Raw genomic sequence first — 57,671 nt, 5'->3', positions numbered from 1 at the left:
ACTAGGGCTAGCATACTCTTCACCTTTTCTTCAACTGTGATAGGATCTATTTTTTTAATCTTTAAACCAAAAGCTATATTCTCGTATACATCCATATGTGGGAACAAGGCATATTTTTGGAAAACTGTATTTATATTCCTCTGGTAGGCAGGAACACTATTAACCCTGTATCCCCCAAAATACACATCTCCCTCATCTGCAAATTCAAAGCCTGCTATGATTCTTAAAAGTGTTGTCTTACCACACCCACTAGGTCCTAATAGTGTCAAAAATTCATTTTCATTGACAGTTAGATTAAACTTGTCCAATATAGTATTATCATTAAATTTCTTTGAGATATTCTTCAACTCAATTAGCTTATTTTTCAATAAATACACCCCTTTACAAATATTTAAAAGGAAGGAGGACAGCTCACCCAGATTAGGCTAGCTGGCGTTTTACCTTCATTTCTGATTGAATGAGTCTCCCTGGCCTGATAGTAAAAACTCTCACCCTTCTTGACCCTGTACTTTTTATGGCCCATGTGTAAACATATGGACCCTTTTAAAACAAAACCAAACTCCTCACCTTCGTGAGGTTTTTCTTCCTTGTAGCTACCACCAGGTTCTATATTCACTAAGACTGGTTCCATGTCATACTTTTGAGAATTTGGTACCAACCACTTGAATTGATAACCCAATTCTTCGTCATCCGTTTCAAACATATCATCCTTAGTAAATGTGATTTTTTCATTGACCTCATCTGCAAAAAAATCTCTCAAATTTGTTCCTAGTATTTCTAGTATATCTATCAAGGTAGCAATTGACGGTGACGTTAGGTCATTTTCCAACTGAGATATAAATCCCTTGGATAATTCACAACGGTTAGCCAATTCCTCCTGGGTCAGTTGCTTTTCCGTTCTTAACCGTCTTAGCTTGTCGCCTATTTCCATCTAATCCTCCATTCTCAATTATTATTCTATAAAAATCTATTACACCTTTACTTAAATCTATTATACCTTTACTTAAATCTATTACACCTTTACTTTTAATAAACTATAAGTTTATTAAAAGTAAACACTAGACAATTATATAGAAAATCACAAAAAAAATCAATGCTTTCTTACAATTTTTATCATTTTTTCGATAATTGTAAAAAGCATTGATTTGCAACATTTTTATTCGTTTTTTACCCTTGAAGTTTAATAAATTTTATCCATAAGTTTACTTTTATTAAACTTTATTCATTAATAAGCAAGTATGGTTTTTGACACCGTATTATAGCCACCTATAATATAGTTTGCCTTGTTTTCTGTAAGTTCTTTATTATCCTTTGATATTGAATTCTTCTTAACTAGGATAAGATTCTTTCCACCATTATTCAAAAGGTTGACGGCACTCAAGGCGTCTGCGAAACTATTACCATTGGCTATGATATTTTCACTGAACTTCAATACTGATGCTACTTGGTATGATGTAGCCTCCCTGTCTTGACCATATATCCTATATGACTTATCGCCCTTTATAGACTTTAATCTATTTTCTACATCAAGTCCTACTGAATTCTTTCCTCCAATTATATATGTATCGCGGTAAGAATTTATATTATTAGGTAACTTATCAATACCGTTTACCAATAATATAGGTGAACTTAGCTTCTTTGCAAGTGGTGTAGCTGATAGGGCATCTGCAAATTTCCTACCATCAGTGAATATAATGTGTCTAGATGGACCGAACTCCTTGACCAATTTGGCAGAGGTTTCATATCTGTCATTACCTGATATTCTTCTTACACTTAGTCCTGCTAGCTGCTTTACTACACTGGCCGGAACTGAATTTAAGCCACCAACTATTATCACATTTTTAGCACCTAGTTCCTTGATTAGCTTGACTGCATCTGGTCTTAGACCTGCCTTGTCAGAGAATATAATAGGTGCACTATACTTCATAGCTAGTGGACCCGCTGCTAGAGGATCTGCAAAGCTATTTCCAGAAGCAACAACTACTGTCTGGCTAGATGTAAAAGTCTTCCTTACAGATGCAAGGTTTGTCGCAAACCTATCATCTCCACTGATTCTTCTCTCATCTATTGGCTGTGAAGGCTTCTGTGGCTGTGGAGCAATAGGGGCTCCTGCCTGGCCATATGTAGCATTTATAAAGTAATTTTTGTTGACTATTTTTCCATCTGCCTGCCTCAAAGAATAGTAAATACATATAGCTAGGTGGCTACCAGGCTTTAGATTAGCTGTATTTAAGGCTAGACTAAACTTGCCATCCTGAGTGTTTACATTGTATTTTGAATTGGTTATAAGAGCGTCTGCTGTAGGCACAAACTTTTTGTCTGAAAATTCCTTATCAGTCAAACTGTATACAGATACTCCTATACCCCTTACCAACTTACCACTTATTATACTCTGACCTTGGTCTATTGATGTTGGTAATTCTATTACAACCTTGGCATCTGCCTCAATCTTTGCCTTTACATCAGCCAAATTTTCCAACTGCATGGCAGGATTTGTTACATTATCTGTGCCTGCCTTTGGTATACTAGTACTTACATCTTCCATCTTTAGATTGTCATTTGATATAAGCTCTTCAACGACTAATCCTGCTTGGTCATCTACTTGCTTACCTTCTGCATAAGCTAGGGCACCTGTGTAGGCCAAGGCATTTAAAGTCATAGATAGAGAAAGTACGATTGATATTCTTCTATTCATTTTTCATTACCTCCTTCTTTTAATTTTTATGATAACATATCTTCCTTAATTAATGCAAAATTTATTATAATCTTTTGTTTTTAACAGGTAAAATACAGAATTTTCAAGTAAAAGTATGGCTTATTCTTTTGTAGCAATAATCACAAAAAACAGTACATCTTTTCACTTTTGTGTTATACTAAACTATGTCGTAAAAAAATAATTGAATAGGAGGTAATAACTTGAAAAATAGACTTGAAGACAAGGACTATAAAATGCAAACCATCAAATTGGCTTTATTCCTCGGGGAACTGCTCATAAAAAATGGTGCAGAAACGTATAGGGTCGAAGATAGCGTCCTTAGAATTTGTAAATCTAGGGGCTACAACCATATTAACTGTTTTAGTACACCTACAGTAATTATAATATCTGATGACAAGTTCGATGGTCTGTGTTTTATGAAAACTATAGATAATAGGGGCATAAACATGCACAAGGTCTCTCTTTTAAATACTTTTTCTAGAGAATTTGTCAATACTGTTGATCCGAACATAGAAGATGAAATAAATAAGCTACATGAAATAGATAAGTTAAAGACGTATCCAAAATGGATATACCTGCTTAGTACCGGCATTGGATCTGCATTTTGTGCAGCCATGCTCGGTGGTAACCAAGTGTCAACTTTTATACTAACTGTTCTTACATCGATACTTGCTATTTTTATATTTGATAAGACGCTTAAGTATAGTTCAATTAGTATGTTTGCCACTATGTTAGCATCGTCAGTTATCACAATTTGTGGAGTTATATTTCACAAGTTTAATATGATACCAGATGCATCATACCTTATAGTAGGATCTATAATGCCCCTATTGCCGGGAGTTGCATTTATCAAGTGCATGAGAGACCTAATATCTGGAAGTTTGATGTCAGGTGCAGCCAGAATATTTGAGGTATTTATCATACTGGCAGCTATAGCATCTGGTGTAGCCCTAGTAATAGGAATAGGAGGTGTATAGTATGATAACTCAAGTACCACTATGGCAACACTTTTTATTTGCAGCCTTTGCAACCTGTGGCTTTGCTATATTTTTCAATGTCCAACCCAAGCTTCTATTGTGGGAAGCCTTGGTAGGAGCAATTGGATGGGTAGTGTACCTAATAGGCATTGACCACTATGAAAATCCAATGATATATTCCTTTCTAGCAGCAGCTGTTATATCACTTTGTTCGGAAATATTAGCAAGAAAGTTAAAACAACCAGCTATACTATTTGTAATACCTGGTATACTTCCCCTAGTACCCGGTGTCGGTCTATATCAGACAGTATACCTAATTATGTTTAAGAAATACACACTGGCAGCTTCTACAGGCACCAAGGCAGTAATCGTCAGCATGGGTATAGCCTTGGGAATCCTTGTAATAGCATCCCTATCAAGGGTATTTAACCTCTACAAGTTAAAAAAGGCCTTTTCAAGGAATGATGCAGCTAAATACGTAGACTGGGTAAACTTAGGTAAGAACCGGACTGGAAATAAATTTGTGCTTAATAGGGATGAATTAAATGAGCATCTAAATAGCTTGAATATAGATACTGACTCATATAAGAAATTGGACTTGGAAAAGATGGAGAAAAATAGTTCTCAAGATATTATTTTGGATGATGACACATTAAAAGAGTCAGAATAAAGTTAAGGATTATACCCAGTAACTCTTTTAATGTAGTTCTAGCATTCAAAATAAAATGCTTATACGTTATATGGCACTGATAGTAATAAAAAAGCCTTAAAAGTAGTTAGACTAGGAAGATAAAAGTTAGGTCTATAGACAATAAAATTGGGGTGACGCTGGATTCTGAACACATAAAAATGAATCTTGCGACACCCCATATTTTTATCAAAGATGCTGTCTATAATCAATATTTAAACCTAAACTATACTAGGCACTTTTTTTAATCTTGTGGTTATATAGTTTATCCACAAATACTGCGATGGCGTTGTCACCTGATACGTTGGCAGCTGTACCGAAACTATCCTGAGTAAGGTATAGAGTGATCATCAACTGCTGCATTACCTGAGATGTAATTCCAACCATTGGTAAGAATGGAAGGGCTGACATGATAGCACCACCTGGAGCACCTGGAGCTGCAACCATTGCTACACCCAACATAGCTATAAATCCAAATACAGTTCCAAAGCTAAATGGTAAACCATTCATTAGCAAAACTGCAACACTACAAGAAGTGATAGTAATCATAGAACCTGCTAGATGTATTGTAGCACATAGAGGCACTACGAAGTTTCTAATATCTTCTGATACACCGTTCTTCTTAGCGCATTCAATGTTAACTGGTATAGTTGCTGCTGATGACTGAGTACCGATAGCTGTAACATATCCGTTAACCTGGTTTCTAATTAATCTAAATGGATTCTTACCTGCATATGTACCTGACACGATAAACATAGCACTTACGTATAGTAGGTGTAGTACTATTACAGTCAAGAATACCTTCCAGAATATAGAAAGAACGCTTGCTACTGAACCTGTATAGGCCATATTTGCGAAGTTACCACAGATGAACATTGGTAGTAAAGGTATGATAATTGTACTTAAAACTCTAGATATAATTGCTTCAAAGTCATCAAAAACTTCGTATAGTACCTTACCTCTACCCTTAGACCTCAACCAAGAAATGCTTAGACCCATTATAAATGCAAATACAACTGCACTTGTAACATCAAGCATTGGCTTTAGGTTAATCTTGAAATAAGTTTCAAGAGCTGGAACGTTACCCTTTACCTTTTCAACAAGGTCAGGTGTGATAAATGTAGGGAAGAAATTGCTAGCTACTACAAAGGCTATTGACCCAGCTATAAGTGTTGAACAATATGCTGTAGCTGCCGTAATTCCCAATAATTTTCCAGCACCATCTGATAATTCTGCTATACCCTTAACGACAAAACCTATGATCATTAGTGGTATAATAAAGCTCAAGAATTCACCAAACAAACTTGCTAATGTGATTAGAACTCTTAATAAACCTGCTGGTATGAAACTAGCACTACCAAGACCAATACCTATTACAATGGCGATGATAAGCTTAGAAACTAAACCCAGCTTAAACTTCTTTTCTTTCATTTTTTCCTCCTATGAATTTTTATTTGGTTTCCATGAAACCTCAATCACAGATATCATTTTAACACATTAAAAATACAATGACAACACTTAAAACATGCTTATTTTTTAAGGAAAAAAGACAAAAACTCTATTTATTCTGTATATTGAATTAAAAATAACCTTTTATTCAAATTTTAAAATTTCATATTTCATTTTATTTAATAATAGTATTTATACCAAGCTTTATATTTAAAAATATTATTATAGAAATTACACTTATCAAGCCCTGGAGAATATAGCTATCATAAAGAGTGTTTGTTGTACTACTTATCCCTCTTTATTTTTATTCGTTGATATAAAAAATATTGACGGTAATTAAAGTATTCTTGCTAATAAGCTTAAATCATTTTCAATTACCGTCAATAAATTTTTCATATTATATTTTCAATTTATATTTATTACTATAGACTCTGGCAAGCTGTTATTATACTCAACTTGTATACGTCTTCTTCATTGCATCCCCTAGATAGGTCTGTGATAGGCTTGTTTAATCCCTGTAGGATTGGGCCTAGTGCTTCAAATCCACCTAGTCTCTGGGCAATCTTATACCCTATATTACCTGCCTCTAGTGATGGGAATACAAATACATTAGCAAATCCTGCTACCTTTGAACCTGGTGCCTTCTGCTGACCTACTGACTCTACTATAGCTGCATCAAACTGCATTTCTCCATCTATAGGTAGTTCTGGTGCTAAGTTCTGAGCCATCTTAGTTGCTTCCTGAACCTTTGTAGCTAGGTCGTGCTTGGCTGATCCCATAGTTGAGAAGCTCAGCATAGCTACCTTTGGGTCTATACCAAACATCTTGGCAGTTCTGGCTGATTCTACTGCTACTCCTGCTAGACCTTCAGCATCTAGTTCTATATTTATAGCACAATCTGAGAATATGTACCTAGTGTCACCCTTTAACATTACAAAGGCACCACTAGTTCTTGATACGCCTGGCTTAGTCTTGATTATCTGTAGGGCTGGTCTTACTGTATCTCCTGTTGAGTGTACAGCACCAGATACCATACCATCTACCTTGTCCATGTATGTCAACATTGTTCCAAAGTAGTTTTCATCCTTTAGGATATTTCTGGCATCTTCTTCGCTTACCTTGCCCTTTCTTCTTTCTACAAAGGCTGCTACCATCTCATCAAAAGCTGGATAGTTATCTGGGTCTAGAATTTCTATGCCTTCTATATCTATCTTCTTTTCCCCAGCTACTGCCTTGATTGCATCTGGCTGACCTACTAGGACTGGTACCAAGATTCCTTCCTTGTGTAGTCTTGCTGCTGCACCAATTATTCTTGGTTCAGTTCCTTCTGGTAGGACTATCTTGATGTCTTTACCAGTAATTTGTGCTTTTAATCCTTCGATTAATTCCATTTTCTTCCTCCTGATTATCTATTGCTTTTTATTTACATATCACCGCAACTACCATCAACGGGACACGCATTCAAATCTATGACAACACGGGTTACTGTTGGCATATATTTTCTACTAGCTCTAAACTTGTTCTCTCTTGTCCTTATCAATAGGTAGGATATACCTGTGAAGGCAAATCCTATCAAGGCACTCAATATTTCTAGCATATTAGTGACACCAGCTGACTCTAATATATAAAATGATCCCACCGACCCTATTAAAAGGGCTATTAGTGGTATACCATATAGGATGCCTAGGGCTTTCATTACGTCTATCTGATCCATGCTAACCTCTACATTGTCTCCTAACTTGGCCCCTATGCTGTTGTCTACTTCAACTACTATTTCCTTTGACTCTGATGACGAAGAACCTATGCACTTGCCACAAGATGCACAGGCAGAGTTTCTCTGCATCTTCATCATAGCAGTCTTTTCATCTACTATTTCTACTATTCTACCTCTTTGATCCATTCTCATACCTCCTCTTACTTGGAGTATCTCACCATTAGTTCAATCATTTCATCAATTAGCTCTTGCTTGTCGTCCTCGTTTCTTTCGACGGCCTCTTTAACACAGCCCCTAATATGATTTTCTAGGATCATATTCCCAACGGCATTGATGGCTGACTTTGCTGCAGATATTTGTGTCAGTATGTCGACACAGTACCTTTCATTTTCAACCATACCCTGGATCCCCTTAATCTGGCCTTCTATCCTCCTGAGTCTCTTCAAAAGTAGGTCCTTGTCGTTGTTGGGATTCAGGTGTCTATCATCATGATTATTTACCGAATCAATACTCATAGCTTATTCCTTATTTTCTATGGCTACCCTTATACTTAGTTCCTTTAATTGGTCGTCTTCTGCTATACTTGGTGCATTTGTCATAGGGCATACTGCATTCTGGTTCTTAGGGAAGGCTATTACCTCTCTGATATTGTCAGCCCCTGCTAGTAGCATGACTAGCCTATCTAAACCAAATGCTATACCTCCATGAGGTGGTGTACCAAACTTGAAGGCATCAATCAAGAAACCAAACTTGTTGTAGGCCTCTTCATCTGAGAACCCTAGCGCCTTGAACATCTTCTTCTGCACTTCTGCATTGGAAATTCTGATAGAACCTCCACCTACTTCGTATCCATTTAGTACTATATCATAGGCCTTGGCCCTTAGTTCTAGCTTATTTTCTGCTGACTCTAGCTTGTCTAGGTCTTCATCCATTGGTGAAGTGAATGGGTGGTGCTTGGCTACATACCTACCATTTTCTTCATCTTCTTCAAATATTGGAAATTCTGTTACCCATAATAGGTTGAACTGGTTAGGGTCTGCTAGACCTAGCTTGTCTGCTACTGCTATTCTGACCTGACCTAGGGCATCGTATACTACAGAGTCCTTGTCTGCTACAAATAGTAATAGGTCACCTAGCTTGGCATCCATTGCCCCTGTAATCTTTGCTAGTTCCTCTTCTGAGAAGAATTTTGCTATAGGAGAAGTCACGCCTTCTTCTGTAATCTTCATCCAGGCTAGACCCTTGGCCCTGTATGTCTTGGCGTGATCTTCTAGGTGGCTGATGGCCTTTCTTGTGAACTGGTCTGCCCCACCTACTACATTTATACCCCTTACTGAACTACCTGGCCTTGTCGCATCTGCAAATACCTTGAAGCCACAGTCTGCTACTATGTTGGATATATTTACAAATTCTAAGCCATATCTTGTGTCTGGCTTGTCAGATCCATACTTGTCCATGGCATCTGCATATGTCATTCTTGGGAATGGTGTCTCTATATCCTTGTCTAGGACCTTCTTGAAGATGTCCTTTACTAGGCCTTCCATTATAGTCATTACATCATTTTCTTCTACAAATGACATTTCACAGTCTATCTGGGTAAATTCCGGCTGTCTATCTGCCCTCAAGTCTTCATCCCTAAAGCACTTTACTATCTGGAAGTACCTGTCCATACCAGACACCATCAATAGCTGCTTGTATAGCTGTGGTGACTGTGGTAGGGCATAGAACTTACCTTCATTTACCCTTGATGGTACTAGATAGTCTCTGGCACCTTCTGGAGTTGGCTTTACCAAGAAAGGTGTCTCTATTTCACAGAAGTCATTGTCTGATAGGTAGTTTCTCACTACATTTGCCACCTTATGCCTTAGCATCAGATTCTTCTGCATCTTTGGCTTTCTAAGATCTAGGTACCTATACTTCAACCTTAGGGCTTCACTTACTTCATCGTCATCCTTGATGTATATTGGTGGTGTCTGTGATTCGTTTAGAAGCCTTAGTTCTTCAGCGAATACCTCTACATCACCTGTTGGCATATTAGGGTTTTTTGACTGTCTTTCACATACCTTACCCCTGACAGCTATTACGTACTCACTGCCTAGTTTTTCTGCCTTTTCAAAGGCTTCCTTGCTCACATCTGTATCAAATACTATCTGGGATATGCCACCCCTATCTCTCAAATCGACAAAGACTAGTCCGCCTAGATTTCTCTTTTTCTGGACCCATCCCATCAATACTACTTCTTTGCCTATATCAGAAGCTCTCAAGTCTCCTGCATAACAAGTTCTCTTCATTCCCTTTAAATTATCCAATGCCTCTACCTCCAAATTATAGTACAGTTCTTAGTTCATTAACTAATTCACTGATTTTTATCAATTTTTGGTCACCTGTTTCCATATTTTTCAATGTGGCCTCATCCTTGTCTAGCTCATCATCACCAATTACTATAGTATACCTTGAATTTATCTTGTTAGAATACTTAAACTGGGCCTTTAGACTCCTGTCTAGGTGGTCTTTGTCAGCTGATATGTGGTTGACTCTTAGGTCCTTTAGGATGCTAAATGACTTTAGCTTTGCCCTATCACCTATTGTCACCACGAATATATCTGTGTGGTTAGGATTGTCTATTTCAACCCCATTTGCTTCAAGAGTCAATAGTAGTCTTTCTGCTCCTAGACCAAAGCCTATACCACTGTAGCCACTTGGCCCTCCTATCTGCTCTACTAGACCATCGTACCTTCCGCCACCACATACTGTTGACTGGGCACCTAGGTCATTTGATATGATTTCAAAGGCTGTCCTCTTGTAGTAGTCAAGCCCTCTTACTATCTTCTTGTCGACTAGATAGTTGATACCCATTTCGTCCAGATATGACTTTAACTTTGTAAAGTGGTCCTTGCAGTCATCGCATAGGTGGTCTGCCATCAAAGGTATGTCCACTATATTGGCCTGACAGGTTTCATTCTTGCAGTCTATTACCCTCATAGGGTTCTTGTCTCTTCTATCGTTACATAGGTCGCATAGGACATCAGCCTTGGCTGCTAGGTAATCCTTTAGTAGTTTGTTGTACTCTTCCCTACATACTGGACATCCTACTGAATTAATAGATACTGTCAGGTCCTTTAGACCTGCCTCTCCTAAGAACTGCATGGCAAGTGAGATTACCTCTGCGTCTAGTGAAGGAGTATCGCTACCAATGGCCTCTACACCGAACTGGTGGAACTGTCTCTGCCTACCTGACTGGGGTCTCTCATACCTAAAACATGGTGTGATGTAGAATAGCTTTGTAGGTTGAGTTTCTGCATACATCTTGTTTTCTATAAAGGCCCTGATCACTCCGGCTGTTCCCTCTGGCTTTAGGGTAAGGTCTCTGTCTCCCCTATCCTTGAAAGTATACATTTCCTTTTGAACTATGTCTGTAGTATCTCCCACACCCCTCTTAAATAGCTCTGTATGCTCAAATACAGGTGTCCTTATTTCTTCATAGCCATATAATCTACATAGGTCTCTAAACTTACCTTCCAAGTAATTCCATTTATAGGCTTCTGCAGGTATTATATCCTTAGTTCCTCTTGGTGCTTTTGTCAACATTTTTTGCTACCTCCTTATACTTCTTATCTATCATTTCGTCGATTCTAGCTAGATAATGCTCTAGGCTCTTTACATCATCGACTCTTTCTATCCTATTTTCATCAAGGTACACAAACTTGGAAACCGCCCCGGCCCCTATGGCGTAGTTGGACTGTTTTTCTTCCATAATCTGCATATTGTATAGGCATTCATAGCCCGGCTTGGCATAGCCTATATTTTCCAGGTTGCCCATCATGTGCTTTTGCCTGTACATATAGTAAGGCTTGTAGTCGTTTTCATCCATGTATTTCCTAGAAATATCTATCATCTCAACCATATTCCTATAGTTGCTCAAATCGTTTTTATGGTCTTCCAAATTAATGTTTAGGTCTGATGCCCTCTTGAGTGCCAGTGTATGGACTGTAACACTCTCTGGGTCTAGATCTACAATCTTTTTCATAGTTTCTTCAACCATGGCTGGAGTCTCTCCTGGTAGGCCTAGTATCAGATCCATATTAATATTATCAAAACCTAGATCTCTCGCCATCTGGTAGCAGTCTACAATATCTTCTACGCTATGCCTCCTACCTATCCTGTCTAGACTGGCCTGGTTCATGGTCTGCGGATTTATACTAATCCTAGTTACGCCATGCTTTTTTAGCACTTCCAGCTTCTCTCTAGTAATGGTGTCTGGCCTGCCTGCCTCTACAGTGAATTCCTTGATATGAGATAGGTCTAATATCTCAAATATATTGGATATCAGGTAGTCCATGTCACCTGCATCCAGGCTGGTTGGCGTACCACCACCTATATATAGACTCTCTATTTCCTTGTCAAAGTCTTCTATTATTGACTTTATACCCCTGGCCTCTTTTAGAAGGGTTTCTACATAGGCTGACCTATGCTGTCCATACCTATCTAGGCTGTGGGATGGAAATGAGCAATAGAGACACCTTGTAGGACAAAATGGTATGCTCAGATAAAGTGATATCTTCTTTTCAGATGTAGGGTATATAAAGGGTCTCTCCCTCTTGGCTATATCCATAATCAGGTCCAATTTTTCCTGGGATATTAGGTACTCATCCTTCATAAAGTCTGCTATCTCTTGGTCATTTTTTCCCTTGTCCATAAGGCTGTGTATCAGCTTAACCGGCCTGATTCCTGTCAATATCCCCCAGGGAACATTGGCGTCGTATTTTTCATTTAGGTAGTCAAACATAGACCTCTGGATCAATCTTTTTGATATAGTCTTAATATTATTATCTATTTTTTTCTTTCTTTTTGCAAATTTTTTTTCATCTTCAAGGCCTCCATCATATGGACCTAGCACATCAGCTATAAATAGTTTGTCTGAAAGTTCTTTTTCATATATGACCTTGTCACCCTTGTATACCTGACTGACTGTGGCTATCTTGACCCTGTCATCGGAGTAGTCTATATCCAATTTATTGACCAAGACTTCCTCTTCTCTATTAACGCCAAAATCTTCTGAGCATTCTATAAAAGAAAACTCAGAAGAGAATAGCTTTAGAAATTCGGATATCTCGTACCTGTAATCGTGCCCCTGCAACAAAATATACATCTATACCACCAATTTCATATAATAATTTTTTTCTTTCTCAATACCTATTGTACTGGCTGGTCCATGTCCTGGATACACTGCTAGGTCATTTTCCATCTTGCTCAATTTTTTAAGAGACTTCAATAGTTGCTTGTAGTCACCGCCGTAGAAGTCAGTCCTACCTATTGAGCCTGCAAATAGGGTATCACCAGTAAACATATCCATACCCAACCTGATACACATACCACCCTTAGTGTGGCCTGGTGTAGCTATAAAGCTAAATGTATGGTCTCCCAGCTTTAACTTTTCCCTATCTGTAACATATATGTCTGCATCGAATTCCACCCTGACTGGGAAAAATTGGATACTCATGTTCTTGCTAGCATCATTTAACATTTCTTTTTCATCCTGGTGGGCCAATATCTTGGCACCAGTCATCTTCTTTAGTTCTAATACGTCTCCTATATGGTCAGCATGGCCATGAGTCAACATAATATACTTTACATTTAGATTATTATCTTTTATAAATTTCTTTTCTTCATCTATGTTAAGTGATGGGTCTATTAGCACTGCATCTAGAGTATTTTCATCATAGCATACATAGGTATTTTCTTCCATCATCCTATCTGTTATTACCTTTATCTTCATTTATTTATAAATCCTTCCTAGAAATTTTTCTTAGAATCAATCAGTAGAGTAACTGGTCCATCATTTACCAATTCCACCATCATATGAGTCCTGAACTTGCCTGTCTGGGTATCTATACCCATGGCCCTGGCCTTGTCAACAAACTGCTGGTAAAAGTCATCTGCCATATCTGGTCTAGCAGCCTTACTAAAACCTGGACGTCTACCCTTTCTACAATCCCCAAATAGGGTAAACTGACTGACTACTAGGAGCTGACCACCTACATCCAAAAGGGATAAATTCATCTTATCATCTGAATCTTCAAATATTCTAAGGTTGACTATCTTGTCGACCATATAATCTAGGTCTTTTGAAGTATCATCATTTCCAACCCCCAAGAGTACCATCAAACCCTTGTCAATCTGTCCACTTATCTGGCCTTCTACCTCTACTTTTGACCTAGTAACTCTCTGTACTACTGCTCTCATAGCATCTTACTCCTATCTGCCCTGCACCCTATAAGCCTCTTCAACTCCCGGTACATTCATCATTTTTCTAATCAATTTATTTAATTCATCTATGCCTACAACCTCTACTATAAGGTCGACGGTAACACCTATATCGCTACCCTTTCTTCCATAGATTCCAACCAAGCCAACTTTTTCATTAGATATTACGTGGGTAATTTCATTTATAATACCCCTCCTATCATTGGCCTTTATCTGTAACTCAGCCTCAAATTTGGACTTGGTATCATCTATCCAAGATACATTGACCATCCTAGGAGCGCTCTTTTCCTTGTCTCTAAGAACATTTTCGCAATCTGTCCTATGAACTGTAACTCCCCTACCTCTAGTAATATAGCCAACTATATCATCTCCTGGTAGTGGACTGCAACACTTGGCAAATCTAACATATATGCCGTCTAGTCCATCAACCTGGACACCGATGTGCCTCTTTTCAGTCTTTTTAGAAGTATACTTACTCTTTTCCGGATCTACTATATTGTGGGCTACTATCTCCTCTTCCAGGTTGGCCTTTTGCTCTTTTTCAAGCTTTCTTTCTTCCTTAGTAATTTCATCTTTAACCTTGCCAACTACATGGTTACCTATAATGCCGCCATATCCTATTGTAGCCAAAAAATCTTCATAGTCCGGCTGGTTAAACCTTGCTGCTACTTCCTTTATTGCAGCCATGACCTTGACATCATTTCTACTTAAATTATTCCTTGAAAGTTCCTTGTCTAGGATAGCAAGGCCTCTCTCGATATTTTCCTCGCGCCTTTCCTTTTTAAAGAACTGTTTTATCTTATTTCTAGCATTAGGAGTCTTTACCAAATTCATCCAATCCCTACTTGGCCCTAGAGAATTTGCCGATGTAAGTATCTCCACAATTTGACCATTCTTCAAGCTATATTCTAGGGGTACGATTCTACCATTGACCTTGGCCCCTACACACTTATTGCCCACCTTAGAATGAATCCTATAGGCAAAGTCTATCGGTGTAGCTCCATTTGGCAACTCTAATACGTCTCCCTGCGGTGTAAATACATATACTTGGGCATTGAATACATCTTCCTTCAATGCATCCAAAAATTCATGTGGGTCTGTTACATCCTTCTCCCATTCCATCATCTGCCTCAACCATTGAAGCCTTCTATCTACATCACTTAACCTACTGTCGGTAATACCTTCCTTGTATTTCCAATGGGCAGCTATACCAAATTCAGCAACATTGTGCATCTCATAAGTCCTGATTTGTACCTCGACAGGCTCTCCATCAGAACCTATAACGGCTGTATGCAGAGACTGGTACATATTTGGCTTAGGCATGGCTATATAATCCTTGAACCTACCTGGAATTGGCTTCCACAGGGTGTGTACCTCACCTAAGACCGCATAGCAGTCTTTGTCTGTGTCTACCAAGACCCTGACTGCTGTCAAGTCGTATATTTCATCAAAACTCTTGTTTTTCTTTTTCATCTTCTTGTAGATGCTATAAAAATGTTTTGGACGTCCGTATACATCGCAGTCAACGCTCTTTTCGTCCATATCTTTCTTTATGATACCTACAATCTCATCTATATAGGCCTCTCTTTGTTCCCTCTTCTTATTTACCTTACCAACCAAGTCATAATATTCGTCAGGATACAAAAACCTAAAGGCTAGGTCCTCTAGCTCCCACTTGATTGTAGATATACCTAGTCTATGGGCTATACCTGCATAGATATCTAGGGTCTCTTGGGCCTTGTATTTGACCTTTTCGCTATCCATATATTCAAGGGTCCTCATATTATGAAGCCTGTCTGATAGCTTTATCAGCATGACCCTCATATCCTTGGCCATTGCCAAAAACATCTTTCTCAGATTACTTGCCTGTGACTCTTCCTTGGTCATATACTTGATCTTGCCAAGCTTTGTAACTCCATCTACTAAGGCGGCTACATCCTTACCAAACATCTCTTCTATATCAGCTTCTTCATAGTCAGTATCTTCAACAACGTCATGAAGAAGCCCACCACAAATAGCTTCGATATCCAATTCCATATCAGCCAATATATTGGCTACAGCTACCGGATGAATAATATATGGTTCTCCAGACTTCCTGTATTGATCCTTGTGGGCTTCCTTGGCTAGATTATATGCTCTTACTACCTTATCAATATCAGAATTAGGCGCATATGCTCTTATCTTTTCTATTAAACTTTTTATTCTATCATCATACATAAAATCACCCTCTCATACTAAATATACCATAAGCTAGTAAAGCTAAAATTTATCAACCTTGTCTATTTGCCTTGCATCATCACGCCTACTATTATTATTCACTGTCATATTGAACTAGAGTCTGGATATCATATCCCTCCAACTTGTCCCTACCATTTAGGAATGTCAATTCAATCAAAAATTCAAGGCCTACAACCTGACCACCCAGCTTTTCTATTAACTTTGTAGCAGCTGCAGTTGTACCACCTGTAGCTAGTAGGTCGTCAACTATAGCCACTCTTTGTCCTGGCCTAATAGCATCCTTGTGGATTTCCAATATGTCAGTTCCATATTCTAAATCATACTCTATAGATTCTACGTCTGCTGGCAACTTGCCTGGTTTTCTAATTGGAACAAATCCTACTCCTAGAGCATAGGCAACTGGTGTACCGAATATAAATCCCCTTGCCTCTGGTCCAACTATTATGTCTACATTCTTATACTTTAAATCTTCTGCCATCTTGTCAACAGCCACTCTGAAGGCCTCACCATCACCAATCAATGTAGTGATGTCTTTAAAACCTATACCCTCCTTTGGGAAATCTTGGACGTTTCTAATCTTAGCTTCTAAATTCATATATTCCTCCATAGTATCAGCTATTATAAATTGTATGCATCAACAAAACTTTTATAGTAATCAGCTATACATTCAATAATTTTATTTTCTTCTAAATTGAGCTTGGCATCTGGCTTAGGCAATATTTCAATGTCGATTGAATCCGAGTCAAAATCAACCAAGTATTTAATCAATTTTTCACTGGCCAATACCTTCAATATCAAATATATTTTAACTGGATTTAATCTCGTTAATTCAATCAAATCACTATATTTTATTTTACCTTTTTTAATACCCATTAATTTTTTATATACAACAACAAATTCTTTTCTATTAAATCTAAGTAATTTAAACTTATTTTTTAAGTATACAAAATCCGACTCATTGTAGTTGATAACTATATCTGAGTCTCCTTTATATTCCAATAAACTCCTATACTGGTCATAATTGTCAAAATAGTCGTATATAATAATTTTATTATATACTTTTAAGTCGATTTTATCAATATTTCTTAAAAATATAAGGTCTATTTTCTGATCATAGTACAAATTTTTATCGGAAAGGGCCTTAAAATATCCATTTATAGTATTTACTAGAAATAGGTTGCAGTCTCCCAGATTTAGCTCCTTGCCCTCATTTTTATTCTCTAGTCCAGCTAGTTTGACAATCTGGTCTTCCACATCATTATGCGAATCGGATAGCACCAAGTTGTCTGCAGGGCCTCTTCCTGGCTTTTCCTCAACTCTATCAGATAAATCGGTCGTATAGCTATGACAAGCATCCGGTATCAAGCCTTCCACTAAATCTGCAAAGTAGTAACCCGGATATAGACTTCTTGGCTTGGACAGCCTCATATCTTTTAATAGCAACTGAAGACTGGTCCTATTGTTGAAGGTATTGGAATCAACCTGGAAAACTAGGTCAACTAGGTCTCCCTCCTGGTAACCAGACCTCATATAGGCCATGCCAAAACCTATTACCTCAAACTCCCTATCCTTGTCTACAAGCATCTTTAGGTGGCTCTTGTCTTTACCTATCGTCATTACCCTCTTTAGAAGGCAATTTCTCAACATAAAATACGGGGTCGGATTTTTAATACCAAATGGCTCCAGCAGGTGAAGTTCCTCCACTAGGTCAAGATCTAAGCTCGACTCACGTATTTCATATTCTACCCTAATTGTTTCTATTAGGTCTTCTTTTTCTAATTCATAGTTGGCGATCTGATTTATTTTTTTTCTTAGAAGGCTTATCTTGTCTACCTCCATACTCATACCAGCCGCCTGTTGGTGGCCACCGAACTTGGTCATGTAGTCCCTGCATTCAAATAGGGCGGAAAATATATCAAAGCCCTTTATAGACCTAGCTGAACCCACTGCCATATTACCTTCTTCACAAAGAAGTATACATGGCTTGTAGTATTTTTCAGTGACCTTAGAAGCAACTATACCAATAATGCCGTGGTGCCATCCTTTACCTGACACGACCAAGACCTTATCATCCCTAAAAGACTTGTCCTTGGATATAATATCCTCGACTTCCATATGGATTTTGGCCTCAACCTCCTGCCTTTGGGTATTTTTATCGTCCATCATATGTGCCAATATCCTAGCCTCTTGCGGACTGTCAGTAGTAAAGAGCTCCACTCCTAACCTAGAAAATCCTAGCCTACCTGAGGCGTTTATCCTAGGACCTAGGGCAAATCCAAGGTGGGAACTTTTTATCTTTGTACCATCTAGTCCACATATCTCCAAGAGGGCCTTCATACCTAGGTTGTTGCCCTGACCCAATATCTCCATGCCGTTTTTTACTATAATCCTATTTTCGTCTAGTATGGGCATTATATCACATATAGTAGCTAGAGATACTATTTCTAGGTAGCTCTTTATATTTTTGTAAAATTCATCCCTTCCAGATAGGGCGTGGATCAATTTGAAGGCAACTCCACAGCCACATATACCCTTGAAGGGATAAGTGCAGTCCTCTCTCTTGGGGTCGATTACTGCATAGGCAGCTGGCAGGTCTTCCTGGCACTCGTGGTGGTCTGTAATTATTACGTCTATTCCCAAACTCTTGGCATACTCTACCTCTTTTACAGAGGTAATACCGCAGTCAACACTTATTATCAGATCACCTGCCTGGCTCTTGATGTGGTCTATGGCATCTGTATTTAATCCGTAGCCCTCTTCTAGCCTGTTTGGTATATAATAGTTGACCGGATAGGCTATTGACTTGAAATACAAGACCATTATAGATGTTGATGATACTCCATCCACATCATAGTCCCCAAATATCCATATATTGTGACCCTCAGATATAGCAAGCTTGATTCTCTCTACTGCCCTATCCATATCCTTGAGTAAAAATGGATCTCTAAGATAATCTAAGGATGGATTAGTGAACATCTCTATATCTTCTTTACTCTCTATACTTCTATTTAGAAGGATTTGTCCTATTTCATTCGATATAGACATAGATGCCATAAGTTCATTTCTAATAGGTTCTTGCCTATGTAGTATATTCCATTTTTTCATCAAAGCCCTCCCTTCATTCTTCTGTTATATATTTATTATCATTTATTTCTTGTCGTGATAGTTGTTTCTGAATATTAAAAATACCAGGGTTATACCTATTACAAATGATATTATAAAGCCTACTATACTTACGTACTTTATCATTATGCTTTTTTGTATATTTGATGACGCCAGTATCAATGACGAACCCACTATACAGGCTGCCAGCATAACACTCATAGACATTTGAGTAGTAAACTTCTTTATGCTATCATCCAAACTAGGAGATTTCAATTCTCCAAGCTCCAATTTCATATTGTTTTTTTCAAGTGTAGATAGTATAGTTTTTATTTGTCCAGGTACCGTAATCCACTCATAATAGTATTCATCCATGTTGGATTTTAGTCTGGATAGGTTCTTCTTAAGGTCTATCTTTTCTTCCCTATAATACTTTAAATACGAATTGGCTATACTCTCCACGCTAAAATCTTTGTACATACCTCTTGATGTTCCTTCTAGGGTAACCACCGTCTTTCCCAGTATAATCAACTGAGACGGTAACTTTATCTTGTGGTTTCTCATAAACCTAAAAACCTCATCTAGTATATCGGTTATACTCAACCTATCAAAAGGTATATCGTAATAGTAATGAATTAAATAAAGTAGGTCCCTTCTCAAGCCCTCTGTATTTACATCAACTGACATAGCATCCATATCTGTCAAAATTCTAATAATTTTATCTATATTTTTATTTGTAGATGCAATTATCAACTGGTTCAAATACCCTAGAGTCTTATCATCGATCAGGCCTATCATGCCAAAATCTATATAGGCTAGTCGACCATCATCTAGGATATACATGTTGCCTGGATGGGGGTCAGCATGAAAAAAGCCGCATGTCATAGCCTGCCTAAAAAATGACCTAACACCCACATCTATTATCCTCTTTTTCTCCTGATCATCCAAACCATGCTTTTCTAGATCCGATAGACATATACCTTCTACCTTCTCCATTACTAAAATTTTTTTGCTAGTATAATCACCAAATATTTCTGGTATAAAAACTTCTTTACTATCCTTAAATATTTTCCCAAGCTTGATTCCATTTACAGACTCAAACTTGTAATCTAACTCTCTCAAGAGCTGGATTTCCATTTCCTTGATAAGTTCCTCAACATCTAGGTTAAAGTCCTTTTGTAGACTATTTAGGCTTGATGCAATATTTTTAAGTATACTAATATCTGCCTTTATAGTTGTCTCTATATCTGGTCTTTGTATCTTGATGACTACCTTGCGTCCATTTATCAGCCTAGCTTCATAGACTTGGCCTATGGAAGCCGCAGCAATAGGTTCCTCACTGATATAGGAAAAGACTTGATCTATTGGACAAGAGAGTTCTTCTTCCAAAATAGCCATAGCCACATCATTATCGAACATCTCCACATTGTCCCTCAGCTTACTCAATTCGCCTATGACATCATCATCAAATATGTCCTTCCTAGTGCTGAGTATCTGACCTATCTTGATATAGGTAGGACCCAGGTCCTCTAGGGCACACTTGAGTCTTTGGGCTGTAGTCATAGACTTGATCTTGCTACTAGGTCCATGTCCAACTACCTTGGCAGTCAGGGAGTCCTTATTGAGTCTGTCTACTATAAATCCAAATCCATATTTAATTAAAACGCCTGCAATTTCCTTGTATCTGCCTAGATATTTGTAACTTATCCTCATATATTATTCACCTTCAGTCAATAGCTTTGCCTGAATCATGATGGCACATTCCGTCCTCTTTTTCTGCATCTCACATCCTAAATCATATGGTTTTCTGATGTCATTATTGAAGTTTATTGCATTGGCATGACATCCACCTGAGCAGTAGAACTTGTTCCAACATGTTTGGCAAGTTTCCTTATTATATACATGAGCCTCTCTGAACATAGTCTTTATATTTTCAGGTATCTCAATTTTTTCGTCATTTATATTTCCTAGGATATATTCCTCCTTGCCTACGAACTGGTGGCATGGGTAAATATCCCCGTTTGGTACAATAGATATGTACTCGTTACCTGCCCCACATCCTGTGATCCTCTTGATTACACATGGTCCCTGGTTTAGGTCTATCATAAAATGGAAGAATTTCATTTTTTCTCCCCTTAGCTGTCTATCAGCCAATTCATCTGCAAACTTTTCGTATTCTTCAAAAATCTTTGGTAGGTCTTCCTCTCTTAGGGCAAATGGATTAGATTCATCATCTACAACCGGTTCTATAGATGTCAATTCAAAATCTAAATCAGCAAAGTGCTTGACATCTTGAGAAAAGTCAAGGTTGTCCCTAGTGAAGGTACCCCTTACATAGTAGTACTTGTCCTTTGGTCTCTGTCTAACTAATTTCTGGAACTTTGGAACTATGATATCATAACTACCCCTATCATTGACAGTTGGCCTCATACCATCATTTATTTCCTTCCTACCGTCCAATGATAGGACTACATTGTGCATATGCTCATTTATGAAATCTATCTTTTCGTCATCTAAAAGAACTCCATTTGTCGTAATTGTGAATCTAATATTTTTTCCTGCTGGCTTTTCCACTTCCCTACCGTACTTAACCAGTTCCTTGACCACTGGCCAGTTCATCAGAGGTTCACCACCAAAGAAATCTATATCCAGATTTCTCCTATTGCCTGAATTAGCTATTACATAGTCTATAGCCTTTTTACCAACTTCAAGTGGCATTAGTTCTGCCTTGCCTCCAAAGTCACCCTGCTTTGCAAAGCAATACTTACACTTTAGGTTGCAGTCATGGGCGACGTTTAGACAGAGTGCCTTTACCACTGGTTGTCTATTTACAAAGCTTGGGTGGAACTTGTATTCATCTTCTGAATAAAGCAAACCCTCTTCTTCCAAGTTTTTTATTTCTTCATATGATTCCCTGACCTTATCAGCTTCAAATTCACCTGCTAGTTCTTCAACTATAGCATCCAAATCTTTTTCCTTATAAAAATCCAAGACTCTATATGTCACGTCATCTATTACATGAACAGCGCCCCCATTCACATCTATGACGATATTATATCCATTTAAACTATACTTGTGTATTAATTCCACTTTACTTCCTCCTAATTTAAAAATCCTTTACTCTTTATTATACCACACCATTATAAGACAAGACAAAAAAACCAACCTATCATGGTTGGTTTTTTATTTAAAAAATATATTTAATATTCATTTTTCTATAATTCTATACAAGTACAAGATTAGTTTCCATAGAAAGCTGCCTTAAAGGCTTCTACAAATATGGCTCTTGCCTCTGATAACTGACTACCCTGGATAGGACTATCACCCTCCAAGTCATTGAACATCTGAGTTGCTGCTGATTCTAACTGGGCCTCATTACCGCCTCCCTGTTTGAAACTAGCGCCTGCATTTGCACCTGCACTCCTTATTTCACTTCTCAAACTATTATTTAAACTAGAAACCCTTGGAACAAATCCCTGGTCCTGGTTTGAATTCGAACCGTTTCTATTTGATTGGTTTGATTCGTTTCTACTTGGCTTAGATGTGTTAGAAGGTTTACTATTTCTTTCAGACCTGTCTTCATCATTATTTTTATTACTAGACCTTCTACTAGAATCATCAGACTTATCATTATTTGTATTCTTATTTGAACTATCTTCTTGCTTCTTGTCAGCATTCAGATCAGTTTTTTTATTTTTGTCTACTTCATCTGTTATAGGCTGGTCATCCTTCTGCTTAGGCGATTTACCTCTTACTTTTTCTATATCAAGTCTTATCTTATCCATCTTTTCCTTGAAATCCTTAAATAGGACATCATAATCTTTTAGCTCTTCCTTATACTTTACAGAATCAGTTAATACATGGTCTGACATATCAAGAGACTTGACATACATTTTTTTCAGTATCTCCTTGGCCTCTTTCAAGGGTTTATATTTAGTATCAGTGCTAGCCAAAAGAGTCTGTCCATTCTTTATTGAATCTTTAGCTGTAACTAGGTCACTCTCAAGATCAGGATTCTTGCTAGCATCACTTATAGTCTTCAAATTATTCTTGAGGTCATTATAGTATGACAATATCTCCTTATATTCAATAACCACTTCTTCTACATTGTCCTTAGTAATCTCTGTTATATATTCGATTTTTTGCTTCTTATCGCTACTGTTGGTATCAGCATTTTTATTGTTGCCACATCCAACTGTCATCGTCATGGCAAGGACCAAACTAGCAACAACTGCCTTTTTGAATAAATTCAAAAAATCCACCTCCATTTCATAAATATCTACTATTATACCATATAATCATGCAATTCACAAAAAAAATATATAACTAGCTTTTTCATGAAATATTTTTATATAGTATTTCGGTACCTTTTGAAGACTTTTGAGACTATTTGCCCATACATTTATCCATATGTATTTTAAAAAGTAAAAACGCCGGAGTGGTAAGTTCCGGCGTTCCTGCACTGTAATAGTGCATGTTTATTATGGTAGTTTTGTAAAAAAACAAAAAGTAATAGCAAATTAATTAGCCAAGGCAAGCTTAAGACTTTCATTTCTATATGATAGGTCCTTGTTGTCAGTAGGAACCATGACAACTGAATAACGTTTACCTCCAACGAAGAAAACTATGACCTTCTTATCCTTAAAGTTGTATTCCCTGTACTTATCCATTTCCTTGTTGCATACCTTGCGAATCTGGTCCATTTCATTAGAATCAGCTAGCATAAACTGGGCATCTGATTTCATCAACAGATTAATTAGGTTTCTTTCCTCACCAATTTCGTATATCTTGTATTTTCTCAAGATCTTCTCCAACTGGTCATCTGTTAGGGCAACACTGATTGGACTACCCTTGTCATCCTTTGCTATAGCCCCACTCAAATCCTGTACGTGTACTGGATGTAATTCGTCTGGCCTCACATCGATAACCTTACTAAAGTGTACATACTGCTTGTTACTTACATAGCCTTCATTCTTGATTTCTACAAATCCAGGAATAAAACCTATACAAAAAGACTCTATACAATCCTTGCTAAATTTATTAGATATAGGCAAAATCTTTACAGTATTTTTGTCTTCATCTATATCCAAAACAACTGCGTAGTCTAGAGAAAATGTCTCATAATCTACATCATCTAGTGCAAAAAAATTATATCTTATAATATCGCCTAACATGAGCTACACCTCCACTTAATATTCAACGTCAGGAAATCATTTCCAACTTTATATTAACACATTTATCGGCCTACGTCTAGCTTTTTTTACAAAAAAATAAGGTATACGGATGATAATCCAATCTACCTTATTTGTGTAAAATCGCTAAAACTATTGATTTTTTAGGGTTTTTAGCCCCTAAAAAATCAATTAGTATAGCATATATTTTTTATTTTTTAGTTTATTTGAGTCATATATATGATATATGTTGTACCATATTGGTCCTATCTAGTCCCACCTACTTAGAAGCTATAAACTTGTCCATATAGGCTTCTATTTCTTTGGCAGTACCTAAAGATAGAACTTCATCAGAAAGCTTCTTCATATCTGCTTCCGTAAGAGAATTTATCAACCTTCTAGCTCTTAGTATAGATATTGGAGACATTGAGAACTCGTCTAGACCAAATCCTAACAGGATTGGTATCATCTTCTGGTCTCCTGCAGATTCACCACACATACCTACCCACTTGCCTTCCTGGTGGGCATTCTTTATTACTAGTCTGATTAATCTCAATACAGCCGGGTTGAACTGGTTGTAAAGATAACTGATCTTCTGGTTCATCCTATCCACTGCACAAGTATACTGGATGAGATCGTTTGTTCCTATAGAGAAGAAGTCTACATGCTTGGCCAATATATCAGATATTACTGCTGCAGATGGTATTTCTATCATCATACCTAGATCTACATCTTCTGAATACTGAATTCCTTCGGCCTTTAGCTCTTCTTTAACCTTCTGACACATTTCCTTAGCAGATAATAGTTCTTCTAGTGAAGATATCATTGGGAACATGATTCTAAGCTTACCATGAACAGAAGCCCTGTATAAGGCTCTTAGCTGAGTCCTGAATATTTCTGTCTTATCTAGACAAAGCCTGATAGCCCTATATCCTAGGAATGGATTCATTTCTTCTTCCATTTCAAAATAGCTAAGCTTCTTATCTCCACCTATATCTAGAGTTCTGATTACAACAGGCTTTCCGTCCATGCCTTCTAAAACCTTCTTGTAGGCTTCGTACTGGATGTCTTCGCTTGGGAATTCGTCATTGTTCATATATAGGAATTCTGTCCTGTACAGACCAACACCTTCAGCGTCGTTTTTGATTAGGCCTTCAATATCATCTGGAGTTCCTATGTTACCAGCCAACTCAACCCTCTTGCCGTCTAGAGTCTTAGATTCCTGACCCTTTAATAGGGCTAGGGCCTTCTTGTCTTCTTCAAAGACCTTCTTCTTCTCTGTATATTCATCGATTAGAGGCTGGTCTGGGTTGATGTATACCTGCCCCTTGTCACCATCAAATACTAGGATATCTCCGTCCTTGGCCTGGATTGTGATATCACTTAGGCCAACTATTGCTGGTATCTCTAGTGTCCTTGACATAATAGCTGTATGAGAAGTCCTACCACCTACGTCAGTCAAGAAGCCCTGAACCATAGCCTTGTTCATTGTAGCTGTATCTGAAGGAGTTAGGTCATGGGCTACCAAGACTACTTCTTCGTCAATTGCAGATAGGTCTACTATCTTGACACCTAATATATGTCTAAGTACTCTGTTTGTAACGTCCTTAATATCCGCTGCTCTCTCCCTCATGTAGTCATTGTCCATTGACTCGAATATAGTCACGAACATATCCTTTACTTCATTTAGGGCATATTCAGCATTTAGAGACTCTGACTTTATCTTGTTTTCTGCCTCACCTATAAATTCAGGATCTTCTAGAACCAATAAATGAGCACCAAAGATTTCTGCCTCTTCCTCACCTAGGTCATTGGCTACCTTCTCTTTCACCTTTTCAAGTTCAGCCTTTGACACTGCAACTGCATCATTTAATTTTTTGACTTCAGCATCAAGATCGCTGATTGACTTCTTTTCTATTACTATTTCATTTTCTTCTATCACTAGGGCCTTACCGATTACAATCCCTGGTGATGCTCCTATACCATTAAAAAACATAACTACCTCCATTAAATGCAAATAAAATGTTAAGAGAAAACTCTTAACATTTTACAGTTTAGTTTATACTATTTTTCTCCAAAACCACTTTCTATTAATTCTACTATTGAGTTTAAAGCTAACTCTTCATCTTCACCGTGAGTTTCGATAACTACTTCAGTTCCCTTAGCTAGACCTAGCTTCATTATACCCATTATTGACTTAGCATTTACCTTTTCACCATCGTGGATTAACTCTACGCTTGACTTAAATTCAGATGCCTTCTTTACGAACATACTAGCTGGTCTAGCATGTAAACCTGTTTCGTTGATAATTGTAACTTTCTTTTCCATGATAACCTCCAAAAATCTTGTATTTGTGAAAACCTAAGACGATATAGACTTTCTTATAAACTTTCCTTTAACAAATGGCTTTTGACGCTTTGCGACCCTAGAGGTCATTTTTCGTCCCCATCCATCTGATAAAAACTATTATATCAGTATTTTACCCGAAAATCTAGTAAAATACCAATTTTTATTTAAATATTTTCTGTAAATTCTGCAAAGACAGATAATGAACTACCTATAGTTTATCCTGTCCTTTATTATGGCCTTCCTATTTTCATCCACAAACTTTAGTATGCCTTCACTGATACCTTGAGCTATATCTTGTTGGTACTTTTCATTTTCCAACTTTTCAGCATCATCCTTGTTACTGATAAAGCCACACTGGACTATTACAGCCGGCATCTGGGTATAGTTTAATATATCAAATTTTTTATCTAGTATACCCCTATCCCTCATTTCTATGTAGGATATGGTCGTATTTTGAATATTTTCTGCCAAAAGCTTAGATAAGTTATCTCTCTCTGGTTTAATAGTCTTTTCCTTTTCAGACTTGCTTTTTTCATTTATATCGTCCTTACCAACTAGCTCATTTGAACTCGAATTAGTTTTAATATCCTTGCTGGCAGACTCCTCTTTCGACTTATCAAGAGAACTATAGTCAATGTTTTCTGGACTGATATAGTAGGTATCTATACCCGAGGCATCATTTCTACCAGACTGGGCACTTAATCTTACAGAAATATAGAGGTCTGCCTGATTTTTTTTAGCATATGCTACCCTATCTGCTAACTTTTTGTCCTCGTCATAGGCTCTAACCATTATCACATTTATATCTTCCTGACCTGATAAATTATCTTTTATAAATTTTGCTATTTCTAGATTTATATCCTTTTCTTTGTGACTGCCTCTATAGGCTGTCATACCTTCGTTTATACCACCCTTGGCAGCATCTATTGCTACATTTATGACATTCCTCTTTTTTTCTTCCATAACCTCTATTGACTTCTGATTTTGAGCCTCTTCCAAGGCTTTTTTGGCCTGGGCATTTTTGTGACCAGTCCATACCAGCCTTCCTACTGCAAAGAAGAAGATGAATACGATAAATAGCATCAAAAATAGCCTAGACTTTATAATTTTTTTCTTGCCACTTCTATTGCCCCTTTTTTGGCGCTGACTAGGCTTATTATGACTACTGATCCTTCTATTACTAGACCCCCTATGTGTTCTTTTAACCTTCTTTCCCATAATCTACTCCTTACTAATCAATAGAAAATACTTCCTTAATGGTTGACACTACACCAAATTCATTGTTACTAGGAGCTGTATACCTAGCTATCTGTTTAATTTCATCTATGGCATTGTCCATAGCATAACTATAGTAGGCCTGGTTAATCATTTCAAAATCATTCATCTGGTCACCAAAGGCCATTGTTTCTTGAGGGCTAATTCCAAGCATATCCTGCATCTTGGCTATAGCAGTCCCCTTGTTGGTTCCCTTAGGCACAATATCCAACCAATCAAAGCCCGATGTACATATGCTGGCTTCATCAGAAAACTCCTCTACCAACAATTTAAAATCGTTGTAATAACCATTTTTTGAATGTACAGATATCTTGACTGGTAATTTATCCAATTTAGTAAAATCTTTTACTATACCAAACTTAGGAAGATACATTCTAGCATTTTCCATAGACTCTTCATCTGTCCTGTCTATGTATGAGTAATCAGATGTACAATACAGAATTCTCATATCGTCTAACTGCTTTAGTCTATTCAAAAATCTATCACTTACATCTCTAGTAAGTGTCGCATTAATAATTACTTGACCGTCTATTTCCATTACAGCACCATTCTCAGCTACAAAGAGCATCTCATCCTTATATTCATCAAATACAGATTTGAGGCTAGCCAATTGCCTACCACTTGCTGCACAAAATTTTATTTGTTTCTCTTTCAAGGATTTAAATACCCTATCAAATTCAGGACTCATTTCCTTATTGTCATTTAAAAATGTACCATCCATATCTACTGTTATTAATTTTACCATAAACCCTCCTCATAATATTGCTTTTCACTAATATTATACCATATACCACTTGTCATATAAATCAAATAAAATTTATCCATATTTTTCAATATTCCCCTTTACTAGTCAAACTTTATTTAATATAATAGTTTATGTAACTTTAAAGAAAAGAAGGTGATTTTTTGTCTGCTCTTAGAAAATTCGTGATTTTTCTAGCAGTCCTAGTCGTTGCAATCCCAGTTACTTTTGCCGGGGTTGTCTATTCAAAGCTAAAAAGCATGCAAATAAATGGTAATTTTGATATGTTGACTTCAAATAAATACAAGTTCGATAATGAGATTATTAATATACTTTTGGTTGGTAGTGATGCCAGACCTGGTGAGGAAGTGGCTAGGTCAGACTCCATGATGATATTGACTGTGGATAACAAGCATAAAAAACTAAAATTAACATCACTTGGTAGGGACACCTATGTCAAGATACCTGATCATGGCTACCAAAAACTGACTCATGCATATGCATACGGTAAGGAAAAATTGTTGATACAAACTATAGAAGATAACTTTAAACTTGATATACAGAACTATGCTAAGGTGGATTTCTTCTCCTTTATGGATATAGTTGATGCCCTAGGTGGCATCGAGATAGATGTCAAGAAACAAGAAATTCCTGAGCTAAATAGGTTTGTCACTGAGTGCTACTATTGGAGTGACCATAAAAATGGTCCAATAAAGGAATTCAAAAAATCTGGTAGGCAGACTTTAGTTGGTTACCAGGCTCTTACATATGCTCGAATCAGAAAGAGTGACGGAACGATGCAAAGAGATGATAGGCAAAGAAAGGTAATAGAGGCGATTATCCACAAGGTAAATGGTATTTCTATAACCAAGTATCCTAAACTACTTGATGCTGTCAAGCCATATGTAAAGACTAATATGAATCCTACAGATATTATGTATTTAGGTAAGGATGTCCTATCAATAGGTAACTTGACTATTGATACTATGCAGTTCCCTCTTCACCCGGAAAATGAGATTAGACTTCCAGAGTCTGGCTATGTAATACCGTTTGAGAGCTATGAGGTTGACTTGCTTCACAAGTATATATTTGACAATATAAAACCTACGCCGGGAGAAATCACAACAGCCCAGCAATTGTGGAAAGAGGCCGGAAACAAAACACAGTATATTAGAGATAGGGAATATATGTCTGTTGCTTATTAAATTGATATATGTTCGAATATAGCCATTTACCATTTGAAGATCGTCTTGGTATATGGCATTTAAAAATAGGGGCTTTACATTCTAAAACTCAGCTAAATGAATGTAAAGCTCCTATTTTTTCATTTATAATACCCTTTATGCCTTATATAAACTCTAAATTGACATAGATAAATAGCTATATCCGATTTTTATCAATTTAATACTGGCTTGCTATTGGTGAAAAGGGTAGACTCTGCAGTTATGGTTTATTTAATCTTATTGGAATATAATTGGCTAGAAAGGTAGGTGTTTAAATGTTTAAACTCAGAAATTTCGTCAGATTTTTACTTGTATTAGTCATATTGCTACCAATTGGAGCCTTTGCCCTAACTACTTCTATACTAAAAGACGTCCATAATAAAGACCTCAATACAAGTAGTCTTCATGACAAGTCACATATGCATGCAGATGGCATCAAAAATATCCTTGTTATGGGAACGGATGCTAGGCCTGGAGAGACTTCTTCTAGGTCAGATTCTATGATGATTGTCACTCTTGACAGCGTCCATAATGATATAAAAATAACATCCCTAGCTAGAGATACTTTTGTCAGTATACCCGGCTATGGCAAGTCAAAATTGACACACGCTTATGCCTTTGGTAAAGAGGACCTATTAATCAGGACAATTGAAGAAAATTTTGATATAGATATAGATGAATTTGCCATGATCAACTTCCAATCATTTATGGCCATTATTGATAGTCTTGGTGGAGTTACAGTAGACGTTACTCAAAATGAAATAGCTGAACTCAACAAGTTTATACCGGAGACATATTCATGGTCTACAAATAAGGACAAGGGGCCAATGAAGCTAGTAGAAAACGCTGGAACCCAAAAGCTTAATAGCTACCAGGCCTTGTCATTTGCCAGAATCAGACACAATGATTCTGCCTTTGGTAGGGATAATAGACAAAGAATGATTGTATCTAGTATTATGAAGGAGATAAAGGACACATCTATTTTGAAGTATCCTATGATACTAAGGGCTGCAGCCCCATATATAGATTCTAGTATGTCTCCAACAAATATGATTAAGATAGGAATAGATGCGCTTAGAATAGGTACTGACAATATAAAACAAAAAGAATTCCCACTAGTTGATAATCCACAATATACTACTAACGGTATATATGGTAGACACGGATGGGTAATTAGATATGACCCAGTGTCTACAAAATTCTTAAAGCAGTTTATATTTGACGATATTGACTACTAGACTATAGACCTAATCAGCATAAGTCAACTTATCTTGTAAAGCTAAGAGAATAATCTAAGAATGAAAAAATCGGGCTGAATTTGACATGTTATCAAATTCGCCCGATTTTGTATTTTGTAAAATTAAAGTATATGCTTATCTTCTGCCTTTTCAAGTGCGTCTTTAACTAACTTAGACAGACCTATTAGACCTATAACGTTAGGTATTACCATAATACCATTGAACATATCTGCTAATTCCCAAACAAGGTCTACATGTAGACATGTACCCAATACTATAAATGCAAGTACTATCAGCCTGTATGGAGTTAGACCCTTTTCACCAAATAGGTACTTGATATTGGCTTCACCAAAGAAATACCATCCTATTATAGTTGAGAAGGCAAAGAACAATAGGGCTATGGCAACAAAGGCCAAACCAAATGCTCCAAAGCCTGTCTCAAAGGCCTTCTGAGTTACGGCTATACCTGTTTCACCTGATAAGTTGGCACCAGTAGCTATAATTACTAGGGCACTTACATTAAGTACTACAAATGTATCTATAAATACACCTACTATAGCAACTAGACCCTGCTGAGTAGGATCATCTACCTTGGCAATTGCATGAGCATGTGGTGTAGAACCCATACCTGCTTCGTTAGAGAATAGACCTCTAGCGACACCATACCTAATTGCATCCTTGACAGCTACACCGGCAGCACCACCTATAACTGCAGTTGGATTGAAGGCTCCAACAAAAATCTGCCTAATAGCGTCAATTGTCTGAGAACCCATCATTACAAGTATTATTATACCACCTAGTATATAAAAACCTGCCATAATTGGTACTATCTTTTCTGTGAAAGAAGCTATTCTAGCAACACCACCAACAAAGATAAATCCAGATATAATTGCTAATACAATACCAACTATTAGTGGGTTCACATGAAAAGCTGATTCAAAAGCTGTACCAATTGAGTTTGCCTGAACCATATTACCTATAAAGCCTAGGGCCAAAACTATTGTGACTGCAAAAAATGATGATAAGAACTTGCTGTTTAGACCATACCTTAAGTAGTAGGCTGGACCACCAGTTACATGTCCATTGATCTCTTTCTTAAATAACTGTGCCAAAACTGCTTCGGCAAATATTGTTGCCATACCAAAGAAAGCACTGATCCACATCCAGAATATTGCACCTGGACCACCTGAAACGATCGCTGTTGCAGCACCTGCTAGGTTACCTGTACCAACCTGGGCAGCTATTGCTGTTGCAAGAGACTGGAATGATGACATCCCGTCTTTCCCGGCCTTTTCACCCTTTAAACTAAATCCACCAAAAGCCTGTTTAAAAGCCTTGGCAAATTTTCTTAGCTGTATACCCCTTAAAGATATAGTAAAGAAAATACCACATCCAATAAGGATTACCAGTAAAACTTTTCCCCATAGTATACCATTTATGGCTACTACGATTTTTAATAATGCATCATTCATTAAAAAACACCCCCTTGTATTTTATTTATATCAATCGTCTAACGAATAATACCAAATTCATACTTGAGGGTGTTTTTCAAGAAAAACTACTTCATCACACCTTCAAGTAGCTTGTATATCTGCCTATATGAGTTTTCATTTATACCCCCACCTATCTGGTATAGGAGACTTGTGCTCCTAGGATATAGGACATCATTTTGATATTTTGACACCCTAGATGATGCTAATACTATTGGTGAATCAGACCTCTGAGCAAAGGCACTAACTGTAATTGCATCTATTGGAGCATTACTCCTAGTTATAAATACCTTTGGAGAGAATGAATCTGGATAGAATTTTTCAATGACTCTTGTGTTTGTCTCAATTCTATCATTACCATATATTCTGTTTGACCTCAGGTTGATTCCCAATTCAGCTCCCACTTGGTCTACAACTGCATCAGATAGAGAATCTGGGCCACCTATAAAATGTATATTATTAATTTGCTTGTTCTTTAACCAATTTACTGACTCCTTATTCATAGTATTTTTTGAAGATACTAATATAGGACTCTTATTCTTACCTGCCTTAGATGCTATCGACAAGACATCAACTAGGGCATCCTTACTAGCTACATATACTGTATCAATTTCTTTCTGTTCTGCTATCTTGTCTGCTATCTCCCTAGATGCTACTTCTATATCTGAGCTATATATCTTTTCGATACTTATATTAGATAGCTTGCCCTTAATACTTGCTAGGTCCTTATTCATAGCAAAATTGTTTGTTCCTACTAGTATTACCCTCTTAGCACCTAACCTCTTTATCTCCTTGATAGTATTGTCACTAACCTTGTTTGGATAGCTAAGTAAAATAGGAGCATCATAGCTAGCTGCAAGTGGACTGGATACTACTCCAGATATTAGATCCTTACCATTTACCAATATAACTGTTGAAGAGCCCTTTCTCCAACCCTGTTGGCTAATCCTTATAGCTGTTTCTGACCTATCTGCCCCCCACAGCTTGTTCTGGTATGGATACCTTCTGTTTGGATCTGCAGGCTGGCTAGGTGTATTATATAAAGACTTTAAATCATTGGCAACCTGACCTATGTTCACAATATCCTTGGCTGAGAAAAATACACTTCCCTTTATTTCTGGATATCTTCTATTTAGGTTAATCTGACTCTTTATCTCTGCTGCTACATTTTCACCATTGTAGTCAGACTGACCATGCTTGTAGATACCCTGGCCTATATATAAGTCTACTCCTGTACCCCTAACCTGGTCTGCCCACCATTTAACTAGTGTAGCATAGTCTGCCTTTGGATGGCCTATCCTCCAGTATACCTGAGGTACCACATAGTCTACTAGACCATTCTTGATCCAGTATCTAGTGTCTGCATACTGCTTGTTGTATGATTCTCCACCATTAGTCCTTGAACCATTTGAATCATTTCCTGAATTCCTCCATATACCCGCTGGACTGATACCAAAAGATACATTAGAATTTATTGACTTGATCCTGTCTCTAACTGTCTTAACCATATTGTTTATATTAGCTCTTCTCCAGTTCTCGATATTACCACTGCCATACTGACTATATGTGGCACTATCAGGGAAACCTGGACCCGGATAGAAGTAGTCATCAAAATGTATTCCATCTACCTGGTAGTTTTCTACTACTTCTGCAACTACATCTGATATATACTGAGTCACCTCTGGCTTACCTGGATCATAATACCACTTGCCCTGGTAGTTAATCACCCAATCCCTATGTGTATTTATTGGATTAGATGGAGATGTAGTACTGATATCCTTATATATGCTTGCCCTATATGGATTGAACCAAGCATGAACCTTTATCCCCCTCTTGTGAGATTCTTCCAATACAAATTGTAGGGGATCATAACCTGGATCCCTGCCCTGCTGGCCTGTCAAAAATCTAGACCAAGGACTGATATTAGACCTATAAAAGGCATCTGACTCCGGTCTAACCTGAACCATGACTGTGTTTATACCTGTAGATTGAAGCTTGTCAAGCAAGGTAATGTATTCTTGTTTTTGTCTTTTAGAATTTCCATAAGAAGCCTTGGAAGGCCAATCAATATTGAATACTGTTGATATCCAAGCCGCCCTTACTTCTGAATCCTGGGCCTTGACTGCTCCTAAACTAGCCATAGATGATAATATCATACCAAGAGCCAGAATTAACGTTGCCACAAAAGAAATCTTCCTTTTCATTATTTCCCTCCTAATAAAACACTATTCAGCTAGTATGTCAAAAACACGAACATTCTATAGGTTTTTTTTGCTAATAGACTATTTATGTTATGCTTTATATACTACTATAAAATCTTCTTGGAAATCAACGATTATAGATAAATTGAATATATTTATTTAGGTTATTTATTAAATCTATAGATATTCCTATCAAAGATATTTAAAAAATCTATAAAACAATTGACATACTGTGAATATATTAAAAATTTTTATAAAAAAATGCGACTCTAATGCGACAAATGAATGTCGATTATAGTCGCAATATTTTAATAGATTAAATTGCCCATATAATTCAAACTAGCTAACAGAGCAAGCCATCAGGCATAACTTTCATTTATTGTATTATTCTTCTTGCAGTTGTATAACCACCTAAGTTGGCAATTGTTACATTAGAACCTGGCTGTGGAGCATGTATATACTTGCCGTTGCCTATATAAAGGGCTACATGATGAACCGGTGCTCCCCAGAAAATCAAGTCTCCTGGTCTTAGATTTGCTCTAGATACATATGTACCTCTTTTAGCCTGATCTTTAGAAACTCTAGGCAATGTTATCCCTGCTCCATTCTGGAAGGCATACAACATCAATCCTGAGCAATCGAAAGTACTTGGCCCCTGCGCTCCCCAAACATACCTAGACCCTATCTTTGACTTGGCAACATTTATCACCTGGTCAATCTTTATCTGAGAAGAACTCCATGCCAGACTACCACCTAGGTTAAACTTATAGGTAACGCCACCAATATTTTTGCTTGTATTGGATACCATGACACCATTCTGGTCAAAATAGTAGAGACTGCCTTGTATTTTTCTCCACATATTTTCTGCCCTATTTAGGGTATTCAAGAAATAGTACCACTTTCCATTTTGTTTGTACCATCCCCTAACTTTCTTTCCATCTACATATCTGTAGTATTTTCCCCATTCATATAGGACTCCATTTTTCTTTGTAGAAGCAGCTTCGATCAATGTTTGCTGACCCAAATCATATAACTTCCCTTGCTCAGGAGTTACTTCGTTTAACCTTTTACTTGAGTCCAAACTAACCATATGACCGCTCTTGTCGAATTGGTATTCTTTACCTTCTATACTAATCCTCTGATCCTTAATCATTATACCATCTTTATTAAAATAGTATAAGTATCCATTTATTTTTCTCCACATATTTTGGGGAAGAGCATAGGTATTTATAACATAGTACTTGTTACCCTTGTACTCTATCCATCCCTTTTTCTGAACATTATTTACATAAAAATACCACTTTCCATTTTCCCTTACAAATCCATTAAATCCGCTACTAGCAGCCTTTATAGGATTTTCATTTGGAGTAATTTCTAACTGGCTTTCTTCTGGTATATTAGATGTATCACTGCTTGCATCAGAAGAAACTACTTCTGCTCCACCTTCAGTAAGCTGACCATCTCCTCTAGCACCTGCATTTATATCACCTTCAGTAGTTTGTTGAGTAGTTATTACTTCAACCTGTTCATCAGCACTTACATTTTTAGTATACATAAAAGCACTCGATGACATAATAATAGTCGCTAAGGCTATGGCAATTATCTTTTTATTTGTTATATTTTTAAACTGCATCTCTGCCTCCTTTAGTTAAAATATATCCCACAACACTTACAATTCTACCATATGTAGACAAATAAAGCAAGGCAAAAATTACAATTTGTAACTTTTGCCTTGTGTATCTAAATATATATTTACATTTTCTACTTTTTCTGTAACTTTTTAATTTTTTTACCAAGAGTCCCAAAAATCATTTCAAAAATCATTTCGTACTCTTCAACCTTTAAGAAGTGCATCACTATCGAGTATACTACTACTCCTACTCCTACAGATATTGCCAAAACTATCAATTTCAACAATAAACTACCTATTAGAGCAGGTCCAATTATTCCATATACTAGCTTTACACCCAAACCCATAACTAAGGCGGCAAAAAGAGATTTTCCAAAAACTATATAATTATCCCTTGCCGAATAACCTTCAACCTTTTTCTTCATACTAATGTTAAATAGGAAAAGACCTATATATGCCGATACAGCAGTTGCAATTGCTAGTCCCTTGTAGCCCAGGGGCTTTATTAATATCAAATTTAAACTAATATTGAATACTATCGCTATAATACTATTTATCATAGGCGTCTTGCTATCTTCCATAGAGTAAAAACCTCTAGTAAGAACATCCCTAAGTGCAAACGCTAGAATACCAACCACATATATAAGCAATATACTAGCAGTCATAGTAGTATCCTTAGATGTAAAAGCATTTCTCTGGAAAAGAACTTCAACAATCTGTCTAGAAAGAACTATACATCCAACTATTATAGGCACTAGAGCTACAATTATAACGTTCATAGTCTTCTTTATGCTGTCCAAGAAGCTATCCATCCTGTCCAAAACTATCATGCTTGACAACCTCGGATATATAACAGATAGTATCGATGTTATAAATAAGGCTTGGACAAATTCGTATAATTTTATTGCATAACTGAAGGATGCAACTACATCAGTACCCAATAAAGATGCTAGTGACTTGTCCACTATTGAATTAATTTGATTGGCACCGACACCTATTACTACTGGCAGTATCAATATCATCATATCCTTCATGACTGGATCATGAATATTTATCTTTGGTCTATACCTATATCCCTCTTTATAAACAAAAGGAAGTTGGAATAAGGCCTTTGCTGATATAGCTATCAAGGTACCAACTACCAATACCAAGGGACTAGTCTTTAAACTCAAAAATATAGATACGATTATAATTATACTATATGGCATACCTATAAAACCTGGTATTACATATCTCTTTTTTATCTGCAAATAGGAAGTGAATATATTAGCCAAACCTACAAATATTATACTAGGTAAAAGTATCCTAGTATATTGTACACATAGTATATATACATCACCTTCATAACCTGGTGCAAATATTTTGACTAGTGGTCCCGCAAATATTATACCTACAACTGCTATTACTAGACATACTATAACCACGAGATTTACAACTGAATTTAGAAATCCCATGGCTCTTTCTCTAGAATCTTCATTTTCCAATTTATTGTAAAGGGGTATCAGGCTTGTAGCTATAGCCGTACCAATTACTGCAAACAATATAGTCGATATACTATTAGCAGTCACATATACAGCTGCATACTTTCCTGTACCATAGGCCGAAGCCAAGACGCTATCCCTAATTAGGCCCAGCATCTTAGACAATATGGTAACTACCATTAAAAGGACGGTAGCCCTTGCTGCTTTTGACATAACTTTCTCCTCTATATTAACTTGTTGACATCATCAGGATTCCTATATGTATCAACTAATATCTTTAATAAACTTACTACTTTATCAGAATTTTCCTCAACTGCAGCTGCCTTCATCTCAGCTAGTCGACTAAAAATCTCTTCCTCATTAAACCTCTGTGGGCTACCTATAAAAATTTTATTATGATCTGTAACTTTTAAACCTTCTTCGGCCATAAGCAATTCTTCATATAATTTCTCACCCGGTCTTAGACCCGTATAAACTATATCTATATCTACATCTGGTTCAAAACCACTCAATCTTATCATATTTCTAGCCAGGTCATCTATCTTGACCGGATCACCCATATCTAAAACAAATATTTCTCCACCATGTGCCATAGCACCTGCCTGCATAACTAGGGCAACGGCCTCTGGAATAGTCATAAAATACCTTATTATATCCTTATGAGTAACGGTAACAGGACCTCCTGCCATTATTTGCTTCTTGAAAAGAGGTACAACTGAACCATTGCTACCCAGGACATTTCCAAATCTGACTGCTACATAGTCTGTAGAACTAATTCCATTATATATCTGGATCAACTTCTCTGCCAACCTCTTTGTAGCTCCCATAATATTTGTAGGATTTACAGCCTTGTCAGTAGATATCAAAACAAACTTCTTGACTTTATACTTATCTGAAACCTTCAACAAATTCAAAGTTCCAAACACATTGTTTTTAACTGCCTCTGTTGGATTAGCTTCCATTAGTGGAACATGTTTGTGAGCAGCCGCATGAAATACAATATCTGGCTTAAAGCTTGAAAATAACTGGTCTAACCTTTTTTCTTCCCTTACGTTTGCTATAACTACATCCATTTCAACCTGGTTTTCATACTTCATTACCAGCTCCTGCTGTATGCTATAAACATTATTTTCGTAATTATCTAGTAGTACAAGCTTGCTAGGTCCGTACTTGTATATCTGTCTACACAATTCAGAACCTATCGTTCCTCCTGCCCCTGTAACCATTACAATCTTATCAGATATATAGTCCCTAATTTTATCCATATCAAGGCTCACAGGGTCCCTACCAAGTAGGTCATCTATTTCGACATCCCTAATCAACTTAAAATCAACCTTGCCATCTATTATCTCCAAAAAACTAGGTATAGTTTTTGTATAGCATGAAGTTGTCCTACATATATCTATTATTTCTTTTTTTCTCTTATTACTTATATTCGCTATAGAAAATATGATTTCATCAACCATAAACTTCTTCACAAGTGTAGGTATATCATCGACCTTGCCGTCAACGATCTTGCCACAAACTAGCTGACCTATTAACTGGTCATCATCATCGACAAGTGCAACAACCTTCCTGTTTAATTTTCCTTTATTTTTATTTATTTCACTGATGACCATCTGACCAGCTTCACCGGCACCAACAATCATAACTCTAGACAATTTTGCCATAATTCACCTTCCATGAAAACCTAGAATAGGTCCATTTACTTCCATAATTACATACACAATACCAACAAGTAAACTGTCTCCAACTTGTTGCACAATATTTATTTATTTGTTTTATCCGCTAATACTCTATCATACAGTTTGGATATATCTTCAAAATTATCTTCAAACCTATATGTAGCTACTACAAATTTTCTAGCATTTTCACCCATAGACAACCTCATAGAATCATCAGTCATCAGCTTTTCCATTGCTTCTAAAAGCTCCTCTGCAGACTTGGATTCAACTATCAAACCTGTTTTTCCTTCATCAACTGATTCTGGATGGCCACCTACCCTGGTGATGATTACAGGCACTTGACAGGCCTGAGATTCTATTGCAGACACACCAAAACCTTCTCTTAATGATGGGAATACACACACATCACAAGAATTATATGTTTCAACTATGACATGAGCTTGAACCCTTCCAAGAAAAGTAATTGATTCTCTTGATTTTAGTCCTGCTACCTGGTCCCTAAGAGCAGGCTCTTCCTGTCCACTTCCACCTATCAATAACCTTAATTTTTTCCCATTATAGACGCCCTCGTACTTGCTATACAAGTTGTCATAGGCTTCTATTAGGTACTTGATTCCATACTTTTTTTCCAGACTCTTTATTATTCCAAAGGTAAAATAATCCTTGTCCTTGGCATCTTCCATAGGCGTAAACCTCTTGGTATCAACCCCAAAGTAAGTAATATCAACCTTTTTGTTTGTATATAAATTGGCCTCTCTAGCCATATCTACACTGTTTGAAAATATATAGTCCGCCTTCTTAAAATTATACTTTATGATCATCTTCTGAAGTAGACCATTTCTAGGAAAGTCGTATATATCTGTACCCCACACAGATAGGACATATGGTCTATATCCCATCAAGGCTCCTAAAAAACCATAAGAACTCGCATACTGGGCGTGCAGAAAATCTGGCTGAATCTTATTTATAAGGGCCTTGATTTCCTTCCTATGCTTTAGGTAACTAAACTTGCTAAACAAGCCCTTATTCCTAACTTCATTTACATTTGTTTGGAAATTATGAACTCTAACGCCCTCTATACTACCACCATTTAGCGATATTATCTCTATTTCATAGCCCTTCTTTAAGAAGAAGTCACACCACTTCTTAACATGAGGGTTTGAAGCATCTGCCAAATAACAAATCTTTGCCATATAAACCTCCTAGCCGACGAACTTATTCTATGCCTGTATCCTTAATTATTACTGAACCAGGTCCTATTTCTCCTTTTTAAGTCTCTTCTTGGCTGCATTATATGCATAAAAAATAAACACATAAGACGCCTTCCACAGACTAAGTTTTTCTATATTTCTATATGTATTCCAAGTCCTCTTTATCGCATTGAACTTGTTGTGCGACAAGGACTCCTTGACTATCCTATACCAGACCAAGTCTTCATATATACCATAGGCATAGTCTACCCTCTTTAATAGGTGAAGCCAAGTAGCCGTATCTTGACCACGTCTGACATTTGTCATCATGAAGTCTCCCATCAGTTCCCTATCTATCAAAACTGTAGAACAACCTATAATTGTATTCTTTAGGAGACCATTATAATCTATCTTTTCTGGTGCCCTAGCCACCTTGGATGTTGGACTACCATCTGAATTGGTGTACCTATATGATGTAAAACAAAATGCAACTTCCCTATCAGCCAAAAAAGCCAACTGCTTTTCCAGTTTCTCCGGTTTCCAGATATCATCACTATCCAAAAAAGCCACATACCTACCTTGAGCCTCTGAAAGTCCGATATTCCTAGTAACGGCTGCCCCAGAATTTTTTTCTAGCTTAATATATTTAATTCTATCATCTCCCTTGGCCTTTGCTTCTATCAGCTTGCCCGAAGAATCCTTTGAACAATCGTCCACCAATAATAACTCCCAGTCCTTAAAGGTCTGAGCCTGAACAGACTCTATAGTTTCCACTATAAATTCCTCTGCATTATATACGGGTGTTATTATCGATACCAAACCTTCTTTCATGATATCTATCTCCTAACTAATACTGCCTTTAGCATTTTTAGCTCTCTTAAACTTTCTCTTATTAAACTTAATTCCACTTAAAGAAATCTTTTTAAAATCTATTTTTCTAATATCAAACTTGGATATGCCGTATACCAATAGTATTATACTGATATTGCTGGCAATATCTACCAATATACTTTCCGCAAAACAATAAATCAATATACTTACTATCAAAAGTACCTTGTCTTTTTGGTTTTCCCTGCACAGGTTGTAAATTGCCAAACACAAAAAACCTATAATAACTACAAAGACTATAATACCCATACTATACAGGGTCCATATATAACCACTATCTAGTGGCATCCTCTGTGAAAATAATATATCTCTAATATTAGGTGTGTAACCAAATAAATTGATACCACTAGTAGGATGAGTAATATACGAATGCCAATATAGGGGTCTATGAGATAATATTTTATTTAAGTAGTAGTCACCATTCCCAAACAAGGCAACCAATATACTTAGTATAGACATAAATATTGGAAATATACCTATTATAACAGCTGTTTTCTTTTTTCTTACGTCTATCTTTCTCAAAATCAAGAAGGCAAGTGCTGTCATAATAGCAGTTAATAGACCAGTCCTAGTTATAGTCTGTGAATACATCAAAAAGGCCATCAAAAACAAAACTAAAAAGTCTATCTTTTTTTTGCTGTAAAACACATAATAAAAGTATGATGACCATATTAAAAACATGCATATGAATGACGAATTTGGATTACCAAAGCCGAAGTCATTCCTGCCTTCCAAATACTCAGTAGGGTGTATGTCCAAGAGATTACTAACCAAGTATATTGAAAAAAATGCAGCATTAAAAATCATAAACCACTTTACCAGTATTCTAAAATCACATGTATATAGTCCCAAACAAAGATAATAGACATATGCCATAGTTATATTCTTGGATAATGCAAACTGTATTCCAGCCAATACAAAAACAAATAAATGGACAATATTAAATTTTTTTAAATCAGTTGCTATCATTATAGTTGATAAACCCAAACTAAGCACCATTATATACCTAGAAAAGGAATTCATATCAAAAAAGTCTCCATAAAACTTAAAAACAGCCATAAAGACTATTACTATACCGAATAAATTCCTCCACTTATCTTTTAACATCTAACTGCTCCCCTAGTATAAACTATTTCTCCAAGCCCAATACAGCTTCAAATATCCTATCACAATTCTTACCATCTCTTAGATCGAAAAATTCATCTACCCTTTTGACGTACTTATCTTCCATCATAAATTCATTTTCAAGATAAACAGATAGTTTATCTACTAGTGATTCTTCATCCAGTATTATATCTCCAAAACCATCTAGTTCATAATTAAAATAACCAGGCTCATACTTATCATCCTTTACCTTCTGATAATAGATCAAAGGTTTTTTCATATATGCAAAATCAAAGGCCACAGATGAAAAATCTGTAATCAATAGCTCTGATTCCTTAAGCAAGGTCTGAACATCATAATCGTCCTTGTCAGCCAAAACAAACCTACTAGATTCAAGATCAAAACATCCCTTGTAAGGTTGCATCTCAAAATGAGGATAAAAGATAAGATCCCTGTCATATTTATCTAGCAAGTCTGAAAGTTCCTTATTATTTATCAAAGAATTAAGAGATTTAAAATAGTCTGAGGATATAAAACTAGTCATATCCAGCTTATTCTGTTTCTTGTATGAAGGTGTTATAATAGTTTGCCTCCAGGTTGGCATCAATAGAATTTGCTTTTTTGTTTTAAACTCGTTTAATCTATCATACCTAGCTATACCTGTTCGTACAACAACCCCATCATCAAAGCCGTAATTTGGTCCGCATATGGACTCATACTCACGTTTTGTCGTTGTAATAAAGAGGTCAATCTTATTTGAAGCATTGTAATACATACTTAAATCACTCAATATAATACCATGTTGCAATAGTACAAATTTCTTTTTATCCTTCCTATCTAACAATAATTTGTAAAGCTTGTAGCTCCATGGCTCCAAAAAACCAAGATGTGAAGATATAGCATACTCACATAAAAGAAAGGCTATTTTATGTTCATCACTACCATACTCGATAATATTACCAAGGTTCTTAACCCTATCGTAATCTTTCTTGTGAGAAGAATCTATAACATACCATGCATTTATTTCAGGATGATTTTCTCTTAAATACTTAAAGAAAACATAACCATTGTCCTTAGCCTCAACCCCTCTTTCGGATATAAGCCACATGTTCTTATATTTTTCTTGTCCTCTATATTTACTTATCCTACTATTATAGACCAGCATTTCTAAAGAATTCTTGCTAAGTCTAACAACTTTTTCAACTAGACTCATAATACCACCCTTAAACTCTAAATTTAAGTTGTTCCTTGATAGCTGCCATAAAGATTCCCCAGAATCTTCCATCATTGCTATCCTTAATTATCTTCATTTTTTTAAATCCAAATGCTATAAATAAGAAAAATCCCCAAAAACTTCCAAACAATCTCTTGAAAAGAGGCCCCTTTCCTAATATAGATTTTTCATCAGTATAATTAACTTTTTTATATGGATGATAAGATACAATTATTGGAAAATAGTACATTTTTTTCTTTCCCTCTTTATATGCATCCATTATAAAGACATTTTCTTCACCAGAATTATACTTCTTACCAATACCAAACCTCTCGTCAAACCTGTGAGTCATTGGATCCAGTTGATGTGCATTAAACCACATATCAAAAGTAATCTGTTTCAAAGTCTGCATCCTAGATATACCCAGTATTGCCTCCTTTGGGTAATCTGCTGTAGATTTCTTAGTTATTGGATCAAAGTTTTGAAATATTGCTACATCAGGATTGTACTTTTCGAAGTGATCATTAACTATTTCCAGAGCATTATCAGTGTACCAGCAATCGTCATCTGTAAAAGTGTATATATCACCTGTGCAATAATCCATTGTAGCATTCCTGCTTACAGAACATCCAACACCACCTGCATCAATATGCTTATATTCAAAACTATGTTTCTTTAGTAATTCATCTATTTCATTAAAATTAGTTTGTGAACCAACTATTACTTCAAAATTTTTATACGTCTGCCTATCCAAACTATCAAATAGAACATCTAGTTCTTTCAATCTTGAACCGTATGTTCCCAACAACAAACTGAATTTCATATTATATTTCCCTTCTTCTACAATTTAAAATTGTTCTGCTATTTAGATAAAAAATGCTTAAACACATTAACAAAAGCATAGTTAGCAAAACAATACACTGACTTAAATAGTCCCAACTTTTCTTCATTCCTCAGTATATTCCAAGTCCAAGTAGCAGCCTTTAGTTTATTGCCAGAAAGAGAATTTTGCCTTGTCCTGTAAAGAGCTAAAAGCTCATTGAGACCATATGCCTTGTAACCCTTCTTTAGTATCCTCAGCCAAGCAGCATAATCTTCATGCCTAGTTTTAGGCATGTAAATATCGTTCACATAATTCCTATCTATAACTACTGTCAAACATGCAATTGCATTATGTTTTAATAATTTATTATAAGTTAATTCTCTCTTGGCCTTTACTATAGTATTCATTAAGTTGCTATCTGCATCTATAAACCTATAACTGGTAAAAGTGAATTCATACTGATTATCCAACATGAAGTTTATTTGACGACTTATCTTTTCTGGTAGCCACACATCATCACTATCTAAAAATGCTATAAACCTTCCCTCAGCATTTTGAATAGCAACATTTCTAGCATTTGCAACTCCAGCATTTTCTGTCAAATAAATAGTCTTTATTTTTTTACTCTTTTCTTTGTATTTCCCTAAAATATCTCTAGAACCATCACTAGACATATCATCTACACAAATAATTTCTATATCTTCATAAGTCTGATTCAAAACACTATCCAAAGTTTCTTCTAAGTATTTTTCTGCATTATATACAGGCATAATGACCGAAACCAACTTATTAGTATATAATTTTCCCATCTCGTCCATTTAAAACTTTCCCTTCTATCTGGCTCCATCACCTGTAAATATAACTCTAACAGTCATAAGAACTATCTTTATATCTAAAAGTAAACTTCTATTTTTTATGTAATAAAGATCATACTTTAGTTTTTCTCCGGCATCTATTTCATATCCACCATTCACCTGTGCCCAACCTGTAAGACCTGGCTTGATGGCTAGTCTAAATACGAAATGTCCATATCTTTTTTCAAATTCTTTAGTGAAACCTGGTCTTTCAGGTCTAGGACCGATTATACCCATATCACCCTTGAAAATATTAAATAGCTGTGGTATTTCGTCAATCCTAGTCTTTCTTATAAACTTTCCAACCTTGGTAACTCTTGGATCATCCTTTTCTGCCCACTGTGCCCCAAATTTTTCGGCATCAGTTCTCATTGACCTCAATTTATATACGTAGAACTCTTTACCATTTTTTCCCAGTCTCTCCTGCTTGTATAAAATAGGACCATTATCTTCAATTTTTATAAAAATACCCGCTATAAGCATGATAGGTATTCCAACTATCATAGCTATAAGACTCAGTACTATATCAACAATCCTCTGACATAATTCCAAACCTATGCCACCCTTTACTATACTATAATCTATGGTGTCAATATATTCTTTTAACTCTATATCATCTCCACTGTATTTGTTAAGAGTCATTATTGTCCTCCCCTCATCAGTAAAATACGCTATATATTATGCGTATGACAACTTTATATTATACTAAAAATTTTATAAATTTACAAGCCAGCCAAAGTCGAATCCTTTTTTATAAGAAGCCTTATAACCATAAATATCGATAATAAAATCAAAAATATAGTTGTAACCAATTTAAACCTTTCTACATTGAAGAAATTCCTTCTTTCTATTTTAAAGCCAACTTGATTTAACTGGGTATATTTTCTCTCCTCAACTAATTTTTCATCTGCAGTTGCTAGATAATTATTTTCTATCAGTAAGAGAGGGGCATTGTTATCGGCTGCCAGAGGTGCTATTGCCATTGCATTTATTAACTGTCCAGATGCTATCGACCTCTTGTGAAGCACTTCTCCGCCCTTAGATACGTATATTTTTTCACCTCTTTTATATAGGCGATCCATTATATTTCTATTAACCTCATACCTATCCTTGCCACTTATTTTCACCACGTTTTCAAACATTTTGTCGTAATTTCTATTTAGAGTATTTTTATTTGTTATTATAAAAACCTTTTTTATCCCCTTCTTATCAATATAATTTTTCAGCTTTGCTGGGTCATCGTCCTTTCCAGATATAACGATTATTGGTATGTTATTTTTCTGTGCATAAGGTGAAAAAGATATAGCATTAGGCAAATCAAATACGTCATTGCTAACCAGGCCCACAGCCTTAACCTTTTTCTTATCAGCCATTATATTTGCCAACCTTATAGAAAGATCCGTATTATTATACTCTACTATCCTACTAACCTTGTAACCATTCCTTTTAAATGATCTTTCAACCCTATTATTCAGGCTATTAGTTCCTCCAATAAGAACAACTTTTTTTATGCCCAATTTCTTCATCTGCTCATAAACAGGTTTCTTTACATTATAGCTCTCAACATAAAAAACAGGATACTTACTATTGTATGCATACGGTGCAATCGATACTATTTGTTCTATCATTTCCGTATTCACAACTATTGCCGTATCAGCTTTTTTAAAGCGTTTATCAAGGACAGTATTCACGGTATCGTATCTAGTGTCACCTGTATAATCAACCACATCAAACTTATCAAAATATAATTTATCAAGTAGTTTTCCGCCACCTATATACACAATCAAAAATACTACTATAAGTGCCATACATTTAATAATTTTTTTCATCCTTAATTCTCCAACTCCTATTTATGTGAAATAAACATAATCTCACTTACTACATCATTATACTATATATTAAATATTTGTGCAAAGCTTGTGATGAAAAAAAAGATATATAGAGAACTTTTACACATTCTCTATATATCTTCTTTAAAATCTTTCTAGTTAAATCCTTCAATTATACCCTTGGCTATTTGTATACCCATAGTTCTTAATGCTTGATCTGATTTCAAGAGACTTACATCATGAGAACTAGACATAAATCCACATTCTACTAGTATAGCAGGTGATACTGTATTAGCTATAACATATAGGTGAGTACCATCTTTTACTCCCCTGCTTTTCAAATTAAATTTTGACAATATACTATTCAGTACCTTTCTCGCACTATTCTGGGCAAAACTACCGCTACCAGTAAATACTTCTACACCTCTACCACTCAGTTCACCTGTATCTGAGTTTATTATATCTCCGCCCTTATTGTAGTGAATACTACAGAAGAAAACAGCCTTGTTACTGTTAGTAATATCTGCCCTATCTTGAAGTGTAGGATACGTATCATTCTTTCTAGTCATTATTACCCTTGCACCTGCCCTTGTAAGATAGTCTGCACAGGCCATAGCTGTCTTTAAGGTCCAATCTTTTTCCTTGTATCCGTACAGTCCAACTGCGCCTGAATCCTTACCACCATGACCAGGGTCAATAACAATTGTCTTCCCCCTTATACCCTTGCCAGTCGGAGCTACATTTTCATTATCATTACTTGGGCCAGGATTAGGTCTAGGCTTAGTATTTTCATTGCCCACACTTGGTGCAGGAACTTTTTCTACATTCCTGTTAGCTATTGGTCTAGACTGAAAACTTGACTTAATTTGATTAGTAACAGCACTACTAATCCCCCCACCTATTTGGTAGATGGTATTACCTTGAACGCTATTTAAGAAATTCTGAGAAGCATCTGATAGCTTGTACCTATGAGTTATCAGAATTGGCCCTGATTTCAGTGTAGCGAATGGTCCAGCACTTACCGTATCTATCAAACCACTATTTTCAGCCTTTGTTACTATCAAACTCTTTATATCATTATTTCTATAAAATTTATTGATTACATTTATGTTAGTCTGGTACCTATCATTACCATATATTCTATTTGACTGTCCGCCATTCCTAACCACTGAACTTATTTTATTTATTAGGTTTCTAGAAATAGAATCCTGTCCTCCTATATAGTATACATTATAGGCACAATCATTTAGATACTTGAAAGCCCTAGCATTCACATAATTTTTGCTAGCAACTATTACAGGTGCCTTGGTCTTGCCTGCTATCGAAGAAATAGACAAGGCATCTGCTACACCATACTCAGTACTTACTACATATGCTGTATCAACCCTGTGACTTTCATGTATTTTTTCAGCTACTGCAGCTGATATATCACCTGGGTACTGGCCAAAAATTCTAACCATCTCAGCCCCTGTATTTGCTTTTATCGCATTAGAAATCCCCTTTGATATATGACTTCTATCGCCTACTAAATACACTTTCTTTGGTCTCAATCTCTGTATCTCGGCAAGCACACTTGGCTTTATTGATTCTGCAGATGTTAAGAGTATCGGAGCCCTATTTAGAGCGGCAAATGGTGTTGCAATCAAACCGTATACAGCGCTTGATGAATTAACTAAAACCACGGAATCGGACCCGTTTGGATAGGCAGACTTACTAACTTTAATAGATGTCTCATACCTGTCACTACCATACAAATAGGACACATTAGCATTTGATTTGGCATAGTTGGCATCTAACTTTGTTTCATATGTCATTTCGTCTTCCTCAGGATCAACTTCTTCAATTATCTTACCATCCTGATCAAACTTTGCCATACCAAGCTTTATTTCCATACTTCTTGCATCAGCATCTTCCCCATCAGTCATACTACTTGCCTCTACTCTAGAAACATCCTCACTCACATTTCCATTGTCAGCAAAACTATATGGAACTAGTCCCACTACCATTGTAATAGCAATGGTCATAGCCATAAATTTCCTTAAAAATACCTTCATTTATTACCCTCCTATCTAAAAAATATATGTAAGCACTTTATACATATAAAAATGAATACTATTACATTATACCACAAAAGTTACATTCTGTAACTTATTTTTTGACTACAACCTTACCATCGGCATCTCTGCTTATAGGATCCTTTGGTAGAAAATCTGTATAAAATCCACTCACATAATTATTTCTTAGAGAATTAACCTTGCTTTGGTCGTTATAAGTATACATATACAAACTTATGTCCCTATCAACCAATTTCTTAGTCAAGTCTTCAGAGAATTTAAACCTGTTAGTAGCTACTATCTTTATGCCATGTTCATAGGAGAAGTCAACGATCCTATTAACCTCTAAACCTTCTAATCTATAGGTTGTAAATATCATGGACTTGAAGTCATATATATTCATCACAGGCTTGTACATTTCTTCATAGTAAATCTGTGGTATTACCCTATTAAGACAGGATGAATCAACCTTTCTGAAGGTATCCACTAGACTCCTATATGCCTGTTCAACACTCCTTATATCATTTATCTTGAGGTCTACCACCAAATACATATCCTTGTGGTCCTTCATGAACTCCACTACATTATCTAATGCTAGTGTGTCGTACTTTCCAAGTATTTTCTCAGCCAAAAACTCCTTCTTTGTAGGTTTTGTATTAGCCCAAGAAAGCGGCAAACCTAACTCCGATAGACCGACCCTATCAAAAGAGTGAAGTAGCACTAGTTGATTATCTGAAGACATAGACATGTCCGCCTCAAATACTCTTAAGCCCCTATTATAGCTTGAAATCATAGCCTGTTTTGAATTTGTATAGGAATTACCTCCAATGCCACCCATAGCATGGGCTATATACCTATTTTCCCTTACCCAGGAATAATTGAATTTCTTGGGATAGTTATCCATGTATACAGTCCTATCACTAGATTGAACTACATTTACATCTAATACCTTGTAGATAAAGTCAAGCGGAACATATATGGTATTCTCCATGTACTCCATTAGGCCATCCATCTTCAAAACATTCTTGTTGTTGGCAAACCTAACCTCATTAGATCCCCTCTTCAGGTAATAAGTAGACTTCTTGTACTTTAGCTCTACCTCTCCAAAAGGTAAAAACTTATACTCAACCTTGGTATTGAAATTTTTGCACAACTCCAGTAGTGGAACATACACTATACCATTGTTTATCTTGTAGGGTTTCTTCATTTGAGCAACCTTATTGTTAGTTATCAGTCGCTCCCTTATATTGGTATCCTTGTAGTCGGTTATAATTTTCCTTTGACTCTGGTGGTAGTGAAGCAGCCTAAACAAGGCTATTATCAATAGTAGGGAAACGATCAAAATCAAGGCCTTTCTAGCTCTGTTTTTTACAATTTCCATATTCATATTTTCAAACATAAGCCCTCCACTATTATATATTTATCTTTAATTTGTATCTTTCCAAAAAGTTGAACAAAAGTACCCATATAAGAGTTATAAATACCGAATAGGATGCTGATGCATAGTCAATACCACTTACAGGGATTATAAAATCTGTAGTAAACCAATTGTTAAATGGCAACCAAGTAGCTGTATATATCGATTTGATATGTATAAATTTTACCAATCCATGTATTATGGTATCCAGTAAGATTATAGGCATAGCATTTAGACCAACCCTTTTTAAGAGACTAGTACCAAAACTTAGACCAATAATATCACATACCAAATAGGCTATCATACTGATAAAGTATGTATACTCTGCCATTCTAAGGACAAAGGTAATACTGAAAACATTCCTATTCAATGGTATAAAGAGCTGACTTATATGTGACAGTATAAACATCAATATAGATAAGAGAAGCAAATTTACCAGCTTTTTCAACTCATCATTTAACCTATAATAGTTACTCAAAATGGAAGCAATAGACCTTGCATTTAACCAACTTTTGACGTCTATCCACAAATTAGCCCTTGTGAAGCCTTCTCTTCTTATCTGTCTTGGTCTATTATATTTTTTGTACCTCTTGTTTTCAATGGGTTTTTTATTGAATATACAGGCAATCGATAGTCCTATCATAGCTAGTGGACTGGCAGCCAATACTGCCATCAATCCTTCTGGGTCAGCTGGCGACTTGCTCATAAAACCAGCTAGGATAGACCTGTCTATACCAACAAAAACATTCTTATCAATAGTATAGCCATTGGCAAATGATATAAAGGTCATTATAACAGACACCAAAATTGACAATACTATAAAAACATATGTAAGGACATTATTCTTAATTTTTAGATTTAATAGACCTATATAGGCCAAGGCTACCAAGAGATAGTCAACTGCCAAGAGTTGATAGGGTCCAGTCAACCTTACAGTCTCCCTACCATCCATGAAAATCATACTGTACAAAACACCTATAACAAATATGATTGCAAACCTTATAAATACCCTCTTCACTATATCTATAATTAAATCTCCATCTGCATAATTCTTTTTCACAAAAAATGGTATGGACATGCCCATTATCAGTACAAAATATGGCAGGACTAGGTCTGCAAAGGTCATGCCATGCCAGTTAGAAATGGCTAGGTTAATTGATACAGCGGACTCCAAGCCCTGATTGATTATAAATAGGGCTGCCACTACAAAAATCCCCCTTAAGACATCTATAGCTCCAATCCTCATATAAGCATATTCTTGGTCTTTGACTTTCTTGTCCAAATATAAAATTCTAATAATATTTAAGTATTTTCGTATGTAGGCCTTGAGACCAAATTTTTCCACATCATTCACATGCATTATATCACCTTCATTTATTCTTCTTCCAAATCGTCAAAGGTAAATACAAACTTAAGCGTTTCTCTCCTTATCTTCCTATTTAATGATTCGAACATCTTGTAACCCTCAATTGTATACTCTTTAACCGGGTCCTTCTGTGCAACGGATACCAGACCTACACTCTGTCTCATCTGGTCCATCAAGTCTATATGGTCTACCCAATAATTATCAACTACTTCCAACAAAATTTCCTTTTCTTGGCGGGCTAGCTCGTATTCTGGAACCATCATCATCTTTAGTTCATATACCCTCTTGACAATTTCCATTGTATTTTCAATTACTTCATCCCTAGTCATGCTAGCAATATCCGGCATCAATAAGGTTCCATCTGGCATAAAGGCTGTATATAGGCTTTTTAAATAGTTAAAGTAATTTCTAGGTTTCACATCAATATACTTCTCTACACTTTCAACTATAGTATCCTTGGCCATCTGCATAATAGTTTCTCTCAGGTCAATGCCCCTTAGAACATTATCCCTTTCACCATAGATAACCTTCCTCTGCTTGTCTATTACATTGTCGTACTTTAAAACATCTTTTCTCTGTTCAAAGTTCTTGCCTTCTATACCCTTTTGGGCATTCTCTATTGCCCTTGTAAGAGACCTACTTGATAGGGCACCGTACTCGTCTGGCTTAAGCTTTTTGCTCAACTTCTTGATTGCAGAACCCCCATATAACTTGATTATTTCATCCTCTATACTTACATAGAACCTAGAAACACCCGGATCACCCTGTCTACCAGAACGCCCTCTCAACTGGTTGTCTATTCTACGAGATTCGTGTCTTTCAGTACCTAGGACATATAGACCACCCAGACTCTTAACCTGCTCTTCCATATCCTTGTCCCCATTACCTAACTTGATATCAGTACCCCTACCTGCCATGTTGGTAGCTATAGTGATATTTCCAACCATACCAGCCTTTGCAACTATTTCAGCCTCTTTTTTGTTATTCTTGGCGTTTAGTATCTCATGTTTCAATCCCTTGTCAGTAAGCAACTTAGACAAGATCTCTGACTTTTCAACAGTAGCTGTACCTACTAGGATAGGCTGGCCTGTACTGTGTATCTTTATAATTTCCTCTGCCACTGCGGCAAACTTTTCTCTTTCAGTTGAATATACCTTATCATTCAGGTCTGCCCTTATAACTGGCTTGTTTGTAGGAATCTGAACAACATTCATATGGTAGGTCTGCTCAAATTCATTTTCTTCTGTTTTCGCTGTACCTGTCATACCAGATAACTTTTCATACATCCTAAAGAAGTTCTGGTAGGTAACGGTAGCCATAGTCTTGTTGTCAGACTTGATTTCCACCTTTTCTTTTGCTTCAATAGCCTGGTGAAGTCCGTCAGAGAACCTTCTACCATCCATTATTCTACCCGTAAATTCATCTACTATAAATACTTCACCATCCTTGACTACGTAGTCATCATCAAGGTCCATTAGCTTGTGGGCTGTAAGAGCCTGGTTGATATGGTGGTAAATCGCCATATTATTTAAATTTGTTATTGTCCTAATCTTGAAGTAGTTCTCAGCCTTCCTAAAACCGGACTCAGTCAGAGATACTGTATGTTCCTTTTCATCAAGGTCATAGTCCTCTTCTACAATTGTCTTAACAAAGTCGTCAGCCAAATTATATAGGTTGCTAATTGCCTCACCCTCTCCTGATATAATCAGTGGAGTCCTGGCTTCATCTATCAATATTGAGTCAACCTCATCAATTATACAGTAGTAAAGTTTACCCTGTACCTTGTCCTCAATATTTTTCACCATGTTATCTCTTAAATAATCAAAACCAAATTCTGAATTAGTACCATAAGATACATCACAATTGTACTGAAGTCTCCTAGTATAAGGGTCTTGGCCAGTTATTATAGTACCTACTGACATACCCAAAAATTCAAATACTGGTCTGACTGTATCTGCATCACGCTCAGCTAGGTAGTCATTTACAGTGATTACATGAACGCCCTTGCCTAATAGGGCATTTAAGTAACATGGAGCCACAGCAACTAGGGTCTTACCTTCACCCGTCTTCATTTCTGCTATTTTACCCTGGTGTAGGACTATACCACCTATCAACTGGACTCTGTACTGTCTCATACCTAAGACTCTTTTACATGCTTCTCTTGCAACGGCAAAGGCTTCAACTAATACATCATCAATTGATGCCCCTTCATCCAATCTTTTTTTGAACAATTGAGTCTTGCCTCCAAGTTCCTCATCTGACAGGGAAGATATTTCTTCCTCTATTGCCTCTATCTGGTCAACAATTTTGTTTATTTTTTTTATTTCTGCATCATCTTTTTTACTTAAAAACGAATCTAAAACCGACATTATCTACTCCTTCAATTACATATTTTATGTCAAATAAAACAAGTATCCTTGTATATAATTTTCTTGAATATTAGCTATTTACCTATTTGGGGCAAATTCACCTACTTTGACCTTTATATTATACCATTAAAATTAGATTTTCACAAAAACTATTAGACATTTATCACAACTTATTGTATAATATACTTACTTAAAAGAATTACATTTCTTATTAAGTTATTTCTCACATTAAAAAAGTAGAGGTTGTCTAAACAACCTCTACTTTTTTTATCTTTAATGTCTAATAAGTCATAGCAATGTAGTATAATGGTAATATAGAAGTTAAGGAGGGATTAGATATGTTAATTGATTTTAGTATAGAAAACTACCTATCTATAAAAAATAGGTTGATTTTTTCCCTTGTGGAATCTGATGACGAAGACGACAGTAGAATAAAAATACATAGGTCCAACGACTACCTTCATCTGCTACCAGCAATCACAATTTATGGATTCAACGCATCTGGTAAGTCGAACTTTTTAAAAGCTCTTGACCTAGCAAGAAAGCAAATTGTATTCTCAAAAATATCTAATCCAGAAAAATTAGGTATAGAGATTTTTCAATACAAGCCTTTCAAACTATCAGATACTTATAGGGACAAGCCTACATCATACCAATTGAGGGCCATAGTTGATGGGTGTGTATTTGACTACCAGTTCAAATACGATAAAAACTCAATAATATATGAGCGCCTTGCTTCATTTGATTCAAATGAAAATTATACAATTCTAATAGACAGAAGCTATGATAATTTCAGTCTAGATACAAAAATAGACAAGTGTGTAATTGAAAAAATTATGGGTCCTAATATGTCAAAAAGGCCAATAATTGGTAGTGTTAGTATATTTGATACTAGGGTTGAAAAATTTGTAGATTGGGTTGAAAACGACCTTATTATAATAAAGAATAATTTTGATTCCAGGGAAAATATACAAAGAACTACTAGATACTTACTAGAAAAAGGCGATATATTCCACGCCAAGTTACTGAGGATGTTGACAGATATAAGTTATTCAAATATAAGCTCAATACAGGCACAGAGTCTTAGTCAGGCTCTAAAACAAGACGATATAGACGATACAGTAAAAGATGAAATGCGTAAGTCTACTTTATTCAAAAATATAAGAAAGAAATCTAAGGGACAAGTTGATGGAGATGGGGAAACCATGACATTAAACACCTTTAAAAAAGGCTTAGATATCAATGGTAACTCCAAGGATATAGTATTCAACCTCTTCGAAGAGTCTGAAGGAACTATAAAAATCTATGCCCTATACGCCTATATATATGATGCCCTATACAACGGAAAGACCCTTGTCATAGATGAGATGACATCATATATCCACCCCATAGTTTCCCAATATATACTTAACCTCTTCCAAAACCCTGTTGAAAACCAATCTGGTCAGCTAATTACGACTACACATACAACTGACTTGTTGGAAATGAAGAGCCTGAGACGTGACCAGATATATATTACAGACAAGAACTTCAATGAAACTACTATTTACTCACTTGCTGATATACTAGATGTATCTAAGAGTGAAAACTTTAGAAATGCCTATCTTTCAGGCAAGTATGGAGGTTTAAATTACTTTAGGAGGGAGTTACATGACTAACAAATACAAGAACTCTTTCAAAAGACCAAAACCAAGCATAAAACCTAGAGCTACAGGCCTAGACCTGATAGATATTAGTATAAATGTACCTATAGATGTATTTCATGCAAATACTAGAAAAATACGTGACCTAATGCTAGAAAACAAAAAAGACGAAAATATACTAAGGTACTGCGTTATCCTCATATGTGGTTCAATGGACAAGTATATGCACGATATTGTAAAGACCATGCTACTCCAGATTTTCAAGGGTAAGGCAGCGGCTGGAAAAAACTTTGATAACTTCATGGTGCCAATATCTCTCTTGGATAAGTTTGATAAAATTGAATTCGACCCAGAAGAAAAGGAAAAAATCCTAAGTAATACCATATATGAATTAACATCAAGTTTTACCATGCAAAAGTCTTATGCCATAGACAGGAATCTTGGCTATATAATAAATTTTAATATGTGGAAGGCCATACATCCAAGGATGATGATGCGCTTCAAGGACCTGACTAGCGTTACAGGCCTAAAAAAGTTTGTAGATGAACTCGCTGACAGGAGAAATATTATAGCCCATGAGCTAGACTTTCAACCTAATAGCTCTGACAAGCATCCTATAGATTATGACTATGTCCTGCACACCATCAATGTGATTCAATTTATGGTTGAGGCTATTAACTATCAGATTATAGAGTCTGTCAAAAATAGTCAGATTAAAGATACAAATTAGGTAAAGATAGGCGGTGAATTATCTATGTTTAAAAATTATGGAAATTACGATCCAAATAGGAAAACATTTAACCCAGAATGGTTGGACCAGATTGATAAAAGAGACAAGTCCCTAATAGACCGGGCCTTTGAAGCCCTAAAAAATTCCTACTCCCCCTACTCAAACTTCAGGGTGGGAGCCTGTGTAGAAACTAAAAACAACAAATACTTTATAGGAACAAATGTAGAAAATGCATCCTATGGACTGACAAACTGCGCAGAAAGAAATGCCATCTTCTCTGCCTACTCAAATGGCTATAGAAAAAAAGATATCAGGGCCATTGCCATAGTATCAGAAGACAAGAAGTTGACTACGCCATGTGGAGCCTGCAGACAGGTCCTATCTGAGCTATTAGAACCGACCTGCCCTATCATACTTACAAATGGTAGGGAAGTCTTGGTCACAGATATACTACATCTCTTGCCACTGAGTTTTAGCCTAGACGTATAAATATTTTATTAAATAAATTGGTTCTATAATATATAGCGTTGATGGTAACAAAAATGCTTTCAAAGTCGT

Annotated in this window: 47 protein-coding genes (1 of these 47 running past the window's edge); 7 read left to right on the top strand and 40 right to left on the bottom strand. The window is 36.3% G+C overall.

Annotated features, from left to right (window positions below; all coding sequences use genetic code 11):
• The 3 genes from potA to HMPREF1639_RS04545 all read right to left on the bottom strand — a co-directional run.
• Positions 1-368, bottom strand: partial view of a spermidine/putrescine ABC transporter ATP-binding protein gene (potA, locus tag HMPREF1639_RS04555; protein ID WP_036763797.1) — the 5' end (the start) only. The gene continues 676 nt to the left of window position 1, outside the view; only the first 368 of its 1,044 coding nucleotides appear in the window; the start codon lies at positions 366-368; its stop codon lies off the left edge, out of view.
• Positions 369-391: 23 nt separating this feature from the next.
• Positions 392-931 (bottom strand): helix-turn-helix domain-containing protein, encoded by a 540-nt coding sequence (locus HMPREF1639_RS04550; RefSeq protein ID WP_036763794.1) that lies wholly within the window; start codon positions 929-931, stop codon positions 392-394.
• Positions 932-1,225: 294 nt separating this feature from the next.
• Positions 1,226-2,695, bottom strand: a complete 1,470-nt coding sequence (locus tag HMPREF1639_RS04545) for a cell wall-binding repeat-containing protein (protein WP_036763793.1) — start codon at positions 2,693-2,695, stop codon at positions 1,226-1,228.
• A gap of 221 nt (positions 2,696-2,916) precedes the next feature.
• On the opposite strand from HMPREF1639_RS04545, the gene HMPREF1639_RS04540 reads away from it, so the two are divergent.
• Complete coding sequence (locus HMPREF1639_RS04540) at positions 2,917-3,693, top strand: threonine/serine ThrE exporter family protein (RefSeq protein ID WP_036763790.1); 777 nt, start codon at positions 2,917-2,919, stop codon at positions 3,691-3,693.
• Between the two features lies 1 nt (position 3,694).
• The gene (locus tag HMPREF1639_RS04535; RefSeq protein WP_036763788.1) at positions 3,695-4,363 is read left to right on the top strand and encodes a threonine/serine exporter family protein; all 669 of its coding nucleotides are present in this window, start codon (positions 3,695-3,697) and stop codon (positions 4,361-4,363) included.
• Positions 4,364-4,612: 249 nt separating this feature from the next.
• On the opposite strand, the gene HMPREF1639_RS04530 is transcribed toward HMPREF1639_RS04535, so the two are convergent.
• The 20 genes from HMPREF1639_RS04530 to HMPREF1639_RS04435 form a co-directional block, all read right to left on the bottom strand.
• Positions 4,613-5,812, bottom strand: a complete 1,200-nt coding sequence (locus HMPREF1639_RS04530; protein ID WP_036763786.1) for a dicarboxylate/amino acid:cation symporter — start codon at positions 5,810-5,812, stop codon at positions 4,613-4,615.
• Between the two features lie 440 nt (positions 5,813-6,252).
• Complete coding sequence (gene pta, locus HMPREF1639_RS04525; protein WP_036763783.1) at positions 6,253-7,221, bottom strand: phosphate acetyltransferase; 969 nt, start codon at positions 7,219-7,221, stop codon at positions 6,253-6,255.
• 32 nt (positions 7,222-7,253) lie between these two features.
• Positions 7,254-7,730, bottom strand: a complete 477-nt coding sequence (locus tag HMPREF1639_RS04520; protein WP_036763781.1) for a SoxR reducing system RseC family protein — start codon at positions 7,728-7,730, stop codon at positions 7,254-7,256.
• Positions 7,731-7,744: 14 nt separating this feature from the next.
• Positions 7,745-8,059: a metal-sensitive transcriptional regulator gene (locus HMPREF1639_RS04515; RefSeq protein WP_036763780.1), complete on the bottom strand. Its 315-nt coding sequence runs from the start codon at positions 8,057-8,059 to the stop codon at positions 7,745-7,747.
• A 3-nt stretch (positions 8,060-8,062) separates the two neighbouring features.
• The gene (gene aspS / locus HMPREF1639_RS04510; RefSeq protein ID WP_036763778.1) at positions 8,063-9,853 is read right to left on the bottom strand and encodes an aspartate--tRNA ligase; all 1,791 of its coding nucleotides are present in this window, start codon (positions 9,851-9,853) and stop codon (positions 8,063-8,065) included.
• Positions 9,854-9,869: 16 nt separating this feature from the next.
• Positions 9,870-11,132, bottom strand: coding sequence for a histidine--tRNA ligase (gene hisS, locus HMPREF1639_RS04505; protein WP_036763776.1), 1,263 nt, complete (start codon positions 11,130-11,132; stop codon positions 9,870-9,872).
• Positions 11,104-12,693 carry a coproporphyrinogen dehydrogenase HemZ gene (gene hemZ / locus HMPREF1639_RS04500; RefSeq protein ID WP_036763774.1) on the bottom strand — a complete coding sequence of 530 codons (1,590 nt, stop codon included), beginning with the start codon at positions 12,691-12,693 and terminating at the stop codon, positions 11,104-11,106. The genes hisS and hemZ overlap by 29 nt, the downstream gene beginning before the upstream one ends.
• Positions 12,694-13,320, bottom strand: a complete 627-nt coding sequence (locus HMPREF1639_RS04495) for an MBL fold metallo-hydrolase (RefSeq protein ID WP_036763772.1) — start codon at positions 13,318-13,320, stop codon at positions 12,694-12,696.
• Positions 13,321-13,337: 17 nt separating this feature from the next.
• Positions 13,338-13,787, bottom strand: a complete 450-nt coding sequence (gene dtd / locus HMPREF1639_RS04490; RefSeq protein WP_036763770.1) for a D-aminoacyl-tRNA deacylase — start codon at positions 13,785-13,787, stop codon at positions 13,338-13,340.
• 12 nt (positions 13,788-13,799) lie between these two features.
• Entirely contained in the window at positions 13,800-16,025 is a 2,226-nt protein-coding gene (locus HMPREF1639_RS04485; RefSeq protein WP_036763768.1) for a RelA/SpoT family protein, read from the bottom strand.
• 94 nt (positions 16,026-16,119) lie between these two features.
• Complete coding sequence (locus tag HMPREF1639_RS04480; protein ID WP_036763766.1) at positions 16,120-16,641, bottom strand: adenine phosphoribosyltransferase; 522 nt, start codon at positions 16,639-16,641, stop codon at positions 16,120-16,122.
• A 23-nt stretch (positions 16,642-16,664) separates the two neighbouring features.
• On the bottom strand, positions 16,665-19,151 hold the full coding sequence (gene recJ, locus HMPREF1639_RS04475) for a single-stranded-DNA-specific exonuclease RecJ (protein ID WP_036763764.1): 2,487 nt from the start codon (positions 19,149-19,151) through the stop codon (positions 16,665-16,667).
• Positions 19,152-19,193: 42 nt separating this feature from the next.
• On the bottom strand, positions 19,194-20,861 hold the full coding sequence (locus HMPREF1639_RS04470; protein ID WP_036763762.1) for an ABC1 kinase family protein: 1,668 nt from the start codon (positions 20,859-20,861) through the stop codon (positions 19,194-19,196).
• Positions 20,862-20,864: 3 nt separating this feature from the next.
• Positions 20,865-22,238, bottom strand: coding sequence for a thioether cross-link-forming SCIFF peptide maturase (gene scfB / locus HMPREF1639_RS04465; RefSeq protein ID WP_036763760.1), 1,374 nt, complete (start codon positions 22,236-22,238; stop codon positions 20,865-20,867).
• A gap of 149 nt (positions 22,239-22,387) precedes the next feature.
• The gene (locus HMPREF1639_RS04460; protein WP_036763758.1) at positions 22,388-23,401 is read right to left on the bottom strand and encodes a hypothetical protein; all 1,014 of its coding nucleotides are present in this window, start codon (positions 23,399-23,401) and stop codon (positions 22,388-22,390) included.
• Positions 23,402-23,668: 267 nt separating this feature from the next.
• Entirely contained in the window at positions 23,669-24,322 is a 654-nt protein-coding gene (locus HMPREF1639_RS04455; protein ID WP_036763754.1) for a hypothetical protein, read from the bottom strand.
• 277 nt (positions 24,323-24,599) lie between these two features.
• Positions 24,600-26,315, bottom strand: a complete 1,716-nt coding sequence (ptsP, locus tag HMPREF1639_RS04450; protein WP_036763752.1) for a phosphoenolpyruvate--protein phosphotransferase — start codon at positions 26,313-26,315, stop codon at positions 24,600-24,602.
• Positions 26,316-26,383: 68 nt separating this feature from the next.
• Positions 26,384-26,647, bottom strand: coding sequence for an HPr family phosphocarrier protein (locus HMPREF1639_RS04445; RefSeq protein WP_036763750.1), 264 nt, complete (start codon positions 26,645-26,647; stop codon positions 26,384-26,386).
• Between the two features lie 225 nt (positions 26,648-26,872).
• Positions 26,873-27,886 (bottom strand): N-acetylmuramoyl-L-alanine amidase family protein, encoded by a 1,014-nt coding sequence (locus HMPREF1639_RS04440; protein WP_036763748.1) that lies wholly within the window; start codon positions 27,884-27,886, stop codon positions 26,873-26,875.
• 13 nt (positions 27,887-27,899) lie between these two features.
• On the bottom strand, positions 27,900-28,688 hold the full coding sequence (locus HMPREF1639_RS04435; RefSeq protein ID WP_036763746.1) for a Cof-type HAD-IIB family hydrolase: 789 nt from the start codon (positions 28,686-28,688) through the stop codon (positions 27,900-27,902).
• 161 nt (positions 28,689-28,849) lie between these two features.
• On the opposite strand from HMPREF1639_RS04435, the gene HMPREF1639_RS04430 reads away from it, so the two are divergent.
• The gene (locus HMPREF1639_RS04430) at positions 28,850-29,890 is read left to right on the top strand and encodes an LCP family protein (RefSeq protein ID WP_036763743.1); all 1,041 of its coding nucleotides are present in this window, start codon (positions 28,850-28,852) and stop codon (positions 29,888-29,890) included.
• Between the two features lie 293 nt (positions 29,891-30,183).
• Positions 30,184-31,146, top strand: a complete 963-nt coding sequence (locus tag HMPREF1639_RS04425) for an LCP family protein (protein WP_036763740.1) — start codon at positions 30,184-30,186, stop codon at positions 31,144-31,146.
• A gap of 122 nt (positions 31,147-31,268) precedes the next feature.
• On the opposite strand, the gene HMPREF1639_RS04420 is transcribed toward HMPREF1639_RS04425, so the two are convergent.
• The 17 genes from HMPREF1639_RS04420 to secA all read right to left on the bottom strand — a co-directional run bounded on the left by HMPREF1639_RS04420 (position 31,269) and on the right by secA (position 54,740).
• A complete protein-coding gene (locus tag HMPREF1639_RS04420; RefSeq protein WP_036763738.1) occupies positions 31,269-32,618 on the bottom strand; it encodes an alanine/glycine:cation symporter family protein in 1,350 nt (449 codons plus the stop codon).
• An 86-nt stretch (positions 32,619-32,704) separates the two neighbouring features.
• The gene (locus HMPREF1639_RS04415; protein ID WP_156955947.1) at positions 32,705-34,840 is read right to left on the bottom strand and encodes a family 10 glycosylhydrolase; all 2,136 of its coding nucleotides are present in this window, start codon (positions 34,838-34,840) and stop codon (positions 32,705-32,707) included.
• A 373-nt stretch (positions 34,841-35,213) separates the two neighbouring features.
• Positions 35,214-36,470, bottom strand: a complete 1,257-nt coding sequence (locus HMPREF1639_RS04410; RefSeq protein ID WP_036763732.1) for a C40 family peptidase — start codon at positions 36,468-36,470, stop codon at positions 35,214-35,216.
• Positions 36,471-36,598: 128 nt separating this feature from the next.
• A complete protein-coding gene (gene murJ / locus HMPREF1639_RS04405) occupies positions 36,599-38,161 on the bottom strand; it encodes a murein biosynthesis integral membrane protein MurJ (RefSeq protein ID WP_036763729.1) in 1,563 nt (520 codons plus the stop codon).
• An 11-nt stretch (positions 38,162-38,172) separates the two neighbouring features.
• A complete protein-coding gene (locus HMPREF1639_RS04400) occupies positions 38,173-39,618 on the bottom strand; it encodes a polysaccharide biosynthesis protein (RefSeq protein WP_052045419.1) in 1,446 nt (481 codons plus the stop codon).
• A 98-nt stretch (positions 39,619-39,716) separates the two neighbouring features.
• Positions 39,717-40,826: a glycosyltransferase gene (locus HMPREF1639_RS04395; RefSeq protein WP_036763726.1), complete on the bottom strand. Its 1,110-nt coding sequence runs from the start codon at positions 40,824-40,826 to the stop codon at positions 39,717-39,719.
• Between the two features lie 63 nt (positions 40,827-40,889).
• Positions 40,890-41,654, bottom strand: coding sequence for a glycosyltransferase family 2 protein (locus HMPREF1639_RS04390; protein WP_036763723.1), 765 nt, complete (start codon positions 41,652-41,654; stop codon positions 40,890-40,892).
• A 12-nt stretch (positions 41,655-41,666) separates the two neighbouring features.
• Positions 41,667-42,818 (bottom strand): O-antigen polymerase, encoded by a 1,152-nt coding sequence (locus HMPREF1639_RS04385; protein ID WP_198021059.1) that lies wholly within the window; start codon positions 42,816-42,818, stop codon positions 41,667-41,669.
• Between the two features lie 22 nt (positions 42,819-42,840).
• Positions 42,841-44,028: a CDP-glycerol glycerophosphotransferase family protein gene (locus HMPREF1639_RS04380; protein WP_036763830.1), complete on the bottom strand. Its 1,188-nt coding sequence runs from the start codon at positions 44,026-44,028 to the stop codon at positions 42,841-42,843.
• A gap of 10 nt (positions 44,029-44,038) precedes the next feature.
• Positions 44,039-44,851, bottom strand: a complete 813-nt coding sequence (locus HMPREF1639_RS04375) for a glycosyltransferase family A protein (RefSeq protein ID WP_036763720.1) — start codon at positions 44,849-44,851, stop codon at positions 44,039-44,041.
• Between the two features lie 38 nt (positions 44,852-44,889).
• On the bottom strand, positions 44,890-45,669 hold the full coding sequence (locus tag HMPREF1639_RS04370; protein ID WP_156955946.1) for a glycosyltransferase family 2 protein: 780 nt from the start codon (positions 45,667-45,669) through the stop codon (positions 44,890-44,892).
• A gap of 15 nt (positions 45,670-45,684) precedes the next feature.
• The gene (locus tag HMPREF1639_RS04365) at positions 45,685-46,347 is read right to left on the bottom strand and encodes a sugar transferase (RefSeq protein ID WP_036763717.1); all 663 of its coding nucleotides are present in this window, start codon (positions 46,345-46,347) and stop codon (positions 45,685-45,687) included.
• Positions 46,348-46,427: 80 nt separating this feature from the next.
• Entirely contained in the window at positions 46,428-47,513 is a 1,086-nt protein-coding gene (locus HMPREF1639_RS04360) for a cell wall-binding repeat-containing protein (RefSeq protein WP_242847276.1), read from the bottom strand.
• A 176-nt stretch (positions 47,514-47,689) separates the two neighbouring features.
• On the bottom strand, positions 47,690-49,588 hold the full coding sequence (locus tag HMPREF1639_RS04355) for an N-acetylmuramoyl-L-alanine amidase (protein ID WP_036763711.1): 1,899 nt from the start codon (positions 49,586-49,588) through the stop codon (positions 47,690-47,692).
• Positions 49,589-49,682: 94 nt separating this feature from the next.
• Positions 49,683-50,987: a stalk domain-containing protein gene (locus HMPREF1639_RS04350; protein WP_036763825.1), complete on the bottom strand. Its 1,305-nt coding sequence runs from the start codon at positions 50,985-50,987 to the stop codon at positions 49,683-49,685.
• A 13-nt stretch (positions 50,988-51,000) separates the two neighbouring features.
• The gene (locus HMPREF1639_RS04345) at positions 51,001-52,365 is read right to left on the bottom strand and encodes a DUF5009 domain-containing protein (RefSeq protein WP_036763708.1); all 1,365 of its coding nucleotides are present in this window, start codon (positions 52,363-52,365) and stop codon (positions 51,001-51,003) included.
• Between the two features lie 14 nt (positions 52,366-52,379).
• On the bottom strand, positions 52,380-54,740 hold the full coding sequence (gene secA, locus HMPREF1639_RS04340; protein WP_036763705.1) for a preprotein translocase subunit SecA: 2,361 nt from the start codon (positions 54,738-54,740) through the stop codon (positions 52,380-52,382).
• Between the two features lie 338 nt (positions 54,741-55,078).
• Here secA and HMPREF1639_RS08945 point away from each other — a divergent pair, with 338 nt between their 5' ends.
• From HMPREF1639_RS08945 to cdd, 3 genes are read left to right on the top strand one after another with little or no spacing between them, the layout of a single operon-like run.
• Positions 55,079-56,398, top strand: coding sequence for an AAA family ATPase (locus tag HMPREF1639_RS08945; RefSeq protein WP_052045418.1), 1,320 nt, complete (start codon positions 55,079-55,081; stop codon positions 56,396-56,398).
• Complete coding sequence (locus tag HMPREF1639_RS04330) at positions 56,391-57,113, top strand: HEPN domain-containing protein (protein ID WP_036763702.1); 723 nt, start codon at positions 56,391-56,393, stop codon at positions 57,111-57,113. Before HMPREF1639_RS08945 ends, HMPREF1639_RS04330 begins: the two co-directional genes overlap by 8 nt.
• 24 nt (positions 57,114-57,137) lie before the next feature.
• A complete protein-coding gene (gene cdd, locus HMPREF1639_RS04325) occupies positions 57,138-57,602 on the top strand; it encodes a cytidine deaminase (RefSeq protein WP_084572468.1) in 465 nt (154 codons plus the stop codon).
• The last annotated feature ends 69 nt before the right edge of the window (positions 57,603-57,671 follow it).

The organism is Peptostreptococcus sp. MV1 (genome assembly GCF_000758885.1).
Lineage (GTDB): Bacteria > Bacillota > Clostridia > Peptostreptococcales > Peptostreptococcaceae > Peptostreptococcus.
This window is presented reverse-complemented; position numbering and strand designations above follow the sequence as displayed.

What these genes read in the sequence shown, in the direction of transcription:
- HMPREF1639_RS04550 (WP_036763794.1), bottom strand. Translation starts at nt 931, where the DNA reads ATGGAAATAGGCGACAAGCTAAGACGGTTAAGAACGGAAAAGCAACTG.
- HMPREF1639_RS04545 (WP_036763793.1), bottom strand. Translation starts at nt 2,695, where the DNA reads ATGAATAGAAGAATATCAATCGTACTTTCTCTATCTATGACTTTAAAT.
- HMPREF1639_RS04535 (WP_036763788.1), top strand. Translation starts at nt 3,695, where the DNA reads ATGATAACTCAAGTACCACTATGGCAACACTTTTTATTTGCAGCCTTT.
- HMPREF1639_RS04530 (WP_036763786.1), bottom strand. Translation starts at nt 5,812, where the DNA reads ATGAAAGAAAAGAAGTTTAAGCTGGGTTTAGTTTCTAAGCTTATCATC.
- pta (WP_036763783.1), bottom strand. Translation starts at nt 7,221, where the DNA reads ATGGAATTAATCGAAGGATTAAAAGCACAAATTACTGGTAAAGACATC.
- HMPREF1639_RS04520 (WP_036763781.1), bottom strand. Translation starts at nt 7,730, where the DNA reads ATGGATCAAAGAGGTAGAATAGTAGAAATAGTAGATGAAAAGACTGCT.
- HMPREF1639_RS04515 (WP_036763780.1), bottom strand. Translation starts at nt 8,059, where the DNA reads ATGAGTATTGATTCGGTAAATAATCATGATGATAGACACCTGAATCCC.
- hisS (WP_036763776.1), bottom strand. Translation starts at nt 11,132, where the DNA reads ATGTTGACAAAAGCACCAAGAGGAACTAAGGATATAATACCTGCAGAA.
- hemZ (WP_036763774.1), bottom strand. Translation starts at nt 12,693, where the DNA reads ATGTATATTTTGTTGCAGGGGCACGATTACAGGTACGAGATATCCGAA.
- HMPREF1639_RS04495 (WP_036763772.1), bottom strand. Translation starts at nt 13,320, where the DNA reads ATGAAGATAAAGGTAATAACAGATAGGATGATGGAAGAAAATACCTAT.
- dtd (WP_036763770.1), bottom strand. Translation starts at nt 13,787, where the DNA reads ATGAGAGCAGTAGTACAGAGAGTTACTAGGTCAAAAGTAGAGGTAGAA.
- HMPREF1639_RS04485 (WP_036763768.1), bottom strand. Translation starts at nt 16,025, where the DNA reads ATGTATGATGATAGAATAAAAAGTTTAATAGAAAAGATAAGAGCATAT.
- HMPREF1639_RS04480 (WP_036763766.1), bottom strand. Translation starts at nt 16,641, where the DNA reads ATGAATTTAGAAGCTAAGATTAGAAACGTCCAAGATTTCCCAAAGGAG.
- recJ (WP_036763764.1), bottom strand. Translation starts at nt 19,151, where the DNA reads ATGAAAAAATGGAATATACTACATAGGCAAGAACCTATTAGAAATGAA.
- HMPREF1639_RS04470 (WP_036763762.1), bottom strand. Translation starts at nt 20,861, where the DNA reads ATGAGGATAAGTTACAAATATCTAGGCAGATACAAGGAAATTGCAGGC.
- HMPREF1639_RS04455 (WP_036763754.1), bottom strand. Translation starts at nt 24,322, where the DNA reads ATGTTAGGCGATATTATAAGATATAATTTTTTTGCACTAGATGATGTA.
- ptsP (WP_036763752.1), bottom strand. Translation starts at nt 26,315, where the DNA reads ATGTTTTTTAATGGTATAGGAGCATCACCAGGGATTGTAATCGGTAAG.
- HMPREF1639_RS04445 (WP_036763750.1), bottom strand. Translation starts at nt 26,647, where the DNA reads ATGGAAAAGAAAGTTACAATTATCAACGAAACAGGTTTACATGCTAGA.
- HMPREF1639_RS04440 (WP_036763748.1), bottom strand. Translation starts at nt 27,886, where the DNA reads ATGGGAAAGAAGGTTAAAAGAACACATAGGGGGTCTAGTAATAGAAGG.
- HMPREF1639_RS04435 (WP_036763746.1), bottom strand. Translation starts at nt 28,688, where the DNA reads ATGGTAAAATTAATAACAGTAGATATGGATGGTACATTTTTAAATGAC.
- HMPREF1639_RS04425 (WP_036763740.1), top strand. Translation starts at nt 30,184, where the DNA reads ATGTTTAAACTCAGAAATTTCGTCAGATTTTTACTTGTATTAGTCATA.
- HMPREF1639_RS04420 (WP_036763738.1), bottom strand. Translation starts at nt 32,618, where the DNA reads ATGAATGATGCATTATTAAAAATCGTAGTAGCCATAAATGGTATACTA.
- HMPREF1639_RS04415 (WP_156955947.1), bottom strand. Translation starts at nt 34,840, where the DNA reads ATGAAAAGGAAGATTTCTTTTGTGGCAACGTTAATTCTGGCTCTTGGT.
- HMPREF1639_RS04410 (WP_036763732.1), bottom strand. Translation starts at nt 36,470, where the DNA reads ATGCAGTTTAAAAATATAACAAATAAAAAGATAATTGCCATAGCCTTA.
- murJ (WP_036763729.1), bottom strand. Translation starts at nt 38,161, where the DNA reads ATGTCAAAAGCAGCAAGGGCTACCGTCCTTTTAATGGTAGTTACCATA.
- HMPREF1639_RS04400 (WP_052045419.1), bottom strand. Translation starts at nt 39,618, where the DNA reads ATGGCAAAATTGTCTAGAGTTATGATTGTTGGTGCCGGTGAAGCTGGT.
- HMPREF1639_RS04395 (WP_036763726.1), bottom strand. Translation starts at nt 40,826, where the DNA reads ATGGCAAAGATTTGTTATTTGGCAGATGCTTCAAACCCTCATGTTAAG.
- HMPREF1639_RS04390 (WP_036763723.1), bottom strand. Translation starts at nt 41,654, where the DNA reads ATGAAAGAAGGTTTGGTATCGATAATAACACCCGTATATAATGCAGAG.
- HMPREF1639_RS04385 (WP_198021059.1), bottom strand. Translation starts at nt 42,818, where the DNA reads ATGTTAAAAGATAAGTGGAGGAATTTATTCGGTATAGTAATAGTCTTT.
- HMPREF1639_RS04380 (WP_036763830.1), bottom strand. Translation starts at nt 44,028, where the DNA reads ATGAGTCTAGTTGAAAAAGTTGTTAGACTTAGCAAGAATTCTTTAGAA.
- HMPREF1639_RS04375 (WP_036763720.1), bottom strand. Translation starts at nt 44,851, where the DNA reads ATGAAATTCAGTTTGTTGTTGGGAACATACGGTTCAAGATTGAAAGAA.
- HMPREF1639_RS04370 (WP_156955946.1), bottom strand. Translation starts at nt 45,669, where the DNA reads ATGGACGAGATGGGAAAATTATATACTAATAAGTTGGTTTCGGTCATT.
- HMPREF1639_RS04365 (WP_036763717.1), bottom strand. Translation starts at nt 46,347, where the DNA reads ATGACTCTTAACAAATACAGTGGAGATGATATAGAGTTAAAAGAATAT.
- HMPREF1639_RS04360 (WP_242847276.1), bottom strand. Translation starts at nt 47,513, where the DNA reads ATGGCACTTATAGTAGTATTTTTGATTGTGTATATAGGTGGCGGAAAA.
- HMPREF1639_RS04355 (WP_036763711.1), bottom strand. Translation starts at nt 49,588, where the DNA reads ATGAAGGTATTTTTAAGGAAATTTATGGCTATGACCATTGCTATTACA.
- HMPREF1639_RS04350 (WP_036763825.1), bottom strand. Translation starts at nt 50,987, where the DNA reads ATGTTTGAAAATATGAATATGGAAATTGTAAAAAACAGAGCTAGAAAG.
- HMPREF1639_RS04345 (WP_036763708.1), bottom strand. Translation starts at nt 52,365, where the DNA reads ATGCATGTGAATGATGTGGAAAAATTTGGTCTCAAGGCCTACATACGA.
- secA (WP_036763705.1), bottom strand. Translation starts at nt 54,740, where the DNA reads ATGTCGGTTTTAGATTCGTTTTTAAGTAAAAAAGATGATGCAGAAATA.
- HMPREF1639_RS08945 (WP_052045418.1), top strand. Translation starts at nt 55,079, where the DNA reads ATGTTAATTGATTTTAGTATAGAAAACTACCTATCTATAAAAAATAGG.
- HMPREF1639_RS04330 (WP_036763702.1), top strand. Translation starts at nt 56,391, where the DNA reads ATGACTAACAAATACAAGAACTCTTTCAAAAGACCAAAACCAAGCATA.
- cdd (WP_084572468.1), top strand. Translation starts at nt 57,138, where the DNA reads ATGTTTAAAAATTATGGAAATTACGATCCAAATAGGAAAACATTTAAC.